Consider the following 57,671-nt stretch of genomic DNA (forward strand, 5'->3'; position numbering starts at 1 on the left):
TTAAATCTATCCACCGTGCTCTCGCCCTACATGTCAAATTGACACCCCAACGAATGATGATTTAATGATCAATTTCTACTCCACGCTCGAGTTGTATCTATTTAATATCTCGATCACTGAGCTTGTAAACAAGATAGTAACCAAGGGTTTAGAGAATTACCTCAGAAGGAAGGTGACAACCTTTAAACATTTAGAGTTAGAATAGTAAATGTAAATTGTTAATATTTTAACTTAACGCTCTAAAGCTTACCACAGAACCGCATTATCATCATTCACAAACCAACGACACAAAGTCTAACTAGCTATAGGTTCGATTCACTCTTCATTCCTATCTGCCGCATTTCTGTTACACTTAGTGCAACATATCCTATCTTTCTGAAATAACAGGAATCCGCATGAAAATTGGCATCATAGGTGCAATGGAGCAAGAAGTTACTCTTCTTAAGCAAGCAATCACAAACATGACACAAGCATCTAAAGCAGGCTGTACATTTTTCTCAGGTCAACTTGATGGCGTAGATGTGGTTCTTCTCCAGTCTGGTATTGGCAAAGTTGCTGCTGCAATTGGAACGACGATTCTTCTAGACGAATATCAGCCAGATATTGTAATCAACACAGGCTCCGCTGGAGGCTTTGATTCATCCTTGAGCTTAGGCGACGTAGTTATTTCTACAGAGGTTCGCCATCATGATGCCGACGTCACTGCTTTTGGCTACGAAATGGGCCAAATGGCAGGCCAACCAGCAGCTTTTTCCGCAGACTCGAAATTAATGGATGCAGCAGAGAAAGCTTTGTCTCAAATGGAAGGCAAACATGCTGTTCGCGGGCTCATTTGTACAGGTGATACCTTTGTCTGCTCTAGCGAAAAACAAGCCTTTATCCGTCAGCACTTCCCATCTGTGGTCGCTGTAGAAATGGAAGCGTCTGCAATTGCTCAGGTTTGTCATCAATTCAAAGTACCTTTCGTGGTTGTTCGCGCAATTTCTGATGTTGCAGATAAAGAATCTCCTATGAGTTTTGATGAGTTCCTACCTTTAGCAGCAAAAAGCTCGTCTGAAATGGTATTTAACATGGTCAATCTGCTCAAGGCATAATAGTAACGGAAGTGCTGATGAACGTGGAAACTCTCTTTAATCAGCTCTACTCAAATGGCGCCTTACTCGTATTGTGGGGCGCTTTACTGTTTCATCTTATCCTTCCTTTTCCACGCGAAGCTCACCCAGCGATTCTATGGCATAAATTTGCAGAGCAGCTCGCTGATAAGGTCAATACTAACTCAAGTTATTCACAAAGCATGGTATCTGGTACGTTAGCAATGCTACTTATGACTCTCCCCATGCTTGCTCTTCTTATCGCACTTAAGCCACTGGTATGGCAAGCCCAATTATTTGATTTGGCTCTGCTGCTACTCGCAATTGATTGGCGCAATACCGATAAATTCACCAACCAATTTGTGCTGGCTTTGGCAAGAGAAGATAAAGAACATGCCAAAATGCTTCTGACTCCGATCGTTAATCGTTCTACTCGGTCATTGTCATTAATGGGGTTGGGTAAAGCAGGAGCAGAAACCCTTATCATGTCTTATGGAAGAAATGTTGTTGCGGTACTTTTTTGGTATGCGTTAGCCGGAGGTATAGGCGCTTTTCTTTATCGTATGACCGTTGAGCTAGCCAGAGCCTGGTCTCCATCACGTAAACGGTTTTCTCCTTTTGGCGTTCCTGTTATTCGTTTGGTTGCCATCTTAGATTATGTTCCACTGCGCCTTTTTGCTCTGATGATCGCTATTGGTGGAAGAACTCGAGAGGTCTTTGCCCTTCTCAAATCACAAGCAAACACATGGCCACTACCAGGCCCTGCGTGGTTACTTGTTTCCGTCGGAGCAAAACAACAGCTCTCTTTAGGTGGCCCTGCAATGTACGATGGAAGTAAAGCGGTTCGGAGTAAACTTGGCGGCAGGATTGCTCCGTCTGCGATTCATATTGCTCAAGTGCAACGTTTGCTCGCATGGCGAATGTTTGCTTGGATAGTACTGCAAAGCGTTATCATGGTCGCCATATATCAAGGAATTTAAATGCTGTTTCAGCGCCTAATTTTATTATTCATTCTTTTCACGACAAATTTATTCGCAGCACCCGTTGAACGCGTAATAAGTTTGGCTCCTCACATCACAGAGCTATTATACGCTGCGGGCCTTGGAGATAAACTGGTTGCTGTAAGTGAATACAGCGATTACCCACCACAGGCAAAGCAGATTGAAACTGTATCAAATCATCAAGGCCTTAAATTAGAACGCATTATTACGCTTAAACCAGATCTTGTGGTCACCTGGCCAGGAGGTAATCCAGCTAAAGAAATAGACAAACTTAAAGCATTTAATATCAATATTTACCCTATTAATATCCAGTCGCTAGAAGATATTGCCAATTACCTTGAAAAACTCAGTTTATACGCCCCTGATCCTGATATTGGCCAGCAGGCTGCAAAAAGCTTTAGGCAGCAGCTGTCCGAGATGAGACAAAAATACCAAGTGGACACTCCTATTCGCTATTTCTATCAACTGAGTGAGCAACCACTTATGACCGTCGCCAAAAATCACTGGCCGAGCGAAGTTTTTTCATTTTGTGGTGGCGTCAATGTATTTGAGAATAGCCCTGTTCCATACCCACAAGTGGGTAAAGAGCAGGTTATTTTGAAAAACCCTGATGTGATATTCGCATCACAATCTTCCTCTGCCACCTCTTTATGGGCAAAGTGGAAGACACAAATGAAAGCGGTGCAAAACCATCATATCTGGTCTATCAATTCAGACTGGCTAAGTAGACCCACACCAAGAACCCTCAAAGCCATTGAGCAAGTGTGCACTCATTTTGAAACTTTGAAAAAATGAGCTGCAGCAGATAAAAAACTCGCATTAAAAAGGTCACCGAAGTGACCTTTTCTTTTTACATTATTGCTTTGTCACATGATACAAAACATCTTTAAGCAATTCAAAGTCATTTGCTAAATCTTCTGAGAGTAGCTCCATTGCGGCATGTTTTGCTAATGGACCTGGAAGGTCAATATCTGTTCCCAAGATATCATCAACCACTTCCTTAAACTTAGCTGGGTGCGCCGTGCATAAGAAAAGCCCTGTTTCGCCTTCTTGTAACTGCTCACTCAGCACGCGGTAAGCTATTGCACCGTGAGGTTCGCAAAGATAGCCTTTCTCATAAAGCTCTTGTACTGTCTCAGCACTTTGTGCATCAGTAACGGCCCCTTTACCAAGCGTTGCTAACCCCCACTTTTTAACGCGACAAAGCTCTTCAATACGCGGCCAGTTATTTGGCTGACTCACATCCATTGCATTTGATGTGGTAGCAATTGTGGCTTTAGGCTCCCATTGCCCAGTTTCTAGGTATCGAGGCACAGTATCATTGATATTAGTCGCGGCGATAAAACGTTTTATCGGTAATCCCAATGCCTTTGCCAAAAGCCCGGCAGTTAAGTTACCGAAGTTACCGCTTGGAACTGACACAACTAGGTTTTCACGCTGCTCTTTACTCATTTGTGCAGCGGCTTCAAAGTAATAACAGATTTGCGCCATTAATCGACTGATATTAATTGAGTTTGCAGAGTTCAAACCTATATCATCACGCAGTTTTGCATCATCGAACGCCTGTTTAACGAGTGCTTGACAGTCATCAAAGTCACCATTAATTGCCACAGTGTGAATATTCTTGCCCAAAGTACAAAATAGCTTTTCTTGTAATGGGCTAATTTTTCCTTTCGGGTACAAAATGACAACATTGATGTCTTCCATCCCATAAAAAGCATGCGCAACAGCAGCACCAGTATCACCAGATGTAGCCGTTAAGATAGTGATCTTACCGCCATCTGAGACCGTTGCCAGAGATTGAGCCATAAAACGGCCACCAAAATCTTTAAAAGCAAGTGTAGGGCCATGAAATAGCTCCAATGCATAAACATCATCGCTTACACCCTTAATCGGTGCTGGGAACTGAAAAGCAGCATCAACCATGGCATTAACTGTTTCTTGAGATAGCTCATCACCAATCAACGCAGACAGTATCTTAGTACTACGAGATATGAAATCTTCAGCTAATAACGAATCAATATCATCAAACGTTGGTAATTCTTGAGGAAAAAATAAGCCTTGATTACGCCCCAAGCCTTGACGAACAGCTTGAGCAAAAGAGACTTTCTGATCATTTTCTTTAATATTGTAAAGCTTCATAGCTCACTTCCTGTAACTTTGGATCCCTGCTTGTCTAGCTGACAAATATGAACGAATCCTTCTTTATTTTGTACGTAATTTTGTTCTAGCCACCGAGCCACTCGCTCGGCAACATCTTTGTCTTTACAAACACTAAACAGTGTCGGGCCACTGCCTGATATACCTGTTGCTAAAGCTCCCGCTGTCGCAGCATACTGCCTCGCCTGAGAAAAGTTTGGTAATAACTTTTCTCGATATGGCTCAGCGACAACATCTTTCATCATTTTTACCGCCAGCTCTGGCTGATTCGAATGACAAGCATGAACAAACCCTGCCAAATGGCGACCATGAGCAATAATATCTTGACGACGATATTGAGATGGTAAAATTTCACGAGCTTCGGCGGTTGAAACTTTAATACCTGGGTAAGCCATGACCCAATACCAGTTATCAAAACAAGGAACTTCTTGACTGATAATACCAAGCTCTTCCAACATTAACTGCACACCACCTAAGAAGCATGGAGCGACATTATCATAGTGGACTCCACCAGATATCTTCCCTTCCATTTCTCCCATCAGTGCAAGCAACTGTGTCTTATCGAGTGGATTACCATGAAATTGATTTAGCGCATCTAAAGCTGCGACTATTGAGCAAGCGCTAGAGCCCAAACCAGAGCCAATCGGCATATTTTTCTCAAGGGTCATCTCTATAGGCTGTAAAGCAACGCCTTTTTTATCCAGCTCTCTAGCAAACACCTGCCAGCAGTCGTAAACAATATTTTCTTTAGGGTCGGTTGGCAATTTTGAAACAAAATCCCCAGCTGTTAATAGGCTAAAAGGCTCATCACCGGCCTTTATCATAACTCGATCGCCCAGCAATGTGCCGTCAATGGGAGAAACAGCTGCACCCAGGACATCAAAGCCAACACTAACATTACCAATCGACGCAGGAGCGTAGACAACGACATCCATACCATTACTCATTTGGTTAAACCCCTAGTTTCCATCCTAATGTGCGCATTACATCTGAGAATACACCAGCTGCTGTTACTTCTGTACCCGCTCCGTAACCGCGCAGGACAAGTGGTATTGGCTGATAATAACGACTGTAAAAAGCCAGCGCATTTTCACCATCTTTTATCTTAAACATAGGGTCATTGTCATTCACAGCGGAGATACTTACGCGGCACTGACCTACGTCAATTTCTCCTACGTAGCGCAATACTTTGCCCTCTTCAGCCGCTTTAGCTGATAGCTGTTGGAAATAGGCATCAGCTTCAGGTAGCCGAGCCATAAATTCTTCAACATTGCCTGAATCATCAAAACTAGGCGGCAGTGCTTTTTCTACAATGACATCTTCAAGTTCTAGATTCATTCCAGCTTCGCGAGCCAGAATCAACAGTTTACGGGCAACATCCATACCAGAAAGATCATCTCGAGGATCGGGTTCAGTAAAGCCGTTTTCTTTCGCTATGTTTGTTGCCTGGCTCAATGTCATACCTTCATCTAACTTACCAAAGATGTATGACAGTGAGCCTGAAAGGATACCACTAAAGCGTTCAAGCTCGTCACCAGCAGAAATAAGATTCTGTAAATTTTCAATCACAGGCAACCCTGCTCCAACCGTTGTCTCGTACATCAATTTGCGACGAGAGCCGCGAGCTATTTCACGAAGTTGATGATAATAGGCCATACTCGCCGTATTGGCTTTCTTATTGGGTGTCACAACATGAAACCCTGCGGCTAGAAAATCAGCATATTGACCCGCAATCACCTCTGATGAAGTGCAATCGACCAAAACAGGATTAATAATATGGTTACGTTGTACCAATGAAGTAAGACGGGCAAGGCTAAATTCTTCGCTGGCATCTTTGATGCGATCTCGCCAGTGTTCTAATGGTAAACCTTGGCTATCAAGCAGTAAGCCTTTACTGTTGGCTAAACCACAAACTCTTATCACTATACCTTTTTCCGCTAACTTAGCTTGCTGACGCTGAATTTGATCAACCAATTCACCTCCAACACCTCCCACACCGACAACAAACACATCTAGGAAATGTTTAGAATTGAACAAATTTTCATGACACGCCTTAATCGCTTCTGAAATTTTATCCTCTGGTATCACTGCAGAGATAGCGCGCTCTGAGGAGCCCTGAGCAATAGCGACAATGTTGACATTCACTTCAGCTAATGAAGAAAAGAACTGTGACGCAACCCCTTTCGATGTGCGCATTCCGTCGCCTACCAAAGTCACAATGGCAACGTTATCGATAAAATCAACAGGCTCAAGTAAGTCGTCTTTAAGTTCCAACTCAAATGCATCGTTGAGCGCTTGCTCTGCCATCGCTTTATCGGCAGATTCAATACAAAAGCTGATGCTATATTCCGAGGAAGACTGGGTGATTAAAACAATCGATACGCCCGCCGATGACATAGCACCAAACACTCGGCTTGCCATGCCCACCATGCCCTTCATACCTGGCCCAGAAACATTAACCATTGTTAGGTCACTGAGCGTCGTAATCCCCTTGATAGATAGGTTATCTTCACCGGTATCTTGACCAATCAGAGTACCTGCCCCTTGGGGGTTGAAGCTGTTTTTAATAAGACAAGGAATATGGAACTGAGCAATAGGGGCAATAGTTTTAGGATGCAATACAGAAGCTCCAAAATAAGACAGCTCCATCGCTTCTTGATAGCTCAATGATTTTAGCAAACGGGCATCATCAACCAGTCGAGGATCGCAATTGTATACACCGTCTACATCCGTCCAAATCTCACAGCATTCAGCACGCAGGCAGGCCGCTAAAACCGCTGCAGAATAATCAGAACCATTGCGACCTAAAGTGACAAGCTCCCCCTTGTCATTACCAGCTGTAAAACCAGGCATGATATTGACATAACCTTGCGACAAAGGGGTTTGACGAAAATTCTGGGTAGACACCTCAACATCCACCATAGCTTCTAAGTACTCGCCTTGTGCATAAAGGTACTTTACAGGATCAATTAAGCTAGCTGGCTGACCTTTGGCTTCCAATACCGCTTTCATCAGTTGAACAGATATTCGCTCACCCTTACTTATTATCCGAGCATTAACATTGCTTGGGCACATACCTAATAGGTTTATCCCATGAACAAACTGTCGCAGCTGATTCATCGACGTTTTGACTTGGTTGTCGAAGTCAGAGCCATCTATGCTTGGTATGGATTGTTTTATTTCTTGATACAACTCCTGAAAAGAATTCTCTAGATCAGCTATTTGTGTCTCTACCTGACCATTTTTTAATGCTCCATCAATAACAGCAACGAGTTTATTGGTTGTTTTTCCAGGAGCCGAAAGCACAACCGAAACTTCTTCTTGCCGAGCGTTGTTAGTAATAATATCTGCTGCTCGTAGAAATCTATCTGCGTCAGCTAACGATGAGCCACCAAACTTTAAAACGCGCATTCCTTCCTCCAAATGCTTGTAAATAGGTATAAAAAAAGGCCTGTATCTCATGGGATACAGGCCTTTTTTTGAATTTATTTCGCTTAGCAGCCCGCCCCAACATGTGTAATGTCGGTAATAATAATGGTTGTGGTCATTACTGATAGGCTTAAATGATGCATATGCGATTTTCCGATAATAATGTGTCTGCGTTCCCTACGTTTAACCTATTCTCTTATCATGAGTCAACGTTTTTTTTATTTTTTTATTTTACGCTTCCGACTTAGCTTCTTTTAATCCCATCAACAAGTTACATTAGATACAATCAATATTAAATTAATTTCATATCAATTAATAAATAATTTTATCGCAAATGTGCCTAGCGATGATCGTATTTTATGCTTTAATTGATCCTGCGGTGGGAATTAAAAATGTGGGAGCGAAAAATGAAAAAACAACTATATCTTATCCTCGCTCTTATGGCTTGTTCAACGGTAGCTGCCGATCTGCCCACTTTGCCTTCTCAAAAAAAAGCATCGCCACACAAGCTTTTTCTATCTAGCGAAACCAATCACTACGACTTTGACACGTGGAAGATTGATGGCGGTTACTCTTATAACCTCTTCAATAAAATGGATTTCTATGTTGGCGCTCGGATCAATCAAAGCACATCAATCAACGAAAGTGGTTTTTTAAGTGGCGTCAGTTATCAAGTGACTCCAAGAGTATCAGTGCAAAGCAGCCTACACTCCTACCAAGATGACACCAAAACTCTGGGTAATGAGACCATGATCTCCGCCGAAGTCTCAAGTAGAATGAGATTGACAGAAAATCTAGACCTACATGCAACACTTGAGCACCAAGAGTTACAACAAGAGTTTGAAGTGGGTATTGGCTTTCGGTTTTAAGTCTCACAATCCAAAACTAACTGGGATCAACTCCAATCGAGTAGCTCGGTGGACATGAACACACCATTCCAGTCCGCGTATACATAATCACCTGGCTGGATCATCTGATTATGAATCGTTAAGGTTACATTCATTTCACCTGCACCGCGTTTTTCTGTCTTGAAAGGACTAGTACCTATGGCCTTGATACCAAAGTCCATTTCTGCCATCACAGCGACATCTCGAATGGCTCCATAGATAATGACACCTTCCCAATGGTTATCAATAGCTAGAATCGCCAACTTATCTCCTAACAAGGCTTGTTGACATGACCCATGGCCGTCAACGATCAATACTTTTCCTTTGCCGTCTTGACTTAAAGCTTCTCTCACTTTTGAGTTATCGTGATAACAACGAACGGTGACTATTTCTCCCCAAAAAGCACATTTACTGCCAAAAGTGTGTAACGGTATGTCCAATAAAATAACTTTGTCTTCATGTTTATCACATATTTCCGGTGTTATATCTTTCATAATGCCTCCTTTATCTTTGAACATACCTTCAATAACTATCTGCAGCGCTGCAGCCAGCTTCCAAGATTGGCTTTCGTTCCATCGGCGAAACAAGAAAGTAAAAACAGCTCATCTTTTACCACATAGTAAATAGCATTCTGCTGATACTTTTTCCCGATCTCCAAGGCTTGTTGCTCAGATATTGCAACAGCAAAACTGATTTCTGCCCAACTAAAGCGACTATCCCCAACCAAGACCTCACTGAAATAAGTATGACCAAATTCTTTGACTAGGTTGTGATTGCAACGATCATTTTCCAATTTGGACTGCCACTGACTTTTTGGGTTCCAAGCCGTGATAATAGCGAATTCATCCAATATAGGCTGAAAAGTGAACTTAAAGTAAGGATCTGAATACTGTTGCCACAGAAATGCATCTATCATCATATTCATTATGCTTTAGTTATGTTATCGACGATTAATTTTTGTTACATTCTAACTCTTGATATAAATCAACAAAGTGAATGGAATTAACATTCTGACATTGTTAGCAGGCTGTTAACATTATAGAATTCGCAGCAAAGACTAATAGAAAAAGCGTGATCATAAGGGATCTCAAACGCGCATTGAACCCAAGGAAGGCGGGCAACCAAAGAAACAATGTACTTTTTCAGCCTTTGGTTTATTATCAGCATCACATTATCTGTATGTTAGGTTTTTGCCTAGAATTTATTCTGTTAGCACAATTTTTTCACAAGTTTAGGTACCGCCAATGCAAACCCCGCACATTCTTATTGTCGAAGATGAGCAAGTAACTCGTAACACTCTAAAGAGTATTTTTGAAGCAGAGGGATACGCTGTTTTTGAGGCCAGTGACGGTGAAGAGATGCACCAAGTGCTGTCTGACAATCAGGTTAATCTGGTCATTATGGATATTAACCTACCAGGGAAGAATGGTCTTCTGCTTGCTCGAGAGCTTCGAGAGCAAGCCAATGTCGCACTTATGTTTCTGACTGGGCGCGATAATGAAGTTGACAAAATTTTGGGCCTTGAAATAGGTGCTGATGACTATATCACCAAACCATTTAACCCTCGTGAACTGACAATTCGAGCTCGCAACTTGCTCAGTCGCTCCATGATCTCTAGCGCTGTAAACGAAGATAAACGCAGTGTAGAAAAGTACGAATTTAATGGCTGGGTTTTGGATATCAATAGTCGCTCACTCGTGAGCCCAAGTGGTGATGATTACAAACTCCCGCGTTCGGAATTTAGAGCATTACTTCACTTCTGTGAAAACCCTGGAAAAATCCAAACACGAGCAGACTTGCTCAAAAAGATGACTGGTAGAGAGCTTAAACCTCATGACAGAACAGTGGATGTGACGATTCGAAGAATACGTAAGCATTTTGAGGCTGTTTCAGGTACTCCAGAGATCATTGCAACCATTCACGGTGAAGGCTATCGCTTCTGTGGTGACCTTGAAGAGTAAAACCACGCAATAGTGGATTAAAAAATGGAGCCGCGGGCTCCATTTTTTATTTCAGTTGAGGGCTTACCCTCTTCCACCTTTGATCGCATCAATAATCTCTGTGGTTGAGCAACCCTCTTCAAAGTTGAGCACTTTGACTTCACCGCCGTTTGCTATGACCTCTTTACCACCCGCAATATCTTCAGGCTTGTAATCTCCGCCTTTGACAAGCAAATCCGGTAAAACTTCAGCAATCAGGCGCTGTGGGGTTTCTTCTTCAAAAGGCACCACCCAGTCTACTGCACCTAATCCCGCCAATACGGCCATTCTTCGATCCGTTGGATTAACTGGGCGTCCTGGTCCTTTGAGACTTTTTACTGAATCATCGGTGTTAACAGCAACAATCAAACGATCTCCAAGCTCGGCAGCATGGTTAAGATAAGACACATGTCCAGCATGGAGAATATCGAAGCAACCGTTTGTCATCACGACTTTCTCTCCCTTAGACTGCGCTTTTTTAACCGCATCAATTAGTGATTGCTCGGTCACTACACCAAAGTCTGTGTCTTGACTACCGTGAACCGCTTCCGCGAGCTCGATCGTTGATACTGTAGAGGTGCCAAGTTTACCTACGACAACACCAGCAGCAGCATTGGCGAGTGCGCAAGCCTCATCAAGAGGTTTGCCAGAGGCAACTGAAGCGGCAAGAACCGAAATAACCGTATCTCCAGCACCCGTTACGTCATACACTTCTTTTGCTAACGTTGGTAAATGGAACGGCTCTTGTCCACGGCGTAATAAAGTCATGCCGTGTTCACTGCGTGTCACAAGGAGCGCTTCAAAATCGTATTCTTCGATAAGCGCTAGCCCCTTCTCTACCAACTCTTGATCATTTTTAACTTTACCAACAACCAGCTCAAACTCAGTGAGATTAGGCGTCAGTAATGTAGCACCGCGATAACGTTCAAAGTCAGCGCCTTTAGGGTCAATAAAAACAGGAACTTTGGCTGCACGCGCTTTTTGAATAAATTGCTGTACGTGCTCTAAGGCCCCTTTATCGTAATCGGACAACACAACCGACTTCACCTTGGGCAAAGCTTGCTCCATCCTATCTAAAATAAGTTCCGCGTCCGTATCTTCAAATTTATCTTCAAAGTCCAAGCGTATGAGTTGTTGGCCACGACTCAAAATGCGCAGCTTTGTGATTGTCGGATAACTGGGCAAAGCGACAAAATCACATTTCACTTTCAGAGCTGACAATGTCTCATTAAGAACTTTAGCGGGTTCGTCAATCCCAGTTAAACCAACAATATGCGCATGACCACCAAGAGAAGCAATATTCATTGCCACGTTCGCTGCTCCACCAGGGCGCTCTTCGTTATTTTCTACTTTTACTACAGGAACTGGCGCCTCTGGAGAAATACGTCCAGTTGGGCCATACCAGTAACGGTCTAACATAACGTCACCGATAATCAATACACCAGAGTCACTATAGTTCGGTAGGATTGGTTTCATTGCGGATCTCCAAATTCTATTTCGGGCAGAAGTCTAACACAGGCAGGTCAAAGCGCTAAATCTATTCTAACCACTCATGCCAAAGAGTCTTCACAAGCTCGCGCTCTTTCAACAGCTTTTCTTCAGCGACGTCGGTTTCTAAATTGAGTAAGTTTCTATGGTGAATATGATTTCGTATAGTGGTATAAGCATGCGTCAAAGCCATTGCTGGGACTTCTTCCATCACACCTTGCGCTATCATAGATTCAAGAATTCTTACGTTATCGCTCCATCGGGTTAACTTTGGTTTATCGTGACTGAACCTCAAAACCAAGTACTGTGTAAGAAACTCAACGTCTGTTATCCCGCCAGGGTCCTGTTTGAGTAAAAAACGTCCTACTTTCTTTCCACCAAGGTGGCTGCGCATTTTCTCACGCATTTCAACCACCTCTTTTTTGAGCAAAGATTCTTCGCGAGGTTGGCTGAGAATATGGTGCCTTGTGTGAGAAAATGCTTTCTCAAGCGCTGAATCACCATAGATCATACGGGCACGAACTAGCGCTTGATGCTCCCATGTCCAAGCATCATTTCTTTGATACTCATCAAAGGCTTCAGTCGTTGTCACAAGAAGACCTGATGCACCAGATGGGCGTAAGCGAGTATCAACGTCATACAGGATTCCTGAGGCGGTGCGAGTAGAAAATATATGTATTATTCTTTGCGCTAACCTAAGGTAAAACTGCCGGCCATCAAGTTCTTTCTTGCCATCAGTGTAGCTATCGACCGGGCAATCATGAATAAAGACCAAATCTAGATCTGAATTGTAACCCAGTTCCCAGCCCCCTACTTTGCCATAACCGATCACGGCAAAACCCCGCCCTTCTCGATCTTTAAGATGAGCTGGTTCACCATACTTTTCGACCACTTGCATCCAAGCTTGATTCACCACTGAATCAACTATCGCTTCAGCAAGATAAGTCAAATGGTCGCTGACTTTCATCACAGGTAAGGCTCCCGCAATATCCGCAGCCGCAATACGTAAGCTACAAATTTGCTTGAACTGACGCAAAGCTTCCATTTGCTGTTCCATATCATCTTCTGGGATACGGGCTAAATAGTCTCGTAACTCAGAACGATAGCTTCCAAGTGGCACAGGATTATACAGGTGTTGTGGGTCAATCAACTCGTCAAGTAAAATGGGATAACGACCGAGCTGCTCTGATATCATAGGACTCTCGGTACACAAACGTACTAACTGAGTTAATGCTGCTGGGTATTCATCCAATAATTCCAGATAAGTGGTACGAGTGACTATTCTGTGTAGCAAATGAAGTACGCGCGGCAGCCCATATCGTGCATCTCGGTGCGCAAAAATTGCACCAAAAACTTTAGGCATCAATCTATTAAGAACTTGTCGTCCTCTTGGCCCCAATGTTTTCTTCGCTAAATCCCGTTTAAAACCAATAATAGTCTGAGCCATTTCTGCCCAATGCTCACTAGCAATATCTTGAGCAAGAATGCCCTCAATAACATCTGGCTTTGCAACCATGTCCCACAGTTCATGGTAATGTTTGTCAACGTCTAGTGAGTCCTCTTCATCATCTCCAATTAAGTTAGAAAAAACTTGGTGGACCTTGTGCATATGCATTTGCGTTTCTTTAAGTAAAGAAGGCCAATCCTTGTAACCCATTGCTATCGAAAGCTGCAATTGCTCTTGCTCGTTATCTGGTAAAGTTTGAGTTTGTTGATCAGACATTGCTTGTAGCAAGTTCTCTAAACGTCGCAAAAAATGATAGGCATGCCTAAGAGCCGCCACTTCCTCGGTGGTTAATAGCTCAAGAGTTTCTATTGCCGACAGGGTTTTCAATAGTCCCCTTTGACGCAGGCTTGGTTCTCTTCCTCCGCGAATAAGTTGAAAAACTTGAGCAACAAACTCGATTTCACGGATCCCTCCAGCGCCCAATTTTATATTGTTCTTAAACCCTCGACGCCTAACTTCACTGCTTATCATTGATTTCATTCTGCGCAGTGACTGAATAGCACTGAAGTCGATATAACGACGAAACACAAAAGGCCTTAACATTTGCCGCAATGCTTTATACTCTGAGTACATTTCACTGCCCATGACACGACCCTTGATCATGGCGTAGCGTTCCCAATCTCTGCCTTGCTCTTGATAATAATCTTCCAACGCAGCATAACTCATCACCAAAGGACCACTTTCACCAAAAGGGCGTAGCCGCATGTCAACCCGATAGCAAAAACCATCAAAAGTTTGCTGATCTAAGGCCTTGATGATCCTCTGAGCTAGACGAGTGAAAAATTGGGCATTTGATAAACTTCTGGTTGCCCCTCGGGTATCGCCGTTCTCTGGGTAAGTAAAAATAAGATCAATATCAGAGGAGAAGTTAAGCTCGCCACCACCAAGTTTGCCCATGCCAATAATCAACATAGGTTGCGCTTCACCTGAAGAGTTACAAGGCGTTCCCCATAATTTGCAGCACTCACCATATTGCCATTGATAGGTTTCAAACAACATCGCCTCTGCCAGCTGCGACAAATGTTCAAGGCTTTGCTCTAAAGTCCAATTACCCACAAAGTCTCGCCATGCAATGTATACCATTTCTCGGCGACGAAATTGCCTTAAGATTCTGTGACCTTGAGCTTCATCCGTGCAATCTGCCAAACACTTTCCAAGGCGCGCACGATATTCTTGATGGCGAGACGGCTGTTCTAACATTTCGGGGAGCTGCTGTTGTAAGTTCTGATCTTGGTGTAAAGAATCAACAACAAACTTACTTAAGCCAGCAATATAGTTTAGTTGCTCTCGCCTATGCTCTGGCCAGTGTCCGATAGCATTATCTTCATATAGAAGCTCGAGAGCACTTTGGGACACACAAGCAAGGTTGTCGGGCAGTTGCATTCTTCTTCCTTGGGTTAGTAAAAAGGTTGATAAGAATGTTATACCAATAAAAAACCTTCACTAACAACGAATGAGTGTAGATTGAATGCTATTCTGACATTCAAACAATGAAGGATGTGATCTTAACATTGAGAGCTCTCATTGGTATTCACTCGAAGAAGTCTCTACATGTTCGGATATTAACATCCTAAATTTATCGATTATCACTAAAGTGCAAAGAAAAGCAGGCTAGGTTATTTAGTGAATCAATAGAATATAGGTGATAGCAGATTTCCATTACCTAACAATGCCATTTCAGTGTTACTTCGCTACCAATTCTTATATAGTTAACAGTAGTTTGGGGGCACTATTGGCACATTGATAACTGCCCTTCATTGTTATCATTGACTTCAAAACCGAGTGTTAATCTGGGCCAAATATGAAACAAAGCGATATCAAGGACGATATAAAGCCAATGAGCTTGTTGTCTCTCATCTTGTCATTTATGGCACTATTTGTTATTTCTGCATTATTGTTCTTTCCACTCAAAGAGCCTACACGCCAAGTACTTATCGGCTTAGATTTTATTATTTGTAGTGTTTTTCTACTCCAACTAACTATTGATTGGGTTCGCTCTGACAATCGGCTTCACTATATAAAACATCATTGGATTGATTTCCTAGCCAGCATTCCCATGGTGGAGCCTCTGCGTTTTGCACGTTTGTTCCATATTTTGCGCGTGATTTTAGTCATACGCTCTAGCCGCTCCTTAATCAAACAACTCATGGTTAATCGCCGCGAAACAACTCTGGCTTCTATACTCTTACTTATGGTGATATTACTCACCATAGGCTCAAGTTTGATGCTGTTTGTTGAAAGCAAAGCGCCTGAGGCCAATATACAAACGGGTGGTGATGCAATGTGGTGGGCGTTAGTCACTATCTCAACGGTAGGCTACGGTGACCATTTTCCTGTGACTAATGCAGGAAAGATTCTCGCATCAGGGCTAATTATTTGTGGAGTAGGTATTTTTGGTATGATTTCAGGTCTTATCACATCACTAATCACTTCACCAACGGAAATTCAGGAAAAACGCTCAGAAAACAAAGAGCGACTGTTACTCGAAGTACTAGAGCGACAGCAAGAGATCCTAATACGTTTAGAGAAAATCGAAAGACAGCAAAGCAAAAATGAGGAGCCACAAGACTCCTCAAAAAAATAAACTCAGCGTTAATCTTGCCAATACGGCTGCGCTTCGATACAAATCACTCGTGTTTGTTCCATAGCATGTAGAATCGAGTTTTCTTGACGAGAGAGCCAACGTTTTAATTGCTCTTGCTCTTCTCCTTCCAATTTATCGATTAACTTGTCTAAGGTCCTGAGTTTTAACAAATCATCGATACCATGTAACAAATCGCGCCACGGCAATCTAAACCGATTACGTTCCTCTGCATCGAACAAACTGGCAAAACTAACGCCAGTGTATAGATTGCGCATCAGTCTATACCTTTGATCAATGTAATCCTGACTGATCAAAGAGCGCTCTGGAGGAAAAGCTTCTATTAATTCGGCCCAGGTACGATCAAGCTGTTTGAAAGAGAAAGGTTCAATGGTGAGACTCATTTTATCTTGGGCTTTATCATCAAGAAATGGCTGCCAACCACGAGTAAGAATCCAGCGACTAAGGTCTAGTAGTAAACCTATATACCTAGCTGAATTAAATAGGGTTAGAATTTCTTCTCTATCGGGCAAGGAGTCTTGAATAAGTTTAAGCTCCTCTACCAAAAACTTACGCGCATCGAGCTTTCGCAATGCATGTCCTTTGTCATCCAGCAATGCGTCGAGATATTCAAAATCATTGAGCCATTCCAATGACTGCTCTAACCACTTTAATTCTTGGCGAATTAGCGCACTTGCTCTTCGAGGTACTATTCCACCATATACAGTAAGTAACTGACGAATAAAACTAATCGAACTTTTTATTTGATGTAATGCTTCAATTGACTCTCTTTCAGCATAGATTTGTTCGTGGTAAAGCCAGTGGGATAACCCATGCTCAAGGGAATGTACGAAACAAGACTCGACCGTATCCTGCTTATCCGTCGCCACCAAAGCCAAAGGTTTGACCTCGTCGCCTTGATAGTTATCAGCGAGCCGATAACCCTTTGCGGCTTTACTTAGGTTACCTAGGCGCAAGCCTCCATTTTCAGACAAACGGCGAGCTAGGGTAAACAGTGCATCCGCTTGCCCTGATTTCAGCTCTAGTTCAATTTCACAAATGGGCTCTTTACGCTCACCAGCCTCAACCATACCTTGATCAAAAGCCACCTCGATCTGGCTACCATCGGACATTCCTATCAGCCATTGTTCACGAGTAAAGTTGGTGGAAAATATAGGTTCAAGCTCTGACTGTAAGTCTTTAACGTCCTTACCTTCAGGCCAAATATCGGATGGATGAAGTTCAAGCAGAGGCTCATCGCAATCATGCTCAGCATTGTACTCAGGTCTTTGATGCAACCCAGCAACAACACGACCAGAAGTTTTGACCGTCTGAACATAAACATCGTCAAAACGACGAATACGGAGACCAATATCATGAACACGTAACCAATTTTCTTTGGTATCAAAATAAATATTGCCAAGTTTACGGCAACTATGCTGAAGCACTTTTTCTTGTACAATCAGATCTTGTAAAGTATTTGAAAATTCAGGAGAAACAAAAAACTTCAGTTCTATCTCGTTTTCCATAGTGGTCCCTTTTAGCACAGATACAAACAGAATATTGCCAATTTCCAAACCGAGCAAGAAAGAAATATCATCTCAATGATGATCTAAAACAGTTTTAATGATGGATTTAATGGGTTACCATGCGCGCCTTTATAGCCATCGTTCAACATTTCGCCATGAATGGTATATGTTATTTTTGGGTTATATAAATAGGTTGAATGACCATGCCAGTGAATACAATTATGGGGTTATTTGCAAAGTCCCCAATCAAGCCTTTGCAGCGCCACGTTGTGTGTGTCAATGAATGTTGCTCACACCTAGTCAACTTCTTTGAAGTAAGTTCAAAAGGAGACTGGGAGAAAGCATCAGAAATTCGCGCACAAATCTCACATTTAGAAAAAGAAGCCGACGTTTTAAAACGTGAAATTCGTCTCAAGCTTCCTCGCGGTTTGTTTATGCCTGTCGATCGTAGCGATATGCTCGAACTTCTGACTCAGCAAGACAAACTGGCAAACCTAGCAAAAGACATTGCCGGTCGAGTATATGGCCGACAATTAGTCATACCCGAACCTCTCCAAGAAAATTTTATTGCGTATGTTAAGCGCTGCCTAGATGCAGCCAACCAAGCGCAGAAAGTAATCAACGAACTCGACGAGTTATTAGAAACCGGATTCAAAGGCCGCGAAGTTACTCTTGTAGCCGAAATGATTCACCAACTAGATGAAATTGAAGATGACACCGACGCGATGCAGATTGATCTTCGCCAGCAACTAATGGCAATCGAAGGCGATTTAAATCCGATTGATGTGATGTTCCTTTATAAAATTCTTGAATGGGTAGGTGGCATAGCCGATCAAGCGCAGCGCGTTGGCGCACGCCTTGAACTTATGCTATCTCGCTCATAAACAATAAGTAACTAAATAACGAAGAGCATTTTAAGCATACCCCTACTAGGCGATACACAAACAGACGCCAAGGGGTTTTGTTGTGTCTAATATGCTCCGCTTGTTATCAACAACTAGGTATTACGATGGATATCCTTGCGAATTACGGCACTGTCCTGATTATTATTGCAGCAGTTTTTGGCTTTATGATGGCGATCGGTATTGGCGCAAATGATGTGGCCAATGCAATGGGAACCTCAGTAGGCTCCAAAGCGCTAACTGTAAAACAAGCGATTATTATCGCGATGATTTTTGAGTTTGCAGGGGCTTACCTTGCAGGCGGTGAAGTAACTGACACAATTCGCAAAGGGGTTATTGAGACTTCTCTGTTTGCCAGTCAGCCCGATGTACTCGTATTTGGTATGATGTCTGCTCTTCTCGCTGCGGGCTCTTGGCTACTACTTGCCTCTTACATGGGATGGCCTGTCTCTACTACTCACTCAATCATAGGAGCAATCATAGGCTTTGCGTGTGTATCAGTAGGGACCGAAGCTGTCGACTGGGGCTCAGTTAAAGGCATAGTAGGCAGTTGGATAATCACCCCTATCATCTCTGGATTTTTCGCTTACGTGATCTTTGTCAGCGCGCAGCGGCTAATATTTGATACAGAGAAGCCATTGTTTAATGCCAAACGCTTTGTACCTATGTACATGTTCATCACCACTATGGTGATTGCATTGGTAACTATCAAAAAAGGCCTAAAACACGTAGGTCTGCACCTCACAAATGGTGAAGCTTGGGTATGCTCTGCCGTAGTTTCTGCCATAGTGATGGTCAGTGGATACTTATATATTCAGAAAAAGTTCTCCAGTCGCGAAGATGATCATGGGTTTGCGGGCGTTGAGGGTATATTCAGTGTGCTTATGGTAATCACAGCCTGTGCTATGGCCTTCGCTCACGGGTCTAATGACGTAGCGAACGCAATTGGCCCTCTTTCTGCCGTTGCTTCCACCATAGAGCATATGGGTGAGATTACAGATAAAAGCACTATAGCTTGGTGGATCCTGCCTCTCGGTGGCTTTGGTATCGTCGTGGGATTAGCCACACTTGGACACAAGGTAATGGCGACAGTCGGTACTGGGATTACTGAACTCACACCAAGTCGCGGCTTTGCTGCTCAGCTTGCAACAGCCTGTACTGTTGTGCTTGCTTCAGGTACTGGACTTCCTATTTCAACGACCCAAACGCTGGTAGGTGCTGTACTAGGTGTAGGTTTTGCTAGAGGGATCGCAGCATTGAACTTGGGCGTTGTTCGTAACATCGTTGCTTCATGGATTGTGACCCTTCCAGCAGGTGCTCTGCTTGCGGTGGTATTTTTCTATGCCATTCAAGCGATGTTTGCTTAAGCAACAAGGTCAATGATGTGTTAACTCACTGTCATTATTGATTCAAATCCACAGAAAGGGAGGCAAAGCCTCCCTTCTTTGTTGCAGTAGAGTCTGAAACTACTTACTATTTGGTATCGGGGCTTGTTAGCCCAGCAAATGATAGAGAAGATTGCTAAAGGATTGATCGTGAAAAAACTGGTTTGCTTGGTTTTAGCTTCAATGTTAGTCGCACCTGCGGCTTTGGCTAAAAACCGTTATATCGCAGATAACTTATTTACTTATATGCACTCTGGCCCGAGTAACCAATTCCGAATTATCGGCAGCGTCGATGCGGGGGATAGAGTTACTTACCTTACTGCAGACAAAGATACTGGATATACTCAAATCCAAGATAGCAAAGGTCGTAAAGGCTGGGTTGAAAGTCGCTTTGTTACAACTCGTGAAAGTATGGCATTGCGCCTACCTAAAATTGAAAAAGAATTATCTGATGTGAAAGCGAAACTGGCTAACGCTCGCTCTAATGCCGATCAGGAAAAAGCAGGATTAGCAGACTCTTTAGAAACCAGAAATCGCCAAATTGCTGATCTAGAAAAAAGCTACAGTGACATTAGTCAGCAGCTTACTGCATCACAGGAAGAAGTGCGTAACCTCAGAGCCAAACTAGATACACAAAAAGATGATCTATTACTTAAATACTTTATGTATGGCGGCGGTGTCGCTGGCATAGGCTTGCTGTTTGGTCTTATCTTACCTCACATCATTCCACGCAAGAAACGCTCTCCTTCAGGTTGGGCATAATAACCAGATTCTATGTAAAGGTCGCCTACGCGACCTTTTTTATCCCTTCCAGTCATACAGTGCAGGAACCTGAATCTCGGTACCATTAAAAGTAATGGTGCTATGCTGGGAATCAATATTTTGCAGCTGAATATTGTCACTTATCCAATCTCCCTCTCTGTATTCAGTGCCATTAACTTTAACCCAGCGCTTGTTGGGATTACTCGAGTAAACGTGCGTTTGAAAGTTAAGAGGGGGCAACCTCCCCTGCCACTCTCGGCTATTTACAGCAAGATCAGATGCCTGGTTAGTTTGGCTAATAGTTTCATTACTCTCAAGGGCTGACTCAACCCGTAATGCAATCTCAGGTGGTAACCCAGACAGGTCCAAGCCTTTTAACAAGGTATCGCTTTCTTCTGTAACTATTGCGTCATCTTGCTGGGTGGGAATAGTATTCAAGTCGGTGTTCGATATCGCAGGCTCAGGCTTAGTAACGGCCAGCGGCGCAAAATCAAAGATCTCTCTGAGCTGTCCAAATGAGGGATAAGGCAACACTTGGTATTTAAAAGGGACTTGCTGAACTTGCGAGCTAGGCTGATTAGACACCTGCCATGTCGCTAATTTCTCGGTATAGCTTTGGTAAATACCCACAAGGCTGCTTACTAATGCTGGTGTACAGACAAGGGCCACCAACAACCCTTTTGGTATCATCCGAGGGTTTGAAAGGCTGGTCTTTTCTTGGGCGTAATAATCAAACGTCTTAAATGTCTGATGATGTTGCTCTGAATGCTCTAATGCCTGCATTACTTTCGACATTATGCTTCTCCCTCTATCATTCTCAATGATGGTGGCCTATCCTGAGAAAGCCTTTCTAAACGCTGCAAAGTCTGTTGTCCTGCGATCCCATCAACATGTAAGCCCTGCCATTGCTGGAACAATCTTACTTTTCGTATTAATTCTTTATTGTAAACATCGTTTTCTATTTCAGATTCACCCAAGATTTTTGACACGCGTCGGTTCAATTCATAGATTGCTGGTCCAGACATATTGGGTTTAAGAGTCTGGCGCCAATAGTTTTGCCATACTTGATAATATTCCCCACTCCATAGGGTCTCTAGCTTATCAAGCGGCAACTCCACTCTTTGCCCTGCGACCAATAACTGGGCATCATCATCACTCAACTTATACAAAACCGCATAACTGCTTATACCTTCACGACTGAGGGACAATAGTACAGGGACATTTGCCTCTTTTAATGTGGAAAGCTTGCCTTGTGATTGCATACAGCTAAACGCACTCTCATCGCCTTGGCGACATAATCGCTCCACGACAGATGCCTTAACCCCCCATACTCGATAGAGATCTTCCATCGCTAACTGAAAATTGTCGGACTTGGAGAGCACCTCTTGTAACTGAGCGGGAAAAGTCTCCTCTTCAACTAAAGCAATGGTTTGGGCAGGGTTGGTGTCAAGGATATACTGCTGAATCTGATTTTCCATTAGCTGGGGAACAAGCCAATAACTCGCCATGGCAAACAAGAGAGACAAACTACTGACTTTTAGCCAATTTAAGCTAGATTCTTTCTGCTCGATAGCAACTGGCCGATAGGAAGTCTGAAAACTCATGATCTCTTCACACGCAGCTTCAACACTGGATTGACTTGGCGCCGACTCACCAAGGCTATAAGCTCGCTTTAATGCCGCGTCACAGATCAAATTAATTAAGCGTGGAATCCCTAAAGAATACTCTGATATGGATTTTAGCGACTTAGCCGAGAATAAACTGCTGTCTCCACCAGCCAACTCCAAGCGATGACGAATATAAAGACTCGCTTCTTGAACATCTAAAGGTAGCAAGTGGTAGCGACCAGTAATGCGCTGGGCTAGCTGACGAAGTTGAGGCATTTGCAGCCTCTGCTGAAGTTCAGGCTGTCCCACCAGTAGCACTTTTAATAATTTCTGGTTATCTGTCTCGAGATTAGTCAACAATCTCAATTGCTCAAGCACTTCAGCCGAGAGATGCTGAGCCTCATCAATGACGAGTAGTGTTTGAATGCCATTTGCATAACTAGTAAGTAAAAAATCATGGATCGATTGATTGAACTGCTTTAGCGTCGCTCCTGAGGGATAATTTATAGTAAACTCATCGCAGATCGCCTCTAGCAGCTCTATGCTTGAAAAAGTGGGATTAAGGATAAGGCCAGTCTGAGTATCCTTATCCAAAGACTTGAGCAAAGCTCTTACTAACGTGGTTTTCCCTGTACCCACTTCACCAGACAGCATGGCAAAACCACCACCTTCACCAAGACCAGCCTGCAAACGGAACAAGGCTTCTTTATGCCGCTGGCTTTGAAAGAGAAAACGAGAACTCGGCACGATTGAAAAAGGCAGCTCAGTGAATCCAAAATATTTCTTATACATGTCTCTCGTCTCTGGGAATTTACTGACAAGAAAAGTAACATTGCTGACAACAATAGCCAATGCAAATATCCGAATATAAGAGGAACATCTGTGCAAATATTTTTAGTTGGTGGCGCAGTACGCGATAAATTTCTCAATATCGAGGTTCATGATCAAGATTGGGTCGTAGTTGGAACCACGCCTGAAGTGTTAATTAGTAAAGGGTTTTCTGCTGTTGGCAAAGATTTTCCGGTATTTTTGCACCCAAAGACCAAGCAAGAATATGCTTTGGCACGCACAGAGAGAAAAACGGGTGCAGGCTACAAGGGGTTTGATTGTTATTTTTCACCCGATGTGACTATTGAAGACGACCTTCTGCGCCGCGATCTCACCATCAATGCTATGGCGCTTGATGATAAAGGCAAATTGATCGACCCCTATGGGGGCCAAAAGGACCTCAACAATCGTGTCCTACGACATGTGTCTAGTGCCTTTACCGAGGATCCTTTGCGCGTTCTTCGAGTCGCTCGTTTTGCTGCTAAGCTTCATCACCTTGGCTTTAGCATTGCCGATGAAACTCAAGACTTGATGAAACAGATTGTGGCCTCAAAAGAGCTCGAACATTTAACCGCTGAGCGGGTTTGGCAAGAGTGGCATAAATCCCTGTCTACTCAAGATCCACAAGTCTTCTTATCTGTGCTTCGTGATTGCGGGGCACTTAAGGTTATTCTTCCCGAACTTGATTGCTTATTTGGTGTGCCTCAACCAGAAAAATGGCACCCAGAAATAGATACTGGCATCCATAATTTAATGGTGGCTAAGCAAGCCGCTATTTTGACTCCATCGACTAAGGTTCGTTTCGCCGCGCAGATGCATGATCTAGGCAAAGGGGTGACTCCAAAAAATGAGTGGCCTAGTCATAAAATGCACTGCCATACAGGCCAGAGCATCATCAAACAGTTATGTGACAGACTACGAGTACCGAATGATTATCGCGAATTGGCTTTGATTGTTTGCAAACAGCACTCAAATGTCCACCGAGCAGAAGAATTAAGAGCAGAGACACTGCTTAAGGTACTCAACAGTTTTGATGTGTGGCGTAAACCAGAGCGCTTAGATGAAGTACTAGTCGCTTGCATGGCTGATAGCCGAGGCAGGACTGGATATGAGAACATCGAGTACCCACAGAAAGCTATTTTTGAGCAAGCCTATCACGCCGCTCTATCTGTTAAAGCCCAAGATATTATTAAAGATGGTTATCAGGGCGCAGATATTCGTCTAGAGATGGACAAGAGAAAAGTTGAAGCAATTAAACGCTCTCGGTGCCTTTAAGTTTAAAGTGATGTCGCTGGACAATAAAGATCGAAACTTAGGTTCTATCACCTGACTATATAAGAAAAGTGTGACAAAAAGTTTGAAACTCAGTTTTGCCCCATTTCGTGTTAACAAAAGCTAACGGAATCCATCGCATTTCCGATAGCTATCCATAGAATTTCTAATGTCAATCATGAGGCGCGTAAAAAAACACTTTGGGCTCTAATAAATTGTTAGGTCACTGTATTGGGAAGTGTTCGAAAATCCCCTCGATTTATTGTATATTTGAACAGTAGTTTTGTGTTAAGGGTTGATACGAGTGGCAAATAGATTTGGATTTACAGGAAAGTCTGAGTTTTTCAACGACCTAGGTATGTCTTTGGGGAAAGGTATTTACATTGTGTCATCAGCAATTGGAACCATATCTTTGTCGTTGGGGTGTGCATTTGTAAGCTCCTATGCCGTCAAGACTGAATGGGGTAAATATCAAGGTTTTTGCGGTTTTATTAAATTTCTTTTACTCAACCCATGGGTTTATATTTTGGTTGGTGTAGTTTTATTTTGTGTTGGTGCGCTTGGGATTTATAAAGATCAAAGTGAAATGTCTTCTGATAATAAAAGGTTAAATAAAGAAAACTCAGAACTCAAAACAGATAAAACTAGCTTTGAACGTTCTAAATTAGATGAAATACAAAGTTTAAAAATAAAGGTTGATAGGTCTCAGGAAGAAGCTCAATTACACAGATCTAAAGTTAGTGAAATTCATAGTAGTTTAGTAGAGTCTTGGCTTAAAGGTATTGCCAAGTCTATAGACTTAGATACGTATTCTAGAGTTTCAATTTACTATGAAGATGACAAAAGTTTTTCAATATTAGCTAGGCATTCTCAAAACCCTGCGCTATCAAAAATGCATAAGCAACGATTTGCCCTTAATCAAGGTGTAATAAGTCAGAGTTGGCAGCATGGACAATGGAATGAATATGAAGCCCCACAGTATGCCGATGATAAAGATGAATATGACAAGTATATGATTGCCCGCTACAAATATTCGCAAGAGGAGCTAGATGCCATAAGGATGAAAAGTTGCAGATACTTCGGCTTGGCAATTGTAGATGTTGATGTTGATGTTGATGTTGATGTTGATGACCATATTGGTGTAATTCTTTTTGAAAGTACAAAAGAAGAACACTTTAATGAAGAAACACGAAAAAGTATTATTAATTACTGCGAAAAATATCAAAGCCATTTGTGTGCTTTTGTCAGAAATGGTCGGAACTACGACAAGGCTTCCTCGAGAAATCATCATAAGTCTCAAGTTAATTTAGAAGATATAGCCTCCTTAAAGGAGATCTTGAAATGAACAAAATTCAAAAGATAATTGCATATTTTTGCGTTAAATATCCTCATAAAGGCGAGCTGTCAAAGGCTAGACTAACAAAGCTAGTTTACCTTGCTGATTGGTTTAGTGCTTTAATCGATGACCGTCAGCTTACAGATATTGACTGGTTGTTTAACCATTATGGACCTTATGTAGATGATGTGGTTGAAGTAGCTAGCCGTAGCCCCGATTTTTCCATAGTGTCAGAACAAACAATGTATGGATCTGACAAATATCTTATTAGTTTTAATGGTTACTTTGATGAAGATTCTCTGCCACATAGAGAGCGACAGATATTAGATTTTGTGATTGATAAAACTAAGAATTTATACTTTAACGATTTTATTGATTATGTATATTCAACATATCCAGTTGAATCAAGGAATCGTTATTCAAGACTCGATCTAGTTTCACTGGCTCGTGAGTACAATGCCCTAACAAACAATTAAACACATATGAGCCTTTCTCCGGTCAATAGACAATAGCCTTCTTTTGGCTGCGTTAGCAGCCAATGCTCTCGAACAACAAACTAGTCTATTTTGCTTCGCTTCGCCCAAACTCAGCTTATCCGAAGAGGCTAGCCACGAACGCAATTCCTAACTCGAAATTGTCCAAAAGTGAGTTTCAAACTTTCTTTGGATGGAAGCAATAATTGAGTTTAAGTTTCGATCTTTGGTGTCCAACTACACCAATGTCAACTCCAGTTCAAATTGTCCGTTTTCATACTAGAAAATGTTCAAAATTTATTGTCTTTTATTCTGTATTTCGTGAGTAACGAAGCGAAAAAATGATCAAACTTTACAGTTTTAATGGTCGAATATAGCTTTAAAATGACACATTTCTGATCAATCTATATTTTCTTCTGACAGTTTGAGTGAGAGGGATAATGCATCATTATAAAATAACCAAAAAACCACCTTTCATCAATATACAAGCGAGTATTGAATTAACTCTCTTTCCCCGATAATGTGTTCATGAATTTCTTATTAATCTATTGATTGTTATATCTATATTTAGATTATGTCAGTTAATTATTTAGCTTGGGAATAAGTATGAAAATAAATATTGTGGGGGCAGGTCGTGTTGGTCAAACACTTGGAAAACTTCTTGTCGATACTAGAGTTGTGCATGTGGGTTCGATTTATAACAGAACCATATTAAACGCTGAAAAATCGGTTGTATTTATTGGCGAAGGAACTCCTATTACCGACTTGACTGATATGGAGCAAGCTGACTTATATATGGTAACAACAGCAGATGGGGCTATTGGAGAAGTGTGTGACCACATGTTAAATGTCCACAACTTTAAGCAAGGTAGCGTGATTTTTCATTGCAGTGGTGTTACTCCTTCAAGCCTTTTTAAACGAGCACAGGAGCATGGGTGCTATATCGCTAGCGTGCATCCGGTCAAGAGCTTTGCTGACCCTTCTATTGCAGTATTAGATTTTAAGGGGACTTTTTGCGCAGTCGAAGGGGATGAAAAAGCACTTGGCATACTTGAGGAATGTTTTCAAAGAATTGGGGGGCAGATAATTAGAATCAACACAGAAAAAAAAGCCCTTTATCACGGCGCGACTGTGATGGCATGCAATAACCTTGTTGCTTTGATAGAAGCAGCAACCTCAATGTATGTTGATTCTGGTCTTGATAGGCAGAGCGCGCTCAAATTGATGGAGCCAATTATTCGTGGCACCATTACTAATATATTCGCTTTGGGATCTGTATCCGCTTTGACAGGACCAATAGCCAGAGGAGACTCCGAGACCGTAAAGAAACATTTAGATGCTTTAAAAAATGATGATGGGATGATTTCCGATGTTTACTGCTCTCTTGGGAAATGGGCACTAAGTCTTTCGAAAGAGCAAGGTAGTGCAACAACAGAGTCCCTTGAAAATATTCAAATTTACTTAAATCAAAATAATACATTCAATAAAAAATAAATTTTCAATTATGATTAAGAACAATAAAAATATAAAGGCTTGTCTGGCTGGTAACGTCATAGAATAAAGAAGATTATTTTAGCCTGTTCGGTTAACGGTACGGGTTTGTCCCAACCATTTGATGCATTGCAAGTAGCGAACCTCGATGCTTGAAACGACGATTCTGGGAGGTTAGGTGTTTCTCCAACAATCTTCTATTCATCAATCTCTATACCAACCGACCAGCTGTTGCAAAATTTGTACTAATTGGTTTCTGTCCAAAAATCGGCTAGACCCAAAATAAGCAGCCAAATAAACCCCAAAAAGTTTCGATCTTAGGTTTCCTCTGACAGGTGATGAAGAGTACTCTGGATAAAGTGATAGCCATAAAAAATCGCCTCTGATACTAGAGGCGATGTTTAATAAAGCGAGCTAAACGAGCTGTGTTTACTGGCCTTTAACTTCTTTAAGACCGTTGTAAGGAGCACGTTCACCTAGCGCTTCTTCGATACGGATTAGCTGGTTGTATTTAGCAACGCGATCAGAACGGCTCATTGAACCTGTTTTGATTTGACCTGCTGCTGTACCAACTGCTAGATCAGCAATGGTTGCATCTTCAGTTTCACCACTACGGTGAGAAATAACAGCTGTGTATCCTGCATCTTTAGCCATCTTGATAGCGGCTAGTGTTTCAGTCAGAGAACCAATTTGGTTAAACTTGATCAGGATTGAGTTAGCAATGCCTTTCTCAATACCTTCAGCAAGGATCTTAGTATTGGTTACAAACAGATCATCACCAACAAGTTGGATCTTGTTGCCAAGTAGCTCTGTCTGGTGCTTAAAGCCATCCCAGTCAGACTCATCTAAGCCATCTTCGATAGAAACAATTGGGTACTCTTCAACTAGACCCGCTAGGTAGTGGTTAAACTCTTCAGAAGAGAAGATTTTACCTTCACCTTTCATGTTGTAGTTACCCGCTTCTTTGTCGTAGAACTCAGATGCAGCACAGTCCATCGCTAGCGTCACGTCTTTACCAAGCTCGTAACCCGCGAGTTCAACCGCTTCTTTGATTGCAGCAAGTGCAGCAGCGTTTGATTCTAGGTTAGGCGCAAAACCACCTTCATCACCAACTGCTGTGCTCATGCCTTTCGCTTTCAGTACTTTAGCTAGGTTGTGGAAAACTTCTGCACCGATACGTAGACCTTCTTTTAGAGTTTTTGCGCCAACAGGCTGAATCATAAACTCTTGAATATCAACGTTGTTATCTGCATGCTCACCACCATTGATGATGTTCATCATAGGCAAAGGCATAGAGAATTGACCTGGAGTACCGTTAAGCTCAGCAATATGCTCGAATAAAGGCATACCTTTGGCAGCTGCTGCAGCTTTAGCATTCGCTAGAGAAACCGCTAGGATAGCGTTAGCACCGAAGTTAGATTTATTTTCTGTACCATCTAGGTCAATCATAACCGCATCAACAGCAGCTTGATCTTTCGCATCTTTACCAACTAGAGCGTCTGCAATCGCACCATTTACTGCTTCAATTGCTTTTAGAACACCTTTACCTAAGAAACGTGCTTTATCACCATCACGAAGCTCGAGAGCTTCACGTGAACCTGTAGAAGCGCCAGATGGTGCTGCAGCCATACCAACAAAGCCACCCTCTAGGTGCACTTCAGCTTCAACGGTTGGGTTACCACGTGAGTCGATAATTTCACGACCTAGAACTTTAACGATCTTAGACATTGATGATTCCTCTCGTTCAAATATAAATGTCAAACTTAAAAGGCAGCAGCACAACTTATGCTACTGCCTATGTCCTTTTTTCTACTGCTCAAACTCACCGCGGGAAAATTGCCCTGCGGCTTTTACAAAACCAGCAAATAGCGGGTGTCCATCTCGCGGTGTCGAGGTAAACTCTGGATGGAATTGAGCCGCTACAAACCAAGGGTGAGCTGGATTCTCAATCATCTCTACCAATTTTTTATCCGCAGATAAACCTGACACTTTCAAGCCAGCCTTTTCAATTTTAGGTCGAAGCACATTATTGACTTCATAGCGGTGACGGTGACGCTCATGGATAGTAGCACTACCGTATAACTCTCTCGCTTTAGTGCCTTTCTCTAGGTGACACAACTGAGAACCAAGACGCATAGTACCACCAAGATCTGAGGTTTCTGTACGCTCTTCAACTTTACCTTCGCCATCAACCCATTCTGTGATCAATCCAACAACAGGGTACTTAGTCTCTTTATTAAATTCTGTTGAATGTGCACCTTCAAGACCTGCTACATTACGCGCGTATTCAATCAGTGCAACCTGCATCCCAAGACAAATACCTAAATAGGGAACATTATTTTCACGCGCATATTGGGCAGAGCGAATTTTACCTTCAATACCACGATCACCAAATCCACCGGGAACCAGAATCGCATCAAGGCCAGCCAACGCTTCATCACCTTTACTCTCAACATCTTGAGAGTCTACATATTTGATGGTGACATTGAGTCGATTTTTAAGACCTGCATGTTTGAGCGCTTCGTTGACGGATTTGTAGGCGTCAGGTAGCTCGATGTATTTACCGACCATGCCAATGGTGACATCGCCTGTCGGGTTAGCTTCTTCGTAGATGACTTGCTCCCACTCAGACAAGTCAGCTTCAGGTGCGGTAATACCAAAACGAGCGCAAACAAGATCATCAAGGCCTTGAGATTTGATCAACTGTGGGATTTTGTAGATAGAGTCGACGTCTTTCATTGAAATGACGGCTTTCTCTGGAACATTACAGAATAATGCAATCTTCTTACGTTCATTAGCAGGGATCATGCGATCGCTGCGACAAACCAAAATATCAGGCTGAATACCAATCGAAAGCAGCTCTTTTACAGAGTGCTGAGTGGGTTTTGTTTTCACTTCACCAGCGGCGGCTAGATATGGAACCAAAGTCAGGTGCATGAACATAGCACGCTCGCGCCCTAATTCCACAGCTAACTGGCGAATCGCTTCCATAAATGGCAAAGATTCAATATCACCGACTGTACCACCGACTTCAACAATAGCGACATCATGACCTTCAGAGCCTGCAATCACACGATCTTTGATCGCATTCGTGATATGAGGAATAACCTGAATCGTCGCACCTAGATAATCACCACGACGCTCTTTACGCAGAACATCGGCATAAACACGACCAGCAGTAAAGTTGTTACGCTTACTCATCTTAGTGCGAATAAAACGCTCATAGTGACCAAGATCTAGATCAGTTTCAGCACCATCTTCCGTTACAAAAACTTCACCGTGCTGAGTTGGGCTCATAGTACCCGGATCGACGTTAATGTACGGATCCAGCTTCATCATAGTCACTTTAAGACCACGAGCTTCAAGAATAGCGGCAAGTGATGCTGCTGCAATACCTTTACCTAGAGAGGATACGACCCCGCCAGTAACAAAAATGTAATTTGTCGTCATGTTTAACCTGAAATTGGTTGAATGAGGGAAATGGGTTTTCTTCTGGACGGGAGATAAATATACCAGAAGACCCTTATCGCCACAACGTGAAATCTATCACACTGTCATTTTTTATTTCTTGCTTCAAATCAAATTAGAATAGCGCATTTTTGGCTACGTCGAACTATGACTCTTGCTGTTTGACTTGATTCCAAAACTCGTCAAGCTGCTCTAAATTGTAGTCTTTCAATTGTTTACCTTGAGTCGCAACAATAGATTCTATCCCTTTAAAGCGGCGCATAAATTTATGATTAGCTTTACTCAATGCCGATTCAGGATCTTTTCCTAGATGACGACTTAAATTCACTGTCGCAAACAATAAATCTCCCAGCTCTAGTTCAAGTTTTTCTTCATTTGGCGATACCTGAAGCGCTTCATCCATCACCTCATCAATTTCTTCTCGAACTTTGTCGACCACTGGCCCTAAAGAATCCCAGTCAAATCCGTAACGGGCACACTTTTTTTGAATTTTATTTGCTCGTGATAATGCGGGTAATGAACTAGGGACAGAGTCTAAAATGCTTTGTTCAGTACTACCTTTTTGAGCCTTCTCTTTCGCTTTTTCTGCTTCCCAGTTGTCTGAAATTTCTTCTTCACTTGAAAACTCTACATCCGAAAATACATGTGGATGGCGACGAGTCAGCTTCTGGTTAACATCAGTAACGACATCAGAAAATTCAAACAACCCCTGCTCTTTCGCTAGCTGGCTATAAAAAATCACTTGAAACAAAAGATCGCCCAACTCTTCTTGTAAATTGGCCCAGTCTCGCTTGTGAATGGCATCAACAACTTCATAGGTTTCTTCAATCGTATGCGGGACAATAGTGTCAAATGTTTGTTGTAAGTCCCACGGACATCCTTGCTCTGGGTCACGTAACTTCATCATTATTTGTTCTAATTCTTCTATTGGGTGACTCATCATTCTTTTCCTTTAAACAAAAAAGGTGAGTGACATCTGCCACTCACCTTAAAATTAAATTGAAAACCAACTAACCTAATCTCTTCACTGACATGACGTCTTTTATCTGCTCCACCCGCTTGGAGACGCGAGATAATACTTCGACATTGGTCACTTCAAGATCAAAATCCATAATCGATAACTGATTGCGGTAATCAACTCGGCTCTTCATGCTGGTCACCTTTATTTTCTCATTGGCAAATAATGTGGTGATGTCTTTGAGCAGGCCGCTACGTTCCATAGCCTCGACACGCACAGTGAGTATATAAGAACCCACATAGCCATTTCCCCATACGGTATCGATGATTCTTTCCACAGCATGGTGGCGAAGCTCTTCAAGTTGCTCACAATCAGCTCTATGCACTGAAATACCGCGCCCTTGCGTGATATAACCAGCGATTTCATCACCAGGAATAGGCTGACAACAACGGGCTAAATGCGTCATCAGATTATCAACCCCTTCAACCACAACCGCATCTTTTTTCGGACGACTCAATACTGGCGGCTTGTTTTCCGCTTCTTGCAGTTTTTCAAGGGCCTGCTGATCTTCTTCTTCAGCGGTAGGTTTGTTCACCAGTGCATTGATATGGTTGATGATCTGGTTAATGCGTAAATCACCACTACCAATCCCAACATACAGTTCATCAGCGCTGTTGACATTAAATCGCTTGAGAGCATATTGCTCAGCATCTTTTAGCGTTGCGCCAATTTTATTTAGCTCAGTTTCAAGGATCTCACGACCAGCTTCTAAGTTTTTCTCGCGCGACTGCTTGCGGAACCAAGCGTTAATCTTAGCCCGTGCACGACCTGAGGTTACAAAACCCATCGATGGGTTTAACCAATCACGAGAAGGGTTAGGCTCCTTCGAAGTAATAATCTCGACCTGATCCCCCATAGACAGCTTATGCGTAAAAGGAACAATCCGGCCCGCAACCTTGGCACCAATACAGCGATGACCCACTTCTGAGTGAATGTGGTAAGCGAAATCGAGTGGCGTGGCACCCATAGGTAAATCGACGACATCACCACGAGGTGTGAAGGCATAAACGCGATCATCGAACACCTGACTGCGCACTTCATCCAACATTTCGCCAGAGTCTGACATCTCTTCTTGCCAATCAAGCAGTTTACGCAGCCAAGTGATTTTCTCATCGTAGCCACTTCTACCGCCACCACCTTCTTTGTATTTCCAGTGGGCAGCAACTCCAAGTTCAGAGTCTTCATGCATGTCTTTAGTGCGGATCTGAATTTCGATCGTTTTACCTTCAGGTCCGAGAATCACAGTGTGTATAGATTGATAACCATTGGGTTTGGGGTTAGCAACATAGTCATCAAATTCACTCGGTAAGTGCTTATACTTAGTGTGGACTGCCCCAAGCGCTGCATAGCAGTCTTGTAACTTATCAGCGATGATACGAACGGCACGTACGTCGAAAAGCTCATCAAACGCCAAACTTTTCTTCTGCATTTTTCGCCAAATACTGTAGATGTGTTTGGGACGTCCGCTTACCTCTGCATTAATTCCTGAGGTTGTGATTTCATTGGAGAGATCGTCAACAAAATCTTTTATGTATTGCTCTCGTACAATGCGCCGCTCTGACAGCTGCTTAGCAATTTGCTTATAAGTTTCAGGTTGCTGATAGCGAAACGCATAATCTTCAATTTCCCATTTAAGCTGACCTATACCTAGACGGTTAGCGAGGGGTGCATAAATATTGGTACATTCTTTAGCTGCCGCGCAACGAACTTCACTTGGCGCCTTCTTCACTTCAATTAAGTTACAAATTCGCTCTGCCAACTTGATGATGACACAGCGAAAGTCATCAACCATGGCGAGTAACATTCTGCGGACATTATCAACCTGAGCAGAAGCAGCGCTCCCTTCGATCGTCACGTTCAACTGTCCAAGTGCGGCCATTTCCTCCACACCATCGATCAATTTAATAGTTTCCTTACCAAAGTCTTCAGCCAAAACTTCGCGATCATAAGCCCCACTTGATACCAGAGGAAACAATAAAGCAGCAACTAAGGTAGCTTTATCCATGGAAAGTGTTGTCAGGATTTCGATCATTTCTCGGCCACGCCACAACAGCAAAGGCCTTTGTTCACTCTGATCCAAAATGGTTTCGCAACGGAGGTAAACCTCCTTGAGGCGTTTAGCCACCTTGGCATCTTGCTTTAAACTGACTATCCAAGTATCTAAATCAAACTGTTCATCTTGATTCAAATGTGCGCTTCGTACCGCAACCATTCTCTTTATCCTGTTATCACTTTCTATTTTCGTAGGGTAAGACTGCTCTTATCGAGTTAAGTTCTTATTTAGCCTTCACAAATAACGCCATGGACTCTAGATGACTCGTATGCGGAAACATATCCAGCATTCCGAGTCGCTTCAATTCATAGCCCTGCTCAAGCAAACTGCGAGAATCTCGCGCTAAAGTTGCAGGATTACATGAAACATAAACGATTCTCGTGGCACCAAAAACGGAAATTTTCTCTATGACACCATTCGCTCCAGCTCTTGCTGGATCAAGGAGTATCTTATCAAATTTTTGATTGGCCCATGGTTCACCAGACACATCTTGTTCCAAATTTGCTTGAAAAAATGTCGCGTTCTCTAGGTTATTTATTTGGGCATTGTGGGCAGCTTTTTCAACCATCTCATCAATCCCTTCAATACCAACCACTGAATTCACTAACTTGGCCATAGGCAAACTAAAATTACCTAACCCGCAAAATAGGTCTAATACAGTATCTTGCGACGATAAAGCTAACCAGTCTAATGCCTGCGTGACCATCTTGGCATTAACCTCTTGGTTTACTTGTATAAAGTTATTAGGCTCAAAGGGGATGGTTAGCCCAATCTCTTGGTAGACGCCAGACTCCCCACATTTTATCTCCACATCTTTGGAGGATGGCATCAGGTACAAACTGATTTGCTTAGCGTTAGCAAAATCAATTATCGACTGATGGTCTCGGGCAGGTAATGCTTTGGTATGACATAAAACGAGAATACAGGTATTGTCCGCTTTGACTAATTCTACATGACCAATATGCTCAGGTTGAGAGAAACCCTGCAACAATTGGGACAAATCAGGCAATATTGCATTCAGGTCAGGCTCCAAAACAGGACAATGTGTTAGGTTGACAATATTGTTACTGTTTTTTTTGCGAAAGCCGAATTGAAGCTGGCGAGTTTTTTTATCTTGCATTACGCTCACTCGAGCACGCCTGCGATACCCTTGGGTTCTCGACAAAATAGGCAATTCTAGCTCAAGAGTTTGCCGCGCAAATTTACTCATAAGCTGACTCAAGGTCTGCTGTTTATACTCCCACTGGTTCTCACTGCTTAAGTGCTGCATATTACAACCTCCACATTCGCTGTAATGTGGACAAAAAGGTTCAATACGCTGCGAGCTAGCGCTCTGAATCTTGATTAAAGACGCTCTTGAAAACTTGCTTTTGCTCTCTGTCAGTTGAGCAATCACTTCTTCTCCAGGCAGTGCGCCCTCAACAAAAATAGGCTTTTTGTTTTGATAAGCAATACCAGCACCGTGATGATCAAGTTTTTCAATTTTCAGTACTTGGTGCTTTGTATTCAGTTGAGTTTTCTTTTTAGGTTGGAAGAAACGCGCCATAACTCTGTTCTTTGCCTTGTTACAATTGCTCGATATTCGTATCCAAGTATCATCTTTTCATACTTGAATGATTGTCTGAGCCGAGCGAGTTTATTATGCTTAAGTATTCGACGGCTTCTTTTTGTTTGGAAGTTATTTTCCCATATCCATACCACGATGTTTAGATAATAATGACCAGATATGGCTTACGCGCCCGTGTTATCACTCTTACTTTAGCGCCGACTTTAATTATTGGCTTGCTCCTGAGTGCCTTTTTCTCCTTCAACCGCTATCACGATCTTGAAAAGCAAGTCATCAACTCGGGCTTAAGTATTGTCGAACCCTTAGCCATTGCCAGTGAAGAAGGGTTGAAAAACAACAGTCGAGAAGCGGTACGAAGGATCATTAGTTACGCTCACCGTAAAAATTCCAAATTCGTTCGAAGTATCGCTGTTTTCGATTACAACCATGAGCTGTTTGTGACCTCTAACTTTCACCCTAATTTCGAGTCACTGACTTTTCCGCGTAATGAATCCATTCCACTTTTGGTCACATCAGATCTGCAAGAAAACACCCTCATCTTAAGGGCCCCTATTGTTGCAGAATCAGGACTACTTGCGGCAGCTAAGAGTCAAAACAAAAACTCTGCATTAGGCTACATTGCTATCGAACTGGATCTATCTTCGTTAAGGCTTCAACAATATCAAGAGATCTTTTCTGCGTTTTTGGTTCTCATTTCTGGGCTTGGATTATCGGCAATCTTTGCACACCGACTCATGCATGACGTCACCCGGCCTATCTCACATATGAAAAATATGGTGGATAGGATTCGCCGAGGGCATTTAGACGTCAGAATTGAGGGTAAAATGCATGGTGAGCTCGATACGTTAAAAAATGGTATTAACGCCATGGCAGTATCCTTGTCTGAATACCACGTCGAAATGCAGCACAGTATCGATCAAGCCACCTCTGATCTAAGAGAAACCCTAGAGCAGCTAGAGATTCAGAATGTTGAGTTGGATATTGCAAAAAAACGAGCACAAGAAGCCGCCCGGGTAAAATCTGAGTTTTTGGCCAATATGTCCCATGAACTTCGCACCCCACTTAATGGCGTCATTGGCTTTACTCGCCAAATGCTCAAGACCAAACTAACCAATAACCAAACTGACTACCTGCAAACAATTGAAAAATCAGCTAATAACTTACTGAGCATTATCAATGATATTCTTGATTTCTCGAAACTTGAAGCAGGTAAACTGGCCTTAGAAAATATTCCGTTTGATTTTCAAGAGTCACTGGAAGAGGTTGTCAGTTTACAGGCCACAAGCGCCCATGAAAAAGGGCTTGAAGTGACACTGAAAGTCGACCCTAAAATTCCTAATGGAGTGGTCGGTGACCCGCTTCGAATTCAGCAAGTTCTCACTAATTTAGTCGGCAACTCGATCAAGTTTACCGAACGCGGCAACATTGACATCAGTGTTGAATTGCGCTCACAAAAAGAAGACGTTATCGAACTACAGTTTATGGTTCGTGATACGGGTATTGGCATTTCAGAAAGGCAGCAAGCTCAGCTATTCCAAGCATTTAGTCAAGCTGATGCCAGTATCTCTCGTCGCTATGGTGGTACAGGTTTGGGGTTAGTCATCACGCAAAAGCTCGTGGGTCAAATGGGCGGTGAGATTAGCCTCACAAGCAGGCTTCACCAAGGTTCTACATTCTGGTTCACATTAAAACTTCACTCGACCGACATGCCAGTAAGCGGACTGCTAGAAACTGAGTCACTCAATCAGCGCACCTTGCTGCTCATAGAACCAAATATGCAAGCGGCATCCGTTATCCAGCAATCACTTGTTCAGCAGGGCTTGATCGTCACTTATCGTTCATCCGTTCCGCTTGAAGAGAAGCACTATGATTACACCATACTCAACTTAGCACCTAATAAAACGCATTCACTGGAACAAATCGAACAATGGGTCAAGCAAGCGAAACAATGCTCTCCTCATGTAGTGGTAGGTATCCCAAGTACTGATCTCGCTTTATCTGATCATCTAATTCAAACTCATGATGTGCATTGTATTACCAAGCCTTTATCACGTAGAAAGTTACTGCAGATTTTAGCGAAAAAGCAACAGACTCTTGCTGCTGTCGAGATAAAACCTACCTTTAGTAAAAAATTGCCGCTCACGGTAATGGCTGTTGATGATAATCCAGCAAACCTAAAACTTATCACTGCTCTGCTGTATGAGAGAGTTGAAAAGGTCGTGACTCATACCAATGGACTCGATGCTGTCATTGAAGCCGAACAGCAAAACTTTGACCTTATTTTTATGGATATTCAGATGCCCCAAATGGATGGAGTGACGGCTTGCCATAAGATCAAGAATATTCAGCTCAACGCAAGTACTCCCGTCATCGCTGTTACTGCCCATGCCATGAGTGGTGAAAGAGATAGGCTACTTAGCGCAGGAATGGATGACTATCTAACCAAACCTATAGAAGAACATGTTCTACAACATGTTTTGATCAAATGGAGCCCGTCAAGTGTAGGGGCCGGCAAAGCAGAAACCTCTCAGCACGATAACAAACAACAATCTGACGATATCCTCACTACAGATAATGCTATGGTTATCGATTGGAAAGCAGCACTAAAACAATCAGCGAATAAAACTGATCTTGCACGAGATATGTTACAAATGCTGATCGATTACATACCGGAAGTCAGAGAAGTGGTTGAGTCTTCACTCTCTCAAGAAAACGACGACACTGATGCTCTACTCCGCCATGTTCACAAACTGCATGGTAGCAGTGCCTATTGTGGCGTGCCTAGACTCAAACAGATTTGTTCCACTATTGAAAAAGGACTTAATTCAGGCTCTAGTATTCTAGACCTAGAGCCAGAGTTATTTGAACTGCAAGATGAAATGGAGAAAGTAACTAAAAGCGCTGCTTCTTATTTGGATTCATAAATGACTGTTGCAACGGCATAATGACGTTCATCAGAAATAGACAGGTGAATATTGTTGATTTGCTTCTGTTGCGCAATCTCCAATGCTTTACCTGATAACGACAAACAGGGTGCTCCATATTGGTCATTGCTAATAGTAAAATCATGAAAAGAAACACCTTGAGCAATGCCAGTGCCGAGTGCTTTGGACGCTGCTTCTTTTGCTGCAAATCGCTTGGCTAAAAACCTAGTCTGCTGCTTTAAAGAGGCAAACCGCTCTAGCTCTTGCTCTGTTAAAACACGCTTTGCAAAACTCTCTCCAGAGCGAAGAAATGCTTTCTCAATTCGCTCAATTTCCGCAATATCCGTTCCTATACCAACAATTGCCATAATAGTTACTTACGAGCGTCAACCATAAGCGCTTTCATATCAGCTACCGCTTTGTGAAGCCCATCAAAAGCGGCACGTCCAATAATTGAATGACCAATATTTAGCTCATAAATCTCGGGAATAGCAGCGATTGGTGCAACATTATGATATGTCAGGCCATGGCCTGCATTAACGATAATACCCAGATCAGCAGCGTAACTTGCCCCTGCTGCAATTTTTTTCAGTTCATCTTGCTGATCATCGTCATTCTCGGCGTCAGCGTAATGCCCGGTATGAAGCTCTATGAATGGCGCGCCACACGCTTTTGCAGCGTCAATCTGCTCTCTGTCTGCATCGATGAACAAAGAGACCTTAATACCAGCCTCACTCAAAGCCTTTGTCGCCAACTTTACTTTTTCTAAATGCCCAACAACATCAAGTCCACCTTCTGTTGTGAGTTCTTCCCTTTTTTCTGGTACAAGGCAAACATATTCAGGTTGAGTTTTTAGTGCAATCTCAACCATTTCATCTGTGACTGCCATTTCAAGATTCATACGAGTTTGAATCGTTTCACGTAAAATGTGAACATCACGATCTTTAATATGGCGACGATCTTCTCGTAGATGGATGGTAATTCCATCTGCACCCGCCCTCTCTGCAATTTCAGCGGCATGGACAGGATCAGGATATTTAGTGCCTCGAGCATTACGCAATGTCGCAATATGATCAATATTCACACCCAGATAAATAGAACTCATTTTCCAATACTCCGTGACTTGGAAGCCATAACTTGCATAAATAACTCCCTACTTTTTAATGGTTTCCCGCCAAGATAAGGCTTTAAGGCTATTCGTGTAAAGCGTTTTGCTGCTTTTAGTTGCTGTTTTGTAGTAAACCTACGTTCACTAATTGCTATTAGCTCATTACCTAAAAAGGTTAAGTTGTCTTGACGAACCGACGCAATAAAACCCTTTTGTTCTCTGTAGCGGTATGTCATATCTGGGTCAATAAGCTCTCCTGTCCCCGCGCAGTGCATAAAATCGACACCATAACCCATCGCAGACAGAAGCGCTAACTCAAAACGTCTCAAAGCAGGCTCAGGGTTATCGCACTGAGCCAGCTCTGTTAAAGCGGCAAGATAATCATGAAATAGAGCTGGCATAGGAACTTCAGCCATCAAAACTCTCGCCAACAATTCATTGACATACATGGCTGAATACAAAGTGAGACCTGAAAGAGGCAAGCCAAGGCTGATTGGCTCTGCTTGACGAAGTGTCTTCATTGAACCTTTACCTGACCACTTAAGCAATAAGGGAGTAAAGGGTTGTAAGGCTCCTTTAAGTTGAGAGCGTTTGCTACGAGCTCCTTTTGACATCAAGGTTAGCCGGCCATATTCCTCACTGAATATATCGAGGATCAAGCTCGACTCACTATAAGGACGCCTATGGAGTACAAAACATCGCTGTAAGCCTTCTGCTATCATATTGATACCCAAAAAATAAGGAGCCAAGGCTCCTTATCTCAATGATGGGGGAGCAATAGAAGCCCTCCAAAAATCAGAGGTCGTCGATATATCCCAAAGATCTCAGAGCTCGTTCATCATCTGCCCAACCAGATTTCACTTTCACCCATGTCTCTAAGTACACTTTACGACCGAATAACTCTTCCATATCAAGGCGAGCTTCCCGGCCTATAGTTTTGATTTTTTCGCCGCCTTTACCTATCACCATTTTCTTCTGGCCACTGCGCTCAACAAGGATCAAGGCATTGATATGAAAACCATCTGTTTCTGGGTTGTAATCAAAGCGCTCGATCTCAACGGTTACAGAATAAGGTAACTCCTCACCAGTAAACCTCATCAGTTTCTCGCGAACTATCTCAGAAGCCATAAATCGTTGAGAACGATCTGTAACGTATTCTTCTGGGAAATGGTGGGTTGCTTTGGGCAAATGATCACGCACATGTTTACGTAATACATCAATATTCTTACCATGTTTAGCAGAAATAGGCACCACATCGACAAATTCCATCTTTTTCGACATGTCCATCATATGCAACATAACGTCATTACGGTCTTGAACGTTATCAACCTTGTTCACACACAGTACAACGGGGAAATTGGATTTTTGCAACTTAGTGAGAACCATCTCATCGTCTTTGGTCCAGTGAGTACCATCGACAAGAAAGAACACCAAATTTACATCACTAAGAGATGAGTTAGCCGCTCGATTCATTAAACGGTTGATGGCTCGTTTTTCCTCAATATGCAGACCTGGAGTATCAACATATATTGCTTGATAATCTCCTTGAGTATCCACACCCATAATACGATGTCGCGTGGTTTGTGGTTTGCGCGACGTAATCGAAATCTTTTGCCCAAGAATTCGATTTAGCAAAGTCGACTTACCCACATTCGGTCTTCCAACAATAGCAATAAAGCCGCAATGTTGGTTCTCTGGAGTACTTTTCTCACCACTTGATGCAAAAAACGCATCAATATCAAAATCGTTTTTTTCCGATGAATCAGTCATTATTTAGTTGCTCTAGTGCAATTTCCGCAGCCGCTTGTTCTGCCTTGCGGCGGCTGGTGCCTTTACCTATCACAGGCGTTCCTATACCTGCTACTTCGCACGAAACAGTAAATTGCTGATTATGTGCTTCACCTTTAATATTAGTCACTGTATACACAGGCAGAGGTTTTCTTCGCCCTTGAAGAAATTCCTGCAAGCGCGTTTTAGGATCTTTTTGCGATACTCCGGGCTGAATAGCCTCAAGACGCTGCTGGTACCAACTCAAGATAATACCACGTACCGCTTCAATCCCGCTGTCTTGATAGATAGCACCAATCACAGCTTCAACCGCATCTGCAAGAATAGAATCGCGGCGAAAGCCACCACTTTTCAATTCACCTGGGCCTAACTTTAAGTAATCTCCGAGTTCAAACTCTCGCCCTAACTCAGCTAGAGTATTACCTCGAACCAAAGTTGCCCTCATACGACTCATATCCCCTTCATTAATGTCAGGGAAACGGTGATAAAGGTCATCAGCAATAACAAAACTTAAAATTGAATCGCCCAGAAACTCTAGGCGCTCGTTATGTTTTCCATGAGCGCTGCGATGTGTCAGCGCTAATTGAATGAGCTCAGCGTCATTGAAAGAATAACCAAGCTTTTTTTCTAATTTAGATATGGGAGAATTCATGCTCTCTCGATATATTTATTTAATACCACCGATGCGATTAAAGCGCACACCTGTTGGGATCCATGAAGGCAGTATACTATCTGCATCACGCTCAAATTCGAAGCTTATCCAAATCGCAACCGCCTTACCGACCAAATTAGCTTCAGGCACAAAGCCCCAAAAACGGCTATCGGCACTATTGTCTCTGTTATCACCCATGACAAAGTAATGCCCTTGTGGCACCACCCATTCAGTAGTACCACTGCGAGGATAATACTGTTCAACAGGGTTACGAACCAACGGATTGACCAAAACATTATGTGCCACACTACCTAGTTGTTCTGTCATCTGAATCTGCTGAATTCCTCTATCACTAAATTCACTTTGTTCAACATTAGACAGTTTTACAGGCTCACATACCGACGTACCCGACTTTTGAATACATAACTGCTTATCACCACTATAACGAATTAAATCGCCAGGTAAGCCAACCACACGCTTGATGTAATCAATGTTTGGCTGTGGCGGATACTTAAACACAGTGACATCGCCGCGCTCCGGTTTACCCGTTTCAACTAACTGGGTACGCCATACTGGGTCTTTAAGACCATAGGCGTATTTTTCCACTAAGATAAAATCACCAACAAGCAAAGTCGGCATCATAGAACCCGATGGGATTTGAAATGGCTCATAAATGAACGAGCGCAATACAAGCACAACAGCAATAACCGGAAATATAGATACACAGTTTTCAATCCACCATGGCTGCTTAACCACTTTTTCTGTCACTGTTGCATCAAGCTGTTGGGTTTGAGCTTCGATTGTCGCAAGTTGAGCATGACGTTTTTTAGCAAACACCAACTTTTCCAGCACCCAAACAATACCGGTTACCAAAGTGACAATAACTAGGATCAGTGAAAATGTATTCGCCATTGACTTCCCTTATCTCTTAAAACACGAAAGTGAAAGAGCTGTAACCCTTTCACTTAGTCATAGGTTAATTTATCAGAAAACGATTATCTAATCTTTACCAACATGCAAAATCGCAAGGAAAGCTTCTTGAGGCAGCTCCACATTTCCGATCTGCTTCATACGCTTCTTACCTTCTTTCTGCTTCTTCAACAGTTTCTTCTTACGGCTAACATCACCGCCATAACATTTTGCAATTACATTTTTACGCAGTTGCTTCACTGTTGAACGAGCGATGATGTGATTGCCTATTGCCGCTTGAATAGCAATATCAAACATCTGACGAGGAATAAACTCTTTCATCTTTTCAACAAGCAAGCGACCACGGCTTTGAGAATTATCTTTGTGTGTAATCAATGCCAAAGCATCGACTTTATCACCATTGAGCAACACATCGACTCGCACCATGTTTGACGCTTCAAAACGCTGGAAGTTGTAATCCAGCGATGCATAACCACGAGAGGTAGATTTCAAGCGGTCAAAGAAATCAAGCACAACTTCCGCCATAGGAATATCATAAGTTACCGCGACTTGATTACCGTGATAAACCATATCAACTTGAATGCCACGCTTTTCAACACATAAAGTAATAACATTACCTAGGTAATCAGAAGGAACAAGAATATTACAACGTGCAATAGGTTCACGTATTTCTTCAATGTCATTCACTGCAGGAAGTTTAGCTGGGCTATCCACATACAGAAGTTCACCGTCTGTTTGCTTGACTTCGTAGACCACAGTCGGCGCTGTAGTGATAAGATCTAAGTCATACTCTCGCTCAAGACGCTCTTGGATAATTTCCATGTGCAACATGCCAAGGAAACCACAGCGGAAACCGAAACCTAATGCAGCAGAATTTTCTGGTTCATAGAATAAAGACGCGTCGTTGAGGCTAAGCTTACCCAAAGCATCACGGAAGTTTTCGTAATCATCCGATGATACGGGGAAAAGGCCAGCATAAACTTGTGGTTTCACTTTCTTAAAACCAGGCAAAGGTGTTTCACAACCATGTTTTGCAAGCGTTAAAGTGTCACCTACCGGAGCACCAAGGATATCCTTGATTCCACATACAACCCAACCTACTTCACCAGTGTTAAGCTGAGTTGTATCCTCTTGCTTAGGCGTAAAAATACCCAGACGGTCGACACCCCAGACTTGCCCTGTGCTCATAACTTTGATTTTGTCGTTCTTCTTCAGCACGCCATTTTTAATTCGTACTAGAGATACAACACCAAGGTAGTTATCAAACCAAGAATCAATGATAAGCGCCTGCAGCGGTGCATTTTCGTCACCTTCTGGTGCAGGGATCGCTGAAACTATATTTTCAAGTACCTCTTCGATACCAAGTCCGGTTTTTGCCGAGCAACGGGTTGCCTCCATAGCATCAATACCGACGATTTCTTCGATTTCTTCAGCGACGCGCTCTGGATCTGCTGCTGGCAAATCAATTTTGTTTAAGATAGGAACCACTTCAAGGTCCATCTCAATCGCCGTGTAACAGTTTGCCAAAGTCTGGGCTTCGACACCTTGGCCAGCATCAACGACCAATAAAGCGCCTTCACATGCAGCGAGAGAGCGAGATACTTCATAGGCAAAGTCAACATGCCCAGGAGTGTCGATAAAATTCAGTTGATACGTCTCACCATCTTTAGCTGTGTAATTGAGTGTCACACTCTGAGATTTAATGGTGATACCACGCTCACGTTCTAAGTCCATAGAATCGAGAACTTGAGCTGCCATTTCACGGTCACTCAATCCTCCACAGTCTTGGATCAAACGGTCAGATAGGGTCGACTTACCGTGGTCGATGTGGGCGATTATCGAAAAATTACGAATATGCTTCATGATATGGTGTGACTAAACTCTTAAAAATAGGGACATAAAAAGGCCGCGTTTTCGCGGCACTTCGATCAAGTTGGCAGATTCTAACCAATTTCTAGACAATTCGCACTAGCTAATTGGTTTGCCTAATACACGCAGCAATTTGACATCGGTTAACGATCCTTGCTCCAGTTTCATCACTAGCCGTTTGGCACAATAGACTCCGATAACCACACAAAGAGCAGAAGAGGCAATCACTAGGCCTTCTCCGTAGCCAAATATAGGTCTCAGTAACCACTCTCCTAATAGCGCTCCGAAAATCATGGCAAATAGTGGGGCTAGGTAAACCAAACTCGCTGATTGTAAGATGCTTCTCTCTGGAAGACCGATTTCAACCACTTGACCTGCTTTAACTTGCTCAGAAGTATTTAGTTGCCAATGTAATGATTTGCTACCTACAGCTTTAGATACAATCCCGGTACCACAACTTTTTTGAGATGAACACTTAGAGCAACTGGTTTGTTGATCGCAACTTAGTTCGACAATAAAACCGTCTGCATTAGGAGTAACCGAGGTAACCGTCGCCAGGGCCGTCATCATTGTGCTGTGCCTATAGGTTTTTTAATGGTCACCGACTGGGCAATTCTTTTCGCGGTTGCAGGTGGAATATCACCAACCACAGAAATTTCTTTATCACCTTTAACATAGCTGTGCAGTGTGCGGCGACCTTGCCGAACAAGTTGACCTTTCAATGAGTAGTCATCGCTTTGTGAGACATAAACTGAGAAACTAAACAGACCATCGCTAAACATTTGCGTTTCCACCATACGCTCAGTGCTTCCCATTCTATAACGATTCAGCTCAGTGGATTCAAAACCCTTGGGAATCCACCCCACAGTCCAGAAACTGTCCTCTAATGCACCTTTAGGTAAAGACAATACGCCAGGTAATTTTACCGTATTTAGCGCACCTAATATCTCAGATATATTGTCATCAACGCTGTATGAAATGGTGCGATACTGCTCGAGCACTTCACCATCTCGGTCAACGAGATCCGCTCTGAGTGGCAATTTAGTCTTCTCATCAACCCACAATATATACGAGTAACGAAGGCCGTCTTTGGAAGCAACTCTCAAAACTTGACAAGCTACACCAGCCTCTCGAGCACGACCAACCTGAATAAAATCATAAAATCGACTTAGCTCTTCCACATCACTATTTAAAAGTGGGATAGTGGGTGCAACTATGTTGCCCGATTCGATAGTAAAAGGCTCAACGCCAGGTTCAATGTAACTAACCTCACTACCACGTCTTATTACTTCCCGACTTGGACCACTTAGATAAACAAGATGAGCAAGCTGCTGATTATTGTTGCGAGCATGGCGGTATAAAAGAGGCTCAATACTATTTTTCTTAATCAGAATATAAGAAAGTTCATAGCTGAGGTGCTGACTGGCCTCGTTCATTTGATGCAACAACGCCTCTGCAGTTCTTTCTTCTGCAAAGGCGAGTGGCGAACTCAAACTGAACAGTGCCAGTACACTGGTCAGAATTTTTTTCATTCAACTACCGTTTCTGGGTTGTCATTATGTTCTGTAACATCGCTATTGAGGCGTAATTGCAATTCATAATCCTGCAACATAGCGTTAATACGTCGTCTCTGTTCCTGAACATTGGATGTATTTGATGCAGCTGGATGCTCAACTGAACTGCGAGTCAAACTTACAGGTTCTGCACTACCCGAAAACGGGATAGTTTGCAAAACTGGGAGCTGTTCTAAATCTGCCTGTCCAGGTTCACTACCACCATATTGTTGTACGCCAAGGATTACCGCCAAAGAGACGCAGGCAGCAACTGCAACTTGGCCAAACTGATTCAGCCACGCAGGCAGTTTAAGCCTTGCTTTCACAGGATTGGGCTGCTCTATAGGTGAATGAACTTCTGTCACACCTTTCGCAGATGCTCTGGAGTGAGCCGGTTCTTTTTCCAATGCAAGCGCAACGCTATCGGCGATATCCCACTCCATTGTTTGGGGAGATTCACCTCTCATCACATCACCAATCAAATGATAATTGTTCCAAGTTCCTTGGCTCAATTGATCTTGCTCTAATTCGCTAATTAGTGCTTTATCAACCAATTCTCCATCCATGAGTGCTGAAATTTTCTCTTTGTCAGCCATTCTTTTCACCATTAACCTTTTTGGCATTAGCGTTGCAAAAGAGGTTGAATCTTCTTCTCAACCGCTTCACGAGCCCGGAAGATACGTGAACGTACCGTTCCTACTGGACATTCCATTACCGCAGCAATTTCTTCATAACTCAAACCATCCAGTTCTCGTAGCGTCATTGCCGTTTTTAAATCATCAGGCAGTGCTTCGATCGCACCAAAAACTACTCGTTTCAATTCTTTGGACAACGTTAAGTTCTCAGGGTTCGAAATTTCTTTCAATGCACTACCTGTTTCGTAGTATTCAGCTTCTTCAGTATCTACATCTTGCGCTGGTGGTCTACGCCCCTGAGCAACAATGTGATTTTTAGCAGTATTAACCGCTATCCTATACAACCAAGTATAGAAGGCGCTCTCACCTCGAAAACTTGGTATGGCACGATAAGCTTTAATAAATGCCTCTTGTGCTACATCAGGTACATCACCAGGATTATTGACGTAGCGAGAGATAAGGTTACAGACTTTGTTTTGGTATTTTACCACCAAGAGATTAAAGGCTTGCTTATCTCCATTCTGAACTCGCTCAATAAGCACTTGATCGGTCAGCTGCTCGTTCATTCGAGCCTGTACTCCTATTGTTATCGACCCCTACCTTACAGATATGAGTATTAATTATTCAAAACGCAGTATTGACACCACCGCTTACTTGAGCACTATTGTGACTCAGTGATAAATATAAAGTTCAATTTTTTTGCAGATTTTATCTAACAAGCGATGATTCGATAACTGTATAATCAATGATAGTGGGGACGAAAGCACCCAAAAGCAATGCTATTTACAAAGAATTGCATTCATTGAAATGTTAGTATTATCGATGTACTCCACTTCTGAGAGCGTGATGAAAGTAATTCATTCAGCTTAATGAACAACCATATTTAATAGCTGATGCCCTGCATCTTCCGAGGTATCAGCACTACTTTATTCAGGAATTTAAAAGTGTTATGAACACAAACCGTGAGCATCAATGCGATGTGTTAGTGGTGGGTAGTGGCGCAGCGGGTCTGTCGCTGGCGTTACGTGTGGCCGAATACGGCAAAGTGATCGTATTGAGCAAAGGGCCAAGAAGTGAAGGTTCGACTTATTATGCACAAGGTGGAATAGCTGCTGTGTTTGACGAATCCGACAGTATTGATTCTCATGTACAAGACACTCTTATTGCTGGTGCAGGATTATGTGAACAAGAGACGGTTGAGTTTATTGCCAAAAATGCAAAAACTTGCGTCCAATGGCTGATCGATGGTGGCGTACCTTTTGATCGAGAAGAGGGCGATAGCGATGATAAACCTCGTTATCATTTAACCCGAGAAGGCGGGCATAGTCACAGAAGGATCTTGCATGCTGCCGATGCCACTGGAATGGCGATGCAAACATCACTTCAAGATAATGCTCACCATCATCCTAATATCACCGTTTTAGAACGGCACAATGCTCTCGATTTAATATGTGAAGATAAAATTGGTGGTGATTCTGCCAAAATCGTCGGCGCCTACATATGGAACCGTAATCAAGAACGTGTTGAAACGGTTAGAAGCAAGTTTGTCGTACTCGCGACTGGCGGCGCATCAAAAGTATACCAATACACATCTAATCCAGATGTTTCTTCAGGAGATGGTATTGCCATTGCTTGGAGAGCAGGATGTCGAGTCGCCAACATGGAGTTTAACCAATTCCATCCAACATGCTTATATCACCCAGAAGCAAGAAATTTCTTGCTGACTGAGGCCTTACGAGGAGAAGGCGCATTTTTAAGGCGTCCTGACGGCACTCGCTTTATGCCCGACTTTGACTCGAGAGAGGAACTTGCCCCACGTGATGTCGTCGCCAGAGCGATTGATTTTGAAATGAAGCGTCTTGGGGCAGATTGCATGTACTTAGATATCAGCCACAAGCCTGCAGAGTTTATCGAAAAACACTTTCCAACCATTTATAGTCGGCTTATCGAATTGGGCATTGACATGACCAAAGAGCCGATTCCCGTAGTCCCTGCCGCCCACTATACCTGTGGAGGTGTTATGGTCAACAAACAGGGTGAAACTGACTTATCACGACTTTATGCTGTTGGTGAAGTAAGTTATACAGGTCTTCACGGAGCCAACCGCATGGCTTCTAACTCTTTGCTTGAATGCGTTGTGTACGCCTGGTCTGCCGCAAACGACATAATAGAAAAGCTTGCCAAAGCGACTATGCCACCCCCACTCCCTGCTTGGGATGAAAGTCAGGTTAGTTGTTCTGACGAAGAAGTCGTGATCCAACATAACTGGCACGAGCTGCGTTTATTTATGTGGGATTACATGGGGATAGTGCGCACAGATAAGCGCCTTGAACGAGCCCTACGGCGCATCCAATTACTTCAGCAAGAAACGCACGAATATTACAGCAACTTCAAAGTATCGAATAATTTACTTGAACTACGTAACCTACTTCAGGTAGCAGAACTTATGGTACGCTGCGCCATGGAAAGGAAAGAGAGTCGTGGACTACACTACACTCTCGATTATCCTGAGCTCGCTCCAAATAGCGGCCCAACTATATTGTGCCCTGAAAAATTGCTCTAAATGATTTAAAGGGGAGCTTGTAGCTCCCTTTTAAACATTGATAATAACAGCCGGTAGTCCTTTTCAGACACACTGTCGCGCCACAAAATGTGCCTCTCGCCACTATCAAATTGCAAAAGCAAACCAAGTGCTGGTAGCAGCATTACTCTCTTTTTGACCATGAACTCTCGACCATTCAATTCACCCAAACCAGAGTTAGATATGATCAGATTACCTTTGAGGGCATTGACTAACCAGCCAGAAAGACAATGATGCCTATAAACACAAGCAGCAAGGTAGAGAGTTAATGGTAGTGGAAGATTCGAAGCCGAAAAGACACTGCAGGCTAAAATCAAGATAGTGAAATTAACCTGACAAGCGATAAATGACGTTGAGGCAACTAACCTAACGTACTTTACTGAGGTTGTGAGCAACGATTTTGTCAACCATAGAGGCGTGACCTAAATTATCACTACGCCCGTGCCCCATTATCCAAGTAAATAAATCTGGATCATCACACTCTAGCAGTGCAACAAAGTCACGCTGTTCCTCTTCTTGTAGCTCTTCAAAGCATTCTTCAAAAAATGGCATAATGACCACATCGAGCTCCAACATACCTCGACGACATGCCCATTTAATACGAGCTTTTTCTTCCGGAGTGTACAATTTTAATTTCCACCTTTTAGGTTGTTTGTCGCGAGTGTAACAATCAATAAATCGAACCACCACTAACTAAGTCACAATCCCGAGTGAGCTAACAGATTTATAACACTTCCCATACTGGTTGAAAGGTTGTTTCCTAAGGTCGTTCAGCGCTAACATAGCAAACAAACTATTGCACTCAGGTAAAGAACATGAATTGGCCAAACGACTTTAATCAACTCTCATTATCCAGTACAGACCCGCTTCCAGAATTGTCATTAACTTATTTGGCATCATGGGGGATGATTACCGCTGAAGGTGACGACAAGAAATCTTACTTACAAGGTCAAGTCACATGTGACGTAGTCAAACTTTCTGAAGATGAAAGCACCCTAGGCGCGCATTGTGACGCGAAAGGAAAAACATGGAGTATATTTCGTTTATTTCACCACCGCTCTGGCTACGCAATGTTTCAACCAAAATCAGCCATAGAGAAAGAACTTGCTGAGCTAAAAAAATACGCCATTTTTTCTAAAATCGAATTTCTTGCTAGTACCGATGTACTGCTCGGCTTAGTAGGTAAAAATGCCATCAATACAATTAATAGCTTATCTTCACAACAAGGTTCAGTTCGACCCATAGATGGGGGCACAGCGGTACAAATAGATGAGCAAAGGTGGTTACTCGCGGTCGATAAAGATACTGCGTCCAAACTCTGTCAATCTATTGATGCGCCAAAAATCTCTGAAGAAGTTTGGACATTATTAGACATTCAATCGGCGATACCTATCGTAAGTGAAGCTGTGCAAAACGAACACATCCCACAAGCGTTAAACCTGCAAGCTCTGAAAGGTATTAGCTTCAGTAAAGGGTGTTACACAGGTCAAGAAACCGTCGCCAGAGCCAAATATCGAGGCATGAATAAAAGGTCTTTGCAAATCGTATCAGGTGACTACTCCGAAACACTATCAGCAAACTCAGAGCTGGAACGTTCAGTGGGTGAAAACTGGCGCAGCGCCGGTGATTTAATCGCAAGCTACTCGTTTAACGACAACAAAGCTCTAGGCCTTGTTGTTCTGCCTAATAATCTTGACGCTGATACTAAGCTTCGTCTAACGAGCCAACCAGATTCTTCTTGGACAATCCAACCGCTCCCATACTCGCTTGATGATGACCAATAGCCTTGATACCAATATTACCCGCTACCTGAACGCGCAGCGGGTTTCGTTTCGCGTACTTCCTCACCAATCTCCAGTCACTACTATTGAAGACGCTGCAAAGCAGAGAGGGGTTTTACCTGAGCAAATGGTTAAGTGTATTCTTCTGCGAGATATGGGGAATTTGTATGCGCTGGCTTGTGTCCCCGGCGATCGCTTAGCAGATCCAAAAAGGGTGAGGAGCCTATTAGGCTGCCGACGCATGACATGTGCCGATCAGTCCGACATAGAGAAACTTACTGGATACCAAATAGGTACAGTCACTCCTTTATTGTTGCCAACCAAGATGCCCATCATTTTTGACCATCGACTAATGCAACAAAGCGAGGTCACTATCAGCAGTGGTTCTCTACTTGCCGGTATTGCATTACAGATCGATGACTTGTTTAACCTATGTAATCCTGTCTTAGCGGATATTTGTCGCTGACCTATGTCTAACTGGCAAAGCTCAAGAACCAAACATCTAACATTTAAATGTGAGTTAATACTCAATAAGAGATAAAAACCAGGACATTTATATTCATATAAACGGCATTTGAAGTCATTTACCACATCATGAATTACACTTGTATTGTTAGGAACATTCATGCCTGTGCCTAGATGTTAACTGCGATGTTTATCGTCGCAATTGCCTTTAGTTACGAGTACTAGGCTAAATGTCTAACCACACAGTGAGACCACTGAACACATCAGTGATTTTACTCTTGTGTAATGCATCTGTGACTGTTTGCCCGCGATATGCGGGCTTTTTTTATGCAAAAAATTTACCTTAAATTGTCACATAAAAAAAATATTAAACTATTCTTAAAACTGTCATAAATCTCGGGTTTACTATTTGGTGACTAAATAGTACGAGATGATTTCCATAGACAGAGCATAACTAAGGGAAAACATCACATAGTAATGGGTAGCTATCTGTAATTTTGTTTTATGAAGCACAAATACCCAAAAGACATTCATTTTACTGCATAAATTTCCATCATAATCACATTAATATTGAGCGGAAAATTATAAACTTGCGGTGCTTGCTACATATAAGGATCACTCTATGAGACTGTTTAAGCGCTACATGCCAGGTATGATTGCTAAACATGTAAGTCGATTGTTTAAGGGAAGGATTTATATTTGTGGAGTTGGACGATTTGAATTCGATAACGGAAAGCTCGTGCTACCAGAAAGGGCAGAAAAGCGTCACTTTAAAACGGTGAAAGAAGTTAATCAGGAAATAATGCGCCTACGCTGCGCATACATATAAAAGTTTTATGGGGGCTGGTTAAAACCAGCCCTTTTCATTACATCAAACCGCTTCTTGCTCTAAATACTTTGCTAATACAGGTAAATTCCCTTTAAGTCCTAGCGCTCTTTTCATGATCTCATCTTTGGCACCTGGTAACTGGCCAACCAAAGTCATGCCTAGTCCCCGAACCAATTTCTTAGCAGGATTATTACCGGAGAATAAGTCTTTGAAACCTTGCATCGACGCGATCATTTTCGCGGCTTCCGACTTCCGCCAGCGTTCATAGCCCCGTAAATGTCGACGACTACCAATATCATGGCCTTTACGCCAACTGGTTTGAACTTCTTGAGCGAGACACGCCGCATCCAGCAACCCCAAATTCACCCCCTGTCCCGCCAAAGGATGAATAGTGTGCGCAGCATCACCAACTAATGCAACTCTATCAGTCACAAAGTCCCGTGCATAACGCATTTTTAATGGGAAGGACGCACGCTTACCAACCACTTCGCATAACCCCAGTCTTGCATCAAATTCAGCTGTAAGTGTTTTGTTGAATTCTTGATCGGGTACTGATACTAAATATTCAGCACGCTCAGGTTCTGTTGACCACACGATGGAACTCATATTACTCTGATCCATGGGCAAAAACGCAAGAGGGCCTTGTGAAGTAAATACTTGACGGGCGACTTTGTCATGTTCCTCAGCCGTCCAAACATTCGCGACTATCGCACTATGACCATAATCCCAGTGAGTGAGCGGAATATCCAATTGTCTGCGTACCCAAGAGTTAGCGCCGTCTGCACCCACCACGAGTTTTGCTGTGAGTCCTTGCCCATTCGCCAGATTCAGCCATACCTCACTTTCACCAACCGCCATCGAATGACACTGAGCAGGTAGATGAAGGCTTACATTCGGCATTTGCTTGACCCTGTCGAGCAGAGCCAGTTGAATCACTCTATTTTCCACAATGTGTCCGAGATCTGGTTGAGCGAGCTTCTTTGCATCAAACTCAATACGAGCAAAACTATCTTGCTCCCAAACTTCCATTGCCGAATAAGGGGATGCCCTGCGTTGAACTATCCCCTCCCATGCACCCAGGTTACGTAAAATGACTTCACTCGAGCGACTAAGAGCAGAGACTCGGACATCAGGGAGGTCATTGATTTCACACTCTGGTATCTGACTTTCAATTACCGCTACTCGCAAGTCAGTGTCTTTGAAGGCAGCGGCAAGCGTCAACCCTACCATGCCTCCACCAACAATTGCGATATCAACGCTTTGTATCATCGAACCCTTCCTCACTCAGGTTGCTACCTAGCAACCAAACCTAATGTTCTTGTTAATAAAGGAGCTTTGAGCATGGTCGCATTGTCCATTGCCGCTAACCCCAGATTACGAGCAACCCTAAAACTCAGATAATCATTGGAAAAAATATGAACCAGCGATGAAGTCAGTGATAATGTCATGGACCTATCAAGCTCTCGACGACGCTGATACTGACTCAACACGGAGTAATCACCTGGGTCTTGAACATGAGACATTATTGAATCTGCCAGTGTCGCAATATCTCGAATGCCTAAGTTGAATCCTTGTCCGGCAATTGGATGAAGGGTTTGTGCTGCGTTACCAATAATCGCTAATCGATGCGAAATGTTTTGCTGGCGAAAACTTTGTTGCAGTGGATAACTGCTTCTGTGGCCAATAGTTTGAAACTCTCCTAGCCGCCAGCCAAAAGCCGCTTGCAATGCCTGTTTGAATTCTGAATCATCTAGAGACATTATCTGCGTGGCTTGATCGGGTTTAAGGCACCAGACCAAAGACATTCTTTGCTCACTCATAGGTAGAAGTGCCAAAGGCCCTGATGAAGTGAAGCGTTCAAAAGCCTTTCCTTGGTGAGCTTGAGCAGTTTTAACGTTTGCTATAACCGCCACTTGTTCAAAATCATGCAACTCTGACTCAACCTCCAATTGTTCACAGCAAGTTGATCTCGCACCATCGGCAGCAACCAACAGTTTACTTGCTAACGATTGACCATCATTGAGAGTAACGCAAACTTGATGCTGCAACCTTTCTATCTGGCTCACGCGAGCGGGGCACAACAGGTGAATATTCTTATGCTGGCTCAATTGTTCACTGTAGTATCGCCCTACGTCAGTAAGTTCAACCACATAACCCAGTGCGTCTACTGGTATTTCTTGGTGATCAATATCTGTCATACCAGCATGCCCCCGGTCAGACACATGGATGTGTTTTATTGGCGTCGCAAACTCGGCCATAGCTTGCCAAAGATCATACTGTTTAAGAATGTTGACTGTACCAAGCGATAAAGCAATAGCTCGCGAATCAAATCCAGGATGAGCATCATAATCAGCCTGATAGGGTTCAACGACAGCAATGGACAGCGAACCACCAGCTAACTTACTCACCGCCAGCGCCAATGTCATCCCTGCCATTGCACCTCCGGTGATGACAATATCAAACTGCTTCATGAAATATCCTACATTAATGAATAGTCGGGGCCTTTTGTTTCTCAGGTTTCTGACCAAACTCAGCATGTATGGTTAATACACAAACCTTGATGTGTTCGATCACTTGCTCAAGCAATTGCGCTTGTTCTTCAAGATCATCGTCTTCGTCAATACCTAATTTGGCTATTTCTTCTAAGTCTGCCAACGCCTCTTTGGTGTCCTTGGATGCTTGCCTAAGTTCAGCGCCAACTAAACCAAGTCCAGAAATGTAGTGATTAACCCATTCGGCAACACCATCCGCCATATCAAATAAGCTAGCGCTCGCCTCTTCATCGGGTAGCAAGATTGAGATATTCATGGCGGAGCTTGTAAACTCAGCAACGGTCACGTCTAATGTGGTTTGAGCTAGTTGCAGTGGTTTAGCAGGCCATCCCATGCCATCATTGGTGTAGTCAAAAATCATCGGCTGCCAACTTTTGTCTGTTAGGCTCAAACCACCACTTAACATACCAGCCAGTAATCCGTGTAACTCAGCAGGATTGACCGCTAAACCAGCGGTTTGAAGTTCACTTGCTAGGGTCAAATAGGCTGGCAACTTATGTTCGCTCATACAAGCATCCCAAAAATAAGTAAATAATACCGATTCTAGCATTTACTTGAGGGAGCGAAAACGAACGATTAGCCGATTGTGAGTGGCTTTTATACAATTTGGTTAATTAGTGTAGTTTTGCATGGGAATTTATACTGTCGAGAGGGAAAAGCTTGAATCTTAACAAGCCTTTTTCTATAGTTTCTTCCTTGGTGATCATCTACATATCACACCCAACTAACGTATTCAGGGTCGCTATGAGTAATCAAGCAGTTGAAGTTGAAATTTTAGGTAAATTAACTCGAGTAAACTGCCCTGCTGGGCAAGAGGAGTCGCTACGTAATGCGGCTCAGCAACTTGATGAACGTCTAAAAGATATGACTTCTAAGACAAAAATCACCAATGAAGTACAATTACTCACCTTTGTCGCATTGAACGTCTGTCATGAATTGGAAAGCCGTGATACATTAGAAGTAGAGCAAAAAAAAACGCTCGACAATAAGTTGGAACAATTAACCACCTTATTAAGTGATGCGCTCGGCCAAGTAAAGCTGGAACAGCAATAAGCTTTTGGGCCAACAATAAGAATTTACCCTGGAGTGTTCGTTAGGGGATTAAGTCCCTGAGCCGATAAGCAATACTTAAGGGTTGGCACTTGATAGCTATTGAGCAAGCTCGGCTTGAACCGAGAAGCCTACGGTTACCATTGCCGATCCGCCTTGAACCTGCTGGTTCAAGGGTCCCAAATCTCCAACGGCACTCTGGGGTACCCTACATCTCTTCACCAGTGGCATTCTTATGACTCTTTCGCGGCAGGACTACCGAAAACTCATCCGTCAAAAACGCAATCAATTGAATCCAGATGAGCAAAGTCAAGCTACCATCGCATTAACAAGGCATTTCCTCAGTTTATCTGAACTTGAACAAGCTCAGCATATTGCCCTGTACCTGTCTGCCGATGGTGAAGTCGGAACCTCTCTTCTTATTCAAGAGCTTCAAAGGCTCGGAAAAGAGGTTTATCTTCCAGTCATTCATCCTTTTTCAGCTGGCCACCTATTATTTCTTAGCTATGACGAGAATACGTCCTTGGTCTCTAACCGCTATAACATCTCAGAGCCTAAGCTTGAAAAAGACAAAATAATACCGGTTGAGCAGCTAGATATTATCTGCACACCGTTAGTGGCCTTTGATAAACATGGCCATCGCCTTGGTATGGGTGGGGGTTACTATGATCGTACTTTAGAGCCTTGGTTTCACTCTCAATCTGGGCCAAAACCAATCGGTCTTGCTCATAGTTGTCAAGAAGTTGAACAACTGCCCGTTGAGTCATGGGATGTGCCTTTACCCAAAATCCTTACCCCTAAACAGATCTGGGATTGGGAATAGTCTCAGATTGGATATATAATCGCGCTCCAGACGCATAATTTAAACCCAGTTTAGGAGACGGGCATGACGCAAGATGAAATGAAAAAGGAAGCCGGTTGGGCAGCACTTAAGTACGTAGAAAAAGGCAGCATAGTTGGTGTAGGTACGGGCTCAACAGTCAATCACTTCATCGATGCCCTAGGCAGTATCAAAGACGACATCAAAGGCGCAGTATCTAGCTCTGAAGCCTCCACTGAAAAGCTTAAAGCCCTAGGCATTGAAATCTTTGACTGCAATGATGTTTCCTACTTGGATGTCTATGTAGACGGCGCTGATGA

At 42.9% G+C, this 57,671-nt stretch carries 51 protein-coding genes, 1 other RNA gene and 1 other annotated feature (1 of these 53 only partly in view); of the genes, 22 read left to right on the forward strand and 30 right to left on the reverse strand.

Translation table 11 applies throughout. The features are described 5' to 3' along the window. Positions 1-395 precede the first annotated feature (395 nt). From mtnN to btuF, 3 genes are read left to right on the forward strand one after another with little or no spacing between them, the layout of a single operon-like run. Entirely contained in the window at positions 396-1,094 is a 699-nt protein-coding gene (gene mtnN / locus DPF90_RS14050) for a 5'-methylthioadenosine/S-adenosylhomocysteine nucleosidase (protein WP_114786969.1), read from the forward strand. Between the two features lie 23 nt (positions 1,095-1,117). After that, positions 1,118-2,071 (forward strand): cobalamin biosynthesis family protein, encoded by a 954-nt coding sequence (locus DPF90_RS14055; protein ID WP_114787051.1) that lies wholly within the window; start codon positions 1,118-1,120, stop codon positions 2,069-2,071. Next, positions 2,072-2,887: a vitamin B12 ABC transporter substrate-binding protein BtuF gene (gene btuF / locus DPF90_RS14060; RefSeq protein WP_114786970.1), complete on the forward strand. Its 816-nt coding sequence runs from the start codon at positions 2,072-2,074 to the stop codon at positions 2,885-2,887. A 60-nt stretch (positions 2,888-2,947) separates the two neighbouring features. Here btuF and thrC read toward each other — a convergent pair whose 3' ends face one another. Genes thrC through thrA form a run of 3 tightly spaced genes read right to left on the reverse strand, consistent with a single transcriptional unit; the run spans position 2,948 to position 7,663 of the window. Further along, a complete protein-coding gene (gene thrC, locus DPF90_RS14065) occupies positions 2,948-4,234 on the reverse strand; it encodes a threonine synthase (protein WP_114786971.1) in 1,287 nt (428 codons plus the stop codon). Then, entirely contained in the window at positions 4,231-5,187 is a 957-nt protein-coding gene (gene thrB / locus DPF90_RS14070; protein WP_114786972.1) for a homoserine kinase, read from the reverse strand. The genes thrC and thrB overlap by 4 nt, the downstream gene beginning before the upstream one ends. 16 nt (positions 5,188-5,203) lie before the next feature. Continuing rightward, positions 5,204-7,663, reverse strand: coding sequence for a bifunctional aspartate kinase/homoserine dehydrogenase I (thrA, locus tag DPF90_RS14075; protein WP_114786973.1), 2,460 nt, complete (start codon positions 7,661-7,663; stop codon positions 5,204-5,206). Positions 7,664-7,692: 29 nt separating this feature from the next. Beyond that, positions 7,693-7,811, reverse strand: a sequence feature (Thr leader region). Between the two features lie 277 nt (positions 7,812-8,088). Here thrA and DPF90_RS14080 point away from each other — a divergent pair. Next, positions 8,089-8,550, forward strand: coding sequence for a hypothetical protein (locus tag DPF90_RS14080; RefSeq protein WP_114787052.1), 462 nt, complete (start codon positions 8,089-8,091; stop codon positions 8,548-8,550). A 26-nt stretch (positions 8,551-8,576) separates the two neighbouring features. Here the strand turns inward: DPF90_RS14080 and DPF90_RS14085 are convergent, their stop codons facing one another. Beyond that, positions 8,577-9,062, reverse strand: a complete 486-nt coding sequence (locus DPF90_RS14085; protein ID WP_114786974.1) for a putative 4-hydroxy-4-methyl-2-oxoglutarate aldolase — start codon at positions 9,060-9,062, stop codon at positions 8,577-8,579. A gap of 35 nt (positions 9,063-9,097) precedes the next feature. Continuing rightward, on the reverse strand, positions 9,098-9,487 hold the full coding sequence (locus tag DPF90_RS14090; RefSeq protein WP_114786975.1) for a DUF3293 domain-containing protein: 390 nt from the start codon (positions 9,485-9,487) through the stop codon (positions 9,098-9,100). Positions 9,488-9,812: 325 nt separating this feature from the next. Here DPF90_RS14090 and arcA point away from each other — a divergent pair, with 325 nt between their 5' ends. After that, positions 9,813-10,529: a two-component system response regulator ArcA gene (gene arcA / locus DPF90_RS14100; RefSeq protein WP_114786977.1), complete on the forward strand. Its 717-nt coding sequence runs from the start codon at positions 9,813-9,815 to the stop codon at positions 10,527-10,529. A gap of 63 nt (positions 10,530-10,592) precedes the next feature. On the opposite strand, the gene hldE is transcribed toward arcA, so the two are convergent. Both hldE and glnE read right to left on the reverse strand, forming a co-directional pair. Next, positions 10,593-12,023, reverse strand: a complete 1,431-nt coding sequence (hldE, locus tag DPF90_RS14105) for a bifunctional D-glycero-beta-D-manno-heptose-7-phosphate kinase/D-glycero-beta-D-manno-heptose 1-phosphate adenylyltransferase HldE (RefSeq protein WP_114786978.1) — start codon at positions 12,021-12,023, stop codon at positions 10,593-10,595. Between the two features lie 61 nt (positions 12,024-12,084). Beyond that, on the reverse strand, positions 12,085-14,925 hold the full coding sequence (gene glnE, locus DPF90_RS14110) for a bifunctional [glutamate--ammonia ligase]-adenylyl-L-tyrosine phosphorylase/[glutamate--ammonia-ligase] adenylyltransferase (protein ID WP_114786979.1): 2,841 nt from the start codon (positions 14,923-14,925) through the stop codon (positions 12,085-12,087). Between the two features lie 418 nt (positions 14,926-15,343). Here glnE and DPF90_RS14115 point away from each other — a divergent pair, with 418 nt between their 5' ends. Next, positions 15,344-16,126: an ion transporter gene (locus DPF90_RS14115; protein WP_114786980.1), complete on the forward strand. Its 783-nt coding sequence runs from the start codon at positions 15,344-15,346 to the stop codon at positions 16,124-16,126. 8 nt (positions 16,127-16,134) lie between these two features. On the opposite strand, the gene DPF90_RS14120 is transcribed toward DPF90_RS14115, so the two are convergent. Further along, a complete protein-coding gene (locus DPF90_RS14120) occupies positions 16,135-17,652 on the reverse strand; it encodes a CYTH and CHAD domain-containing protein (protein ID WP_114786981.1) in 1,518 nt (505 codons plus the stop codon). Positions 17,653-17,855: 203 nt separating this feature from the next. Between DPF90_RS14120 and DPF90_RS14125 the strand changes: the two genes are divergently transcribed. The 3 genes from DPF90_RS14125 to DPF90_RS14135 all read left to right on the forward strand — a co-directional run bounded on the left by DPF90_RS14125 (position 17,856) and on the right by DPF90_RS14135 (position 20,701). Further along, positions 17,856-18,536 (forward strand): TIGR00153 family protein, encoded by a 681-nt coding sequence (locus DPF90_RS14125; protein ID WP_162814037.1) that lies wholly within the window; start codon positions 17,856-17,858, stop codon positions 18,534-18,536. A 125-nt stretch (positions 18,537-18,661) separates the two neighbouring features. Next, a complete protein-coding gene (locus DPF90_RS14130; RefSeq protein WP_114786983.1) occupies positions 18,662-19,921 on the forward strand; it encodes an inorganic phosphate transporter in 1,260 nt (419 codons plus the stop codon). A 168-nt stretch (positions 19,922-20,089) separates the two neighbouring features. After that, entirely contained in the window at positions 20,090-20,701 is a 612-nt protein-coding gene (locus DPF90_RS14135; protein WP_114786984.1) for a TIGR04211 family SH3 domain-containing protein, read from the forward strand. A gap of 39 nt (positions 20,702-20,740) precedes the next feature. On the opposite strand, the gene DPF90_RS14140 is transcribed toward DPF90_RS14135, so the two are convergent. Together DPF90_RS14140 and DPF90_RS14145 are read right to left on the reverse strand one after the other, a co-directional pair. After that, positions 20,741-21,496, reverse strand: a complete 756-nt coding sequence (locus DPF90_RS14140; RefSeq protein WP_114786985.1) for a general secretion pathway protein GspB — start codon at positions 21,494-21,496, stop codon at positions 20,741-20,743. Continuing rightward, entirely contained in the window at positions 21,496-23,100 is a 1,605-nt protein-coding gene (locus tag DPF90_RS14145; protein WP_114787053.1) for an ExeA family protein, read from the reverse strand. Before DPF90_RS14145 ends, DPF90_RS14140 begins: the two co-directional genes overlap by 1 nt. 90 nt (positions 23,101-23,190) lie before the next feature. On the opposite strand from DPF90_RS14145, the gene DPF90_RS14150 reads away from it, so the two are divergent. From DPF90_RS14150 to DPF90_RS14165, 4 genes are all read left to right on the forward strand, one after another. After that, complete coding sequence (locus tag DPF90_RS14150) at positions 23,191-24,411, forward strand: multifunctional CCA addition/repair protein (RefSeq protein WP_114786986.1); 1,221 nt, start codon at positions 23,191-23,193, stop codon at positions 24,409-24,411. A gap of 301 nt (positions 24,412-24,712) precedes the next feature. After that, positions 24,713-25,753, forward strand: a complete 1,041-nt coding sequence (locus DPF90_RS14155) for an RND transporter family protein (RefSeq protein WP_162814038.1) — start codon at positions 24,713-24,715, stop codon at positions 25,751-25,753. Then, on the forward strand, positions 25,750-26,220 hold the full coding sequence (locus DPF90_RS14160; RefSeq protein ID WP_114786988.1) for a Panacea domain-containing protein: 471 nt from the start codon (positions 25,750-25,752) through the stop codon (positions 26,218-26,220). Before DPF90_RS14155 ends, DPF90_RS14160 begins: the two co-directional genes overlap by 4 nt. Positions 26,221-26,823: 603 nt before the next feature. Next, positions 26,824-27,711: a Rossmann-like and DUF2520 domain-containing protein gene (locus tag DPF90_RS14165; protein WP_114786989.1), complete on the forward strand. Its 888-nt coding sequence runs from the start codon at positions 26,824-26,826 to the stop codon at positions 27,709-27,711. Positions 27,712-28,137: 426 nt separating this feature from the next. Here DPF90_RS14165 and eno read toward each other — a convergent pair whose 3' ends face one another. The 5 genes from eno to rlmD form a co-directional block, all read right to left on the reverse strand. Continuing rightward, positions 28,138-29,436: a phosphopyruvate hydratase gene (gene eno / locus DPF90_RS14170; protein ID WP_114786990.1), complete on the reverse strand. Its 1,299-nt coding sequence runs from the start codon at positions 29,434-29,436 to the stop codon at positions 28,138-28,140. Between the two features lie 81 nt (positions 29,437-29,517). Next, positions 29,518-31,158, reverse strand: coding sequence for a CTP synthase (locus tag DPF90_RS14175; RefSeq protein ID WP_114786991.1), 1,641 nt, complete (start codon positions 31,156-31,158; stop codon positions 29,518-29,520). Positions 31,159-31,321: 163 nt separating this feature from the next. Then, positions 31,322-32,116 carry a nucleoside triphosphate pyrophosphohydrolase gene (mazG, locus tag DPF90_RS14180; RefSeq protein ID WP_114786992.1) on the reverse strand — a complete coding sequence of 265 codons (795 nt, stop codon included), beginning with the start codon at positions 32,114-32,116 and terminating at the stop codon, positions 31,322-31,324. A gap of 70 nt (positions 32,117-32,186) precedes the next feature. Continuing rightward, entirely contained in the window at positions 32,187-34,406 is a 2,220-nt protein-coding gene (relA, locus tag DPF90_RS14185; RefSeq protein WP_114786993.1) for a GTP diphosphokinase, read from the reverse strand. A 64-nt stretch (positions 34,407-34,470) separates the two neighbouring features. After that, complete coding sequence (rlmD, locus tag DPF90_RS14190; protein WP_114786994.1) at positions 34,471-35,793, reverse strand: 23S rRNA (uracil(1939)-C(5))-methyltransferase RlmD; 1,323 nt, start codon at positions 35,791-35,793, stop codon at positions 34,471-34,473. 170 nt (positions 35,794-35,963) lie between these two features. On the opposite strand from rlmD, the gene barA reads away from it, so the two are divergent. Then, positions 35,964-38,738: a two-component sensor histidine kinase BarA gene (gene barA / locus DPF90_RS14195; RefSeq protein WP_114786995.1), complete on the forward strand. Its 2,775-nt coding sequence runs from the start codon at positions 35,964-35,966 to the stop codon at positions 38,736-38,738. Here barA and acpS read toward each other — a convergent pair. The 11 genes from acpS to rpoE all read right to left on the reverse strand — a co-directional run bounded on the left by acpS (position 38,723) and on the right by rpoE (position 47,839). Continuing rightward, the gene (gene acpS, locus DPF90_RS14200; protein WP_114786996.1) at positions 38,723-39,106 is read right to left on the reverse strand and encodes a holo-ACP synthase; all 384 of its coding nucleotides are present in this window, start codon (positions 39,104-39,106) and stop codon (positions 38,723-38,725) included. The genes barA and acpS overlap by 16 nt on opposite strands. 5 nt (positions 39,107-39,111) lie before the next feature. Beyond that, a complete protein-coding gene (gene pdxJ / locus DPF90_RS14205) occupies positions 39,112-39,843 on the reverse strand; it encodes a pyridoxine 5'-phosphate synthase (RefSeq protein WP_114786997.1) in 732 nt (243 codons plus the stop codon). Further along, entirely contained in the window at positions 39,840-40,565 is a 726-nt protein-coding gene (recO, locus tag DPF90_RS14210) for a DNA repair protein RecO (protein WP_205395196.1), read from the reverse strand. The genes pdxJ and recO overlap by 4 nt, the downstream gene beginning before the upstream one ends. Before the next feature lie 76 nt (positions 40,566-40,641). Continuing rightward, positions 40,642-41,616 carry a GTPase Era gene (gene era / locus DPF90_RS14215; protein ID WP_114786999.1) on the reverse strand — a complete coding sequence of 325 codons (975 nt, stop codon included), beginning with the start codon at positions 41,614-41,616 and terminating at the stop codon, positions 40,642-40,644. Continuing rightward, positions 41,609-42,286, reverse strand: a complete 678-nt coding sequence (rnc, locus tag DPF90_RS14220; protein ID WP_114787000.1) for a ribonuclease III — start codon at positions 42,284-42,286, stop codon at positions 41,609-41,611. The genes era and rnc overlap by 8 nt, the downstream gene beginning before the upstream one ends. A 15-nt stretch (positions 42,287-42,301) precedes the next feature. Continuing rightward, the gene (gene lepB / locus DPF90_RS14225) at positions 42,302-43,198 is read right to left on the reverse strand and encodes a signal peptidase I (protein WP_114787001.1); all 897 of its coding nucleotides are present in this window, start codon (positions 43,196-43,198) and stop codon (positions 42,302-42,304) included. An 87-nt stretch (positions 43,199-43,285) separates the two neighbouring features. Further along, complete coding sequence (gene lepA, locus DPF90_RS14230) at positions 43,286-45,079, reverse strand: translation elongation factor 4 (RefSeq protein ID WP_114787002.1); 1,794 nt, start codon at positions 45,077-45,079, stop codon at positions 43,286-43,288. A gap of 105 nt (positions 45,080-45,184) precedes the next feature. Next, positions 45,185-45,655, reverse strand: a complete 471-nt coding sequence (locus DPF90_RS14235) for a SoxR reducing system RseC family protein (protein ID WP_114787003.1) — start codon at positions 45,653-45,655, stop codon at positions 45,185-45,187. Beyond that, positions 45,652-46,617, reverse strand: coding sequence for a sigma-E factor regulatory protein RseB (gene rseB, locus DPF90_RS14240; protein WP_114787004.1), 966 nt, complete (start codon positions 46,615-46,617; stop codon positions 45,652-45,654). The genes DPF90_RS14235 and rseB overlap by 4 nt, the downstream gene beginning before the upstream one ends. Beyond that, a complete protein-coding gene (locus DPF90_RS14245; RefSeq protein ID WP_114787005.1) occupies positions 46,614-47,234 on the reverse strand; it encodes an RseA family anti-sigma factor in 621 nt (206 codons plus the stop codon). The genes rseB and DPF90_RS14245 overlap by 4 nt, the downstream gene beginning before the upstream one ends. A 26-nt stretch (positions 47,235-47,260) precedes the next feature. Then, a complete protein-coding gene (rpoE, locus tag DPF90_RS14250; RefSeq protein WP_114787006.1) occupies positions 47,261-47,839 on the reverse strand; it encodes an RNA polymerase sigma factor RpoE in 579 nt (192 codons plus the stop codon). A gap of 383 nt (positions 47,840-48,222) precedes the next feature. On the opposite strand from rpoE, the gene nadB reads away from it, so the two are divergent. Next, entirely contained in the window at positions 48,223-49,836 is a 1,614-nt protein-coding gene (gene nadB, locus DPF90_RS14255) for an L-aspartate oxidase (protein WP_114787007.1), read from the forward strand. Between the two features lie 384 nt (positions 49,837-50,220). On the opposite strand, the gene DPF90_RS14260 is transcribed toward nadB, so the two are convergent. Beyond that, the gene (locus DPF90_RS14260; protein ID WP_114787008.1) at positions 50,221-50,481 is read right to left on the reverse strand and encodes an FAD assembly factor SdhE; all 261 of its coding nucleotides are present in this window, start codon (positions 50,479-50,481) and stop codon (positions 50,221-50,223) included. Positions 50,482-50,669: 188 nt separating this feature from the next. Between DPF90_RS14260 and ygfZ the strand changes: the two genes are divergently transcribed. The 3 genes from ygfZ to DPF90_RS14275 all read left to right on the forward strand — a co-directional run bounded on the left by ygfZ (position 50,670) and on the right by DPF90_RS14275 (position 52,929). Then, a complete protein-coding gene (ygfZ, locus tag DPF90_RS14265; RefSeq protein WP_114787009.1) occupies positions 50,670-51,638 on the forward strand; it encodes a tRNA-modifying protein YgfZ in 969 nt (322 codons plus the stop codon). Next, the gene (locus DPF90_RS14270) at positions 51,628-52,101 is read left to right on the forward strand and encodes an aminoacyl-tRNA deacylase (protein ID WP_114787054.1); all 474 of its coding nucleotides are present in this window, start codon (positions 51,628-51,630) and stop codon (positions 52,099-52,101) included. The genes ygfZ and DPF90_RS14270 overlap by 11 nt, the downstream gene beginning before the upstream one ends. A gap of 621 nt (positions 52,102-52,722) precedes the next feature. Beyond that, on the forward strand, positions 52,723-52,929 hold the full coding sequence (locus DPF90_RS14275) for a DUF1107 domain-containing protein (RefSeq protein ID WP_114787010.1): 207 nt from the start codon (positions 52,723-52,725) through the stop codon (positions 52,927-52,929). A 42-nt stretch (positions 52,930-52,971) separates the two neighbouring features. Here the strand turns inward: DPF90_RS14275 and DPF90_RS14280 are convergent, their stop codons facing one another. The 3 genes from DPF90_RS14280 to DPF90_RS14290 are packed head-to-tail and all read right to left on the reverse strand — an operon-like array spanning position 52,972 to position 55,989. After that, complete coding sequence (locus DPF90_RS14280; protein WP_114787011.1) at positions 52,972-54,198, reverse strand: FAD-dependent 2-octaprenylphenol hydroxylase; 1,227 nt, start codon at positions 54,196-54,198, stop codon at positions 52,972-52,974. A 23-nt stretch (positions 54,199-54,221) separates the two neighbouring features. Continuing rightward, complete coding sequence (ubiH, locus tag DPF90_RS14285) at positions 54,222-55,400, reverse strand: 2-octaprenyl-6-methoxyphenyl hydroxylase (protein ID WP_114787012.1); 1,179 nt, start codon at positions 55,398-55,400, stop codon at positions 54,222-54,224. Positions 55,401-55,413: 13 nt separating this feature from the next. After that, entirely contained in the window at positions 55,414-55,989 is a 576-nt protein-coding gene (locus DPF90_RS14290; protein WP_114787013.1) for a YecA/YgfB family protein, read from the reverse strand. Positions 55,990-56,225: 236 nt separating this feature from the next. Here DPF90_RS14290 and DPF90_RS14295 point away from each other — a divergent pair, with 236 nt between their 5' ends. The 4 genes from DPF90_RS14295 to rpiA all read left to right on the forward strand — a co-directional run. After that, a complete protein-coding gene (locus DPF90_RS14295) occupies positions 56,226-56,534 on the forward strand; it encodes a cell division protein ZapA (protein ID WP_114787014.1) in 309 nt (102 codons plus the stop codon). Between the two features lie 22 nt (positions 56,535-56,556). Further along, positions 56,557-56,740, forward strand: a non-coding RNA gene (gene ssrS / locus DPF90_RS14300) — 6S RNA. A gap of 26 nt (positions 56,741-56,766) precedes the next feature. After that, the gene (locus DPF90_RS14305) at positions 56,767-57,354 is read left to right on the forward strand and encodes a 5-formyltetrahydrofolate cyclo-ligase (protein WP_114787015.1); all 588 of its coding nucleotides are present in this window, start codon (positions 56,767-56,769) and stop codon (positions 57,352-57,354) included. Positions 57,355-57,417: 63 nt separating this feature from the next. After that, positions 57,418-57,671: the 5' portion of a ribose-5-phosphate isomerase RpiA gene (gene rpiA / locus DPF90_RS14310; protein WP_114787016.1), read on the forward strand. It continues 403 nt past the right edge of the window; the window shows 254 of its 657 coding nt (coding positions 1-254); its start codon is at positions 57,418-57,420; its stop codon lies off the right edge, out of view.

This window comes from Vibrio tetraodonis (assembly GCF_003350295.1).
Lineage (GTDB): Bacteria > Pseudomonadota > Gammaproteobacteria > Enterobacterales > Vibrionaceae > Vibrio > Vibrio tetraodonis.

Coding starts and splice junctions, on each gene's coding strand:
- mtnN (WP_114786969.1), top strand. CDS start 396: ATGAAAATTGGCATCATAGGTGCAATGGAGCAAGAAGTTACTCTTCTT.
- btuF (WP_114786970.1), top strand. CDS start 2,072: ATGCTGTTTCAGCGCCTAATTTTATTATTCATTCTTTTCACGACAAAT.
- thrC (WP_114786971.1), bottom strand. CDS start 4,234: ATGAAGCTTTACAATATTAAAGAAAATGATCAGAAAGTCTCTTTTGCT.
- thrB (WP_114786972.1), bottom strand. CDS start 5,187: ATGGATGTCGTTGTCTACGCTCCTGCGTCGATTGGTAATGTTAGTGTT.
- thrA (WP_114786973.1), bottom strand. CDS start 7,663: ATGCGCGTTTTAAAGTTTGGTGGCTCATCGTTAGCTGACGCAGATAGA.
- DPF90_RS14080 (WP_114787052.1), top strand. CDS start 8,089: ATGAAAAAACAACTATATCTTATCCTCGCTCTTATGGCTTGTTCAACG.
- DPF90_RS14085 (WP_114786974.1), bottom strand. CDS start 9,062: ATGAAAGATATAACACCGGAAATATGTGATAAACATGAAGACAAAGTT.
- DPF90_RS14090 (WP_114786975.1), bottom strand. CDS start 9,487: ATGATGATAGATGCATTTCTGTGGCAACAGTATTCAGATCCTTACTTT.
- arcA (WP_114786977.1), top strand. CDS start 9,813: ATGCAAACCCCGCACATTCTTATTGTCGAAGATGAGCAAGTAACTCGT.
- hldE (WP_114786978.1), bottom strand. CDS start 12,023: ATGAAACCAATCCTACCGAACTATAGTGACTCTGGTGTATTGATTATC.
- glnE (WP_114786979.1), bottom strand. CDS start 14,925: ATGCAACTGCCCGACAACCTTGCTTGTGTGTCCCAAAGTGCTCTCGAG.
- DPF90_RS14115 (WP_114786980.1), top strand. CDS start 15,344: ATGAAACAAAGCGATATCAAGGACGATATAAAGCCAATGAGCTTGTTG.
- DPF90_RS14120 (WP_114786981.1), bottom strand. CDS start 17,652: ATGGAAAACGAGATAGAACTGAAGTTTTTTGTTTCTCCTGAATTTTCA.
- DPF90_RS14125 (WP_162814037.1), top strand. CDS start 17,856: ATGCCAGTGAATACAATTATGGGGTTATTTGCAAAGTCCCCAATCAAG.
- DPF90_RS14130 (WP_114786983.1), top strand. CDS start 18,662: ATGGATATCCTTGCGAATTACGGCACTGTCCTGATTATTATTGCAGCA.
- DPF90_RS14140 (WP_114786985.1), bottom strand. CDS start 21,496: ATGTCGAAAGTAATGCAGGCATTAGAGCATTCAGAGCAACATCATCAG.
- DPF90_RS14145 (WP_114787053.1), bottom strand. CDS start 23,100: ATGTATAAGAAATATTTTGGATTCACTGAGCTGCCTTTTTCAATCGTG.
- DPF90_RS14160 (WP_114786988.1), top strand. CDS start 25,750: ATGAACAAAATTCAAAAGATAATTGCATATTTTTGCGTTAAATATCCT.
- DPF90_RS14165 (WP_114786989.1), top strand. CDS start 26,824: ATGAAAATAAATATTGTGGGGGCAGGTCGTGTTGGTCAAACACTTGGA.
- eno (WP_114786990.1), bottom strand. CDS start 29,436: ATGTCTAAGATCGTTAAAGTTCTAGGTCGTGAAATTATCGACTCACGT.
- DPF90_RS14175 (WP_114786991.1), bottom strand. CDS start 31,158: ATGACGACAAATTACATTTTTGTTACTGGCGGGGTCGTATCCTCTCTA.
- mazG (WP_114786992.1), bottom strand. CDS start 32,116: ATGAGTCACCCAATAGAAGAATTAGAACAAATAATGATGAAGTTACGT.
- relA (WP_114786993.1), bottom strand. CDS start 34,406: ATGGTTGCGGTACGAAGCGCACATTTGAATCAAGATGAACAGTTTGAT.
- rlmD (WP_114786994.1), bottom strand. CDS start 35,793: ATGGCGCGTTTCTTCCAACCTAAAAAGAAAACTCAACTGAATACAAAG.
- barA (WP_114786995.1), top strand. CDS start 35,964: ATGACCAGATATGGCTTACGCGCCCGTGTTATCACTCTTACTTTAGCG.
- acpS (WP_114786996.1), bottom strand. CDS start 39,106: ATGGCAATTGTTGGTATAGGAACGGATATTGCGGAAATTGAGCGAATT.
- pdxJ (WP_114786997.1), bottom strand. CDS start 39,843: ATGAGTTCTATTTATCTGGGTGTGAATATTGATCATATTGCGACATTG.
- era (WP_114786999.1), bottom strand. CDS start 41,616: ATGACTGATTCATCGGAAAAAAACGATTTTGATATTGATGCGTTTTTT.
- rnc (WP_114787000.1), bottom strand. CDS start 42,286: ATGAATTCTCCCATATCTAAATTAGAAAAAAAGCTTGGTTATTCTTTC.
- lepB (WP_114787001.1), bottom strand. CDS start 43,198: ATGGCGAATACATTTTCACTGATCCTAGTTATTGTCACTTTGGTAACC.
- lepA (WP_114787002.1), bottom strand. CDS start 45,079: ATGAAGCATATTCGTAATTTTTCGATAATCGCCCACATCGACCACGGT.
- DPF90_RS14235 (WP_114787003.1), bottom strand. CDS start 45,655: ATGATGACGGCCCTGGCGACGGTTACCTCGGTTACTCCTAATGCAGAC.
- rseB (WP_114787004.1), bottom strand. CDS start 46,617: ATGAAAAAAATTCTGACCAGTGTACTGGCACTGTTCAGTTTGAGTTCG.
- DPF90_RS14245 (WP_114787005.1), bottom strand. CDS start 47,234: ATGGCTGACAAAGAGAAAATTTCAGCACTCATGGATGGAGAATTGGTT.
- rpoE (WP_114787006.1), bottom strand. CDS start 47,839: ATGAACGAGCAGCTGACCGATCAAGTGCTTATTGAGCGAGTTCAGAAT.
- nadB (WP_114787007.1), top strand. CDS start 48,223: ATGAACACAAACCGTGAGCATCAATGCGATGTGTTAGTGGTGGGTAGT.
- ygfZ (WP_114787009.1), top strand. CDS start 50,670: ATGAATTGGCCAAACGACTTTAATCAACTCTCATTATCCAGTACAGAC.
- DPF90_RS14270 (WP_114787054.1), top strand. CDS start 51,628: ATGACCAATAGCCTTGATACCAATATTACCCGCTACCTGAACGCGCAG.
- DPF90_RS14275 (WP_114787010.1), top strand. CDS start 52,723: ATGAGACTGTTTAAGCGCTACATGCCAGGTATGATTGCTAAACATGTA.
- DPF90_RS14280 (WP_114787011.1), bottom strand. CDS start 54,198: ATGATACAAAGCGTTGATATCGCAATTGTTGGTGGAGGCATGGTAGGG.
- ubiH (WP_114787012.1), bottom strand. CDS start 55,400: ATGAAGCAGTTTGATATTGTCATCACCGGAGGTGCAATGGCAGGGATG.
- DPF90_RS14290 (WP_114787013.1), bottom strand. CDS start 55,989: ATGAGCGAACATAAGTTGCCAGCCTATTTGACCCTAGCAAGTGAACTT.
- DPF90_RS14295 (WP_114787014.1), top strand. CDS start 56,226: ATGAGTAATCAAGCAGTTGAAGTTGAAATTTTAGGTAAATTAACTCGA.
- DPF90_RS14305 (WP_114787015.1), top strand. CDS start 56,767: ATGACTCTTTCGCGGCAGGACTACCGAAAACTCATCCGTCAAAAACGC.